This window comes from Streptomyces caelestis (genome assembly GCF_001279005.1).
GTDB classification, from domain to species: domain Bacteria; phylum Actinomycetota; class Actinomycetes; order Streptomycetales; family Streptomycetaceae; genus Streptomyces; species Streptomyces heliomycini.
On record NZ_LGCN01000177.1, the window covers coordinates 1 to 55390 of the forward strand.

At 73.6% G+C, this 55390-nt stretch carries 54 protein-coding genes and 2 pseudogenes (1 of these 56 cut by a window edge); 30 read left to right on the forward strand and 26 right to left on the reverse strand.

Annotated elements, in window-relative coordinates:
• A pseudogene (locus ADK41_RS43170) lies at positions 1 to 195 on the reverse strand (BrnA antitoxin family protein); the annotation flags it as partial.
• A 155-nt stretch (positions 196 to 350) separates the two neighbouring features.
• Between ADK41_RS43170 and ADK41_RS15415 the strand changes: the two are divergent.
• On the forward strand, positions 351 to 788 hold the full coding sequence (locus ADK41_RS15415) for a MarR family winged helix-turn-helix transcriptional regulator (protein ID WP_030835266.1): 438 nt from the start codon (positions 351 to 353) through the stop codon (positions 786 to 788).
• A 36-nt stretch (positions 789 to 824) separates the two neighbouring features.
• Complete coding sequence (locus ADK41_RS15420) at positions 825 to 2189, forward strand: MFS transporter (protein ID WP_030835269.1); 1365 nt, start codon at positions 825 to 827, stop codon at positions 2187 to 2189.
• Positions 2190 to 2210: 21 nt separating this feature from the next.
• Here the strand turns inward: ADK41_RS15420 and ADK41_RS15425 are convergent, their stop codons facing one another.
• The gene (locus ADK41_RS15425; RefSeq protein WP_030835272.1) at positions 2211 to 2798 is read right to left on the reverse strand and encodes a Uma2 family endonuclease; all 588 of its coding nucleotides are present in this window, start codon (positions 2796 to 2798) and stop codon (positions 2211 to 2213) included.
• A 113-nt stretch (positions 2799 to 2911) separates the two neighbouring features.
• Between ADK41_RS15425 and thpR the strand changes: the two genes are divergently transcribed.
• Positions 2912 to 3508 carry an RNA 2',3'-cyclic phosphodiesterase gene (thpR, locus tag ADK41_RS15430; protein WP_030835275.1) on the forward strand — a complete coding sequence of 199 codons (597 nt, stop codon included), beginning with the start codon at positions 2912 to 2914 and terminating at the stop codon, positions 3506 to 3508.
• Positions 3509 to 3635: 127 nt separating this feature from the next.
• Here the strand turns inward: thpR and ADK41_RS15435 are convergent, their stop codons facing one another.
• The 3 genes from ADK41_RS15435 to ADK41_RS15445 form a co-directional block, all read right to left on the reverse strand.
• Positions 3636 to 4628: an aldo/keto reductase gene (locus ADK41_RS15435; protein ID WP_030835278.1), complete on the reverse strand. Its 993-nt coding sequence runs from the start codon at positions 4626 to 4628 to the stop codon at positions 3636 to 3638.
• A 30-nt stretch (positions 4629 to 4658) separates the two neighbouring features.
• A complete protein-coding gene (locus tag ADK41_RS15440) occupies positions 4659 to 5264 on the reverse strand; it encodes a Uma2 family endonuclease (RefSeq protein ID WP_030835280.1) in 606 nt (201 codons plus the stop codon).
• Between the two features lie 110 nt (positions 5265 to 5374).
• On the reverse strand, positions 5375 to 6052 hold the full coding sequence (locus ADK41_RS15445) for an SGNH/GDSL hydrolase family protein (RefSeq protein ID WP_030835285.1): 678 nt from the start codon (positions 6050 to 6052) through the stop codon (positions 5375 to 5377).
• Between the two features lie 88 nt (positions 6053 to 6140).
• Here ADK41_RS15445 and ADK41_RS15450 point away from each other — a divergent pair, with 88 nt between their 5' ends.
• Together ADK41_RS15450 and ADK41_RS15455 are read left to right on the forward strand one after the other, a co-directional pair.
• Positions 6141 to 7118, forward strand: a complete 978-nt coding sequence (locus tag ADK41_RS15450) for a hypothetical protein (protein ID WP_030835288.1) — start codon at positions 6141 to 6143, stop codon at positions 7116 to 7118.
• Positions 7119 to 7557: 439 nt separating this feature from the next.
• Positions 7558 to 8544 carry a hypothetical protein gene (locus ADK41_RS15455; RefSeq protein ID WP_030835291.1) on the forward strand — a complete coding sequence of 329 codons (987 nt, stop codon included), beginning with the start codon at positions 7558 to 7560 and terminating at the stop codon, positions 8542 to 8544.
• Positions 8545 to 8613: 69 nt separating this feature from the next.
• Here ADK41_RS15455 and serC read toward each other — a convergent pair whose 3' ends face one another.
• From serC to ADK41_RS15490, 7 genes are all read right to left on the reverse strand, one after another.
• On the reverse strand, positions 8614 to 9732 hold the full coding sequence (gene serC, locus ADK41_RS15460; RefSeq protein ID WP_030835294.1) for a phosphoserine transaminase: 1119 nt from the start codon (positions 9730 to 9732) through the stop codon (positions 8614 to 8616).
• 125 nt (positions 9733 to 9857) lie between these two features.
• Positions 9858 to 11108, reverse strand: a complete 1251-nt coding sequence (locus tag ADK41_RS15465; RefSeq protein WP_199821905.1) for a cytochrome P450 family protein — start codon at positions 11106 to 11108, stop codon at positions 9858 to 9860.
• Positions 11105 to 12340 (reverse strand): cytochrome P450, encoded by a 1236-nt coding sequence (locus ADK41_RS15470; RefSeq protein ID WP_030835301.1) that lies wholly within the window; start codon positions 12338 to 12340, stop codon positions 11105 to 11107. The genes ADK41_RS15465 and ADK41_RS15470 overlap by 4 nt, the downstream gene beginning before the upstream one ends.
• Complete coding sequence (locus ADK41_RS15475; RefSeq protein ID WP_030835304.1) at positions 12337 to 12954, reverse strand: GTP-binding protein; 618 nt, start codon at positions 12952 to 12954, stop codon at positions 12337 to 12339. Before ADK41_RS15475 ends, ADK41_RS15470 begins: the two co-directional genes overlap by 4 nt.
• A complete protein-coding gene (locus ADK41_RS15480) occupies positions 12935 to 13282 on the reverse strand; it encodes a DUF742 domain-containing protein (RefSeq protein WP_030835307.1) in 348 nt (115 codons plus the stop codon). Before ADK41_RS15480 ends, ADK41_RS15475 begins: the two co-directional genes overlap by 20 nt.
• The gene (locus ADK41_RS15485; protein WP_030835310.1) at positions 13279 to 13686 is read right to left on the reverse strand and encodes a roadblock/LC7 domain-containing protein; all 408 of its coding nucleotides are present in this window, start codon (positions 13684 to 13686) and stop codon (positions 13279 to 13281) included. Before ADK41_RS15485 ends, ADK41_RS15480 begins: the two co-directional genes overlap by 4 nt.
• Positions 13683 to 15728 carry an ATP-binding protein gene (locus ADK41_RS15490; protein WP_030835313.1) on the reverse strand — a complete coding sequence of 682 codons (2046 nt, stop codon included), beginning with the start codon at positions 15726 to 15728 and terminating at the stop codon, positions 13683 to 13685. Before ADK41_RS15490 ends, ADK41_RS15485 begins: the two co-directional genes overlap by 4 nt.
• A gap of 309 nt (positions 15729 to 16037) precedes the next feature.
• Here ADK41_RS15490 and ADK41_RS15495 point away from each other — a divergent pair, with 309 nt between their 5' ends.
• A complete protein-coding gene (locus ADK41_RS15495; RefSeq protein WP_030835316.1) occupies positions 16038 to 18905 on the forward strand; it encodes an FAD-binding and (Fe-S)-binding domain-containing protein in 2868 nt (955 codons plus the stop codon).
• Positions 18906 to 19122: 217 nt separating this feature from the next.
• Here ADK41_RS15495 and ADK41_RS15500 read toward each other — a convergent pair whose 3' ends face one another.
• Positions 19123 to 19575: an NUDIX hydrolase gene (locus tag ADK41_RS15500; RefSeq protein WP_030835319.1), complete on the reverse strand. Its 453-nt coding sequence runs from the start codon at positions 19573 to 19575 to the stop codon at positions 19123 to 19125.
• Between the two features lie 225 nt (positions 19576 to 19800).
• Here ADK41_RS15500 and ADK41_RS15505 point away from each other — a divergent pair, with 225 nt between their 5' ends.
• Positions 19801 to 20748, forward strand: a complete 948-nt coding sequence (locus ADK41_RS15505; protein WP_030835322.1) for an EamA family transporter — start codon at positions 19801 to 19803, stop codon at positions 20746 to 20748.
• Positions 20749 to 20759: 11 nt separating this feature from the next.
• Here ADK41_RS15505 and ADK41_RS15510 read toward each other — a convergent pair whose 3' ends face one another.
• On the reverse strand, positions 20760 to 21065 hold the full coding sequence (locus ADK41_RS15510) for a helix-turn-helix domain-containing protein (protein ID WP_030835324.1): 306 nt from the start codon (positions 21063 to 21065) through the stop codon (positions 20760 to 20762).
• Positions 21062 to 21535, reverse strand: a complete 474-nt coding sequence (locus ADK41_RS15515; protein WP_030835327.1) for a type II toxin-antitoxin system RelE/ParE family toxin — start codon at positions 21533 to 21535, stop codon at positions 21062 to 21064. Before ADK41_RS15515 ends, ADK41_RS15510 begins: the two co-directional genes overlap by 4 nt.
• 83 nt (positions 21536 to 21618) lie before the next feature.
• On the opposite strand from ADK41_RS15515, the gene ADK41_RS15520 reads away from it, so the two are divergent.
• Genes ADK41_RS15520 through ADK41_RS15560 form a run of 10 tightly spaced genes read left to right on the forward strand, consistent with a single transcriptional unit; the run spans position 21619 to position 32328 of the window.
• Positions 21619 to 22416, forward strand: coding sequence for a TIGR03084 family metal-binding protein (locus tag ADK41_RS15520; protein ID WP_030835329.1), 798 nt, complete (start codon positions 21619 to 21621; stop codon positions 22414 to 22416).
• Positions 22413 to 24110: an acyclic terpene utilization AtuA family protein gene (locus tag ADK41_RS15525; protein WP_030835333.1), complete on the forward strand. Its 1698-nt coding sequence runs from the start codon at positions 22413 to 22415 to the stop codon at positions 24108 to 24110. Before ADK41_RS15520 ends, ADK41_RS15525 begins: the two co-directional genes overlap by 4 nt.
• Positions 24107 to 25705 carry an acyl-CoA carboxylase subunit beta gene (locus ADK41_RS15530; protein WP_030835336.1) on the forward strand — a complete coding sequence of 533 codons (1599 nt, stop codon included), beginning with the start codon at positions 24107 to 24109 and terminating at the stop codon, positions 25703 to 25705. The genes ADK41_RS15525 and ADK41_RS15530 overlap by 4 nt, the downstream gene beginning before the upstream one ends.
• 14 nt (positions 25706 to 25719) lie before the next feature.
• Positions 25720 to 27621: an acetyl/propionyl/methylcrotonyl-CoA carboxylase subunit alpha gene (locus ADK41_RS15535; RefSeq protein WP_030835339.1), complete on the forward strand. Its 1902-nt coding sequence runs from the start codon at positions 25720 to 25722 to the stop codon at positions 27619 to 27621.
• A gap of 25 nt (positions 27622 to 27646) precedes the next feature.
• Positions 27647 to 28783, forward strand: a complete 1137-nt coding sequence (locus tag ADK41_RS15540; RefSeq protein ID WP_030835343.1) for an acyl-CoA dehydrogenase family protein — start codon at positions 27647 to 27649, stop codon at positions 28781 to 28783.
• A gap of 35 nt (positions 28784 to 28818) precedes the next feature.
• Positions 28819 to 30435 (forward strand): 4-coumarate--CoA ligase family protein, encoded by a 1617-nt coding sequence (locus ADK41_RS15545; protein WP_030835346.1) that lies wholly within the window; start codon positions 28819 to 28821, stop codon positions 30433 to 30435.
• Entirely contained in the window at positions 30432 to 31166 is a 735-nt protein-coding gene (locus ADK41_RS15550) for an enoyl-CoA hydratase family protein (RefSeq protein WP_030835349.1), read from the forward strand. Before ADK41_RS15545 ends, ADK41_RS15550 begins: the two co-directional genes overlap by 4 nt.
• Positions 31154 to 31768 carry a TetR/AcrR family transcriptional regulator gene (locus tag ADK41_RS15555; RefSeq protein WP_030835359.1) on the forward strand — a complete coding sequence of 205 codons (615 nt, stop codon included), beginning with the start codon at positions 31154 to 31156 and terminating at the stop codon, positions 31766 to 31768. The genes ADK41_RS15550 and ADK41_RS15555 overlap by 13 nt, the downstream gene beginning before the upstream one ends.
• A 3-nt stretch (positions 31769 to 31771) precedes the next feature.
• Positions 31772 to 31951, forward strand: coding sequence for a hypothetical protein (locus ADK41_RS43175; RefSeq protein ID WP_234319102.1), 180 nt, complete (start codon positions 31772 to 31774; stop codon positions 31949 to 31951).
• On the forward strand, positions 31948 to 32328 hold the full coding sequence (locus ADK41_RS15560; protein WP_234319105.1) for a hypothetical protein: 381 nt from the start codon (positions 31948 to 31950) through the stop codon (positions 32326 to 32328). The genes ADK41_RS43175 and ADK41_RS15560 overlap by 4 nt, the downstream gene beginning before the upstream one ends.
• Before the next feature lie 12 nt (positions 32329 to 32340).
• Here ADK41_RS15560 and ADK41_RS41680 read toward each other — a convergent pair whose 3' ends face one another.
• Positions 32341 to 32499, reverse strand: a complete 159-nt coding sequence (locus tag ADK41_RS41680) for a hypothetical protein (protein WP_158717719.1) — start codon at positions 32497 to 32499, stop codon at positions 32341 to 32343.
• Positions 32496 to 33182, reverse strand: coding sequence for a pyridoxamine 5'-phosphate oxidase (pdxH, locus tag ADK41_RS15565; protein ID WP_030835362.1), 687 nt, complete (start codon positions 33180 to 33182; stop codon positions 32496 to 32498). The genes ADK41_RS41680 and pdxH overlap by 4 nt, the downstream gene beginning before the upstream one ends.
• Before the next feature lie 273 nt (positions 33183 to 33455).
• On the opposite strand from pdxH, the gene ADK41_RS15570 reads away from it, so the two are divergent.
• The 3 genes from ADK41_RS15570 to ADK41_RS15580 all read left to right on the forward strand — a co-directional run bounded on the left by ADK41_RS15570 (position 33456) and on the right by ADK41_RS15580 (position 36812).
• Entirely contained in the window at positions 33456 to 34556 is a 1101-nt protein-coding gene (locus ADK41_RS15570) for a citrate synthase 2 (protein ID WP_030835365.1), read from the forward strand.
• A gap of 315 nt (positions 34557 to 34871) precedes the next feature.
• Complete coding sequence (locus tag ADK41_RS15575; protein WP_078662183.1) at positions 34872 to 35228, forward strand: hypothetical protein; 357 nt, start codon at positions 34872 to 34874, stop codon at positions 35226 to 35228.
• Between the two features lie 177 nt (positions 35229 to 35405).
• Positions 35406 to 36812 (forward strand): PAS domain-containing protein, encoded by a 1407-nt coding sequence (locus ADK41_RS15580; protein ID WP_030835371.1) that lies wholly within the window; start codon positions 35406 to 35408, stop codon positions 36810 to 36812.
• Positions 36813 to 36901: 89 nt separating this feature from the next.
• Here ADK41_RS15580 and ADK41_RS15585 read toward each other — a convergent pair whose 3' ends face one another.
• Positions 36902 to 37657: an SIS domain-containing protein gene (locus ADK41_RS15585; protein WP_030835375.1), complete on the reverse strand. Its 756-nt coding sequence runs from the start codon at positions 37655 to 37657 to the stop codon at positions 36902 to 36904.
• Positions 37658 to 37885: 228 nt separating this feature from the next.
• Between ADK41_RS15585 and ADK41_RS15590 the strand changes: the two genes are divergently transcribed.
• Entirely contained in the window at positions 37886 to 38578 is a 693-nt protein-coding gene (locus ADK41_RS15590) for a metal-dependent transcriptional regulator (protein ID WP_030835378.1), read from the forward strand.
• Between the two features lie 513 nt (positions 38579 to 39091).
• Positions 39092 to 39970, forward strand: a complete 879-nt coding sequence (locus ADK41_RS15595; RefSeq protein WP_030835381.1) for an alpha/beta fold hydrolase — start codon at positions 39092 to 39094, stop codon at positions 39968 to 39970.
• 117 nt (positions 39971 to 40087) lie between these two features.
• On the opposite strand, the pseudogene ADK41_RS44260 reads toward ADK41_RS15595, so the two are convergent.
• Together ADK41_RS44260 and ADK41_RS15605 are read right to left on the reverse strand one after the other, a co-directional pair.
• Positions 40088 to 40257, reverse strand: a pseudogene (locus ADK41_RS44260) (oxidoreductase); the annotation flags it as partial.
• Positions 40258 to 40408: 151 nt separating this feature from the next.
• Positions 40409 to 41071: a bifunctional DNA primase/polymerase gene (locus ADK41_RS15605; RefSeq protein WP_199821904.1), complete on the reverse strand. Its 663-nt coding sequence runs from the start codon at positions 41069 to 41071 to the stop codon at positions 40409 to 40411.
• 306 nt (positions 41072 to 41377) lie between these two features.
• Here ADK41_RS15605 and ADK41_RS15610 point away from each other — a divergent pair, with 306 nt between their 5' ends.
• Together ADK41_RS15610 and ADK41_RS15615 are read left to right on the forward strand one after the other, a co-directional pair.
• Positions 41378 to 42763, forward strand: a complete 1386-nt coding sequence (locus ADK41_RS15610; protein WP_030835387.1) for a hypothetical protein — start codon at positions 41378 to 41380, stop codon at positions 42761 to 42763.
• 177 nt (positions 42764 to 42940) lie between these two features.
• The gene (locus ADK41_RS15615) at positions 42941 to 44671 is read left to right on the forward strand and encodes a hypothetical protein (RefSeq protein ID WP_030835390.1); all 1731 of its coding nucleotides are present in this window, start codon (positions 42941 to 42943) and stop codon (positions 44669 to 44671) included.
• Positions 44672 to 44719: 48 nt separating this feature from the next.
• Here the strand turns inward: ADK41_RS15615 and ADK41_RS15620 are convergent, their stop codons facing one another.
• Positions 44720 to 46030, reverse strand: a complete 1311-nt coding sequence (locus tag ADK41_RS15620) for an ABC transporter substrate-binding protein (RefSeq protein ID WP_030835392.1) — start codon at positions 46028 to 46030, stop codon at positions 44720 to 44722.
• Between the two features lie 172 nt (positions 46031 to 46202).
• Between ADK41_RS15620 and ADK41_RS15625 the strand changes: the two genes are divergently transcribed.
• The gene (locus tag ADK41_RS15625; protein ID WP_030835394.1) at positions 46203 to 46649 is read left to right on the forward strand and encodes an SCO4402 family protein; all 447 of its coding nucleotides are present in this window, start codon (positions 46203 to 46205) and stop codon (positions 46647 to 46649) included.
• 46 nt (positions 46650 to 46695) lie between these two features.
• Positions 46696 to 47577, forward strand: a complete 882-nt coding sequence (gene purU, locus ADK41_RS15630) for a formyltetrahydrofolate deformylase (RefSeq protein ID WP_030835397.1) — start codon at positions 46696 to 46698, stop codon at positions 47575 to 47577.
• A 135-nt stretch (positions 47578 to 47712) separates the two neighbouring features.
• Here purU and ADK41_RS15635 read toward each other — a convergent pair whose 3' ends face one another.
• Together ADK41_RS15635 and ADK41_RS15640 are read right to left on the reverse strand one after the other, a co-directional pair.
• Positions 47713 to 48858: a zf-HC2 domain-containing protein gene (locus ADK41_RS15635; RefSeq protein WP_037805236.1), complete on the reverse strand. Its 1146-nt coding sequence runs from the start codon at positions 48856 to 48858 to the stop codon at positions 47713 to 47715.
• Between the two features lie 23 nt (positions 48859 to 48881).
• Positions 48882 to 49442 (reverse strand): RNA polymerase sigma factor, encoded by a 561-nt coding sequence (locus ADK41_RS15640; RefSeq protein ID WP_030835403.1) that lies wholly within the window; start codon positions 49440 to 49442, stop codon positions 48882 to 48884.
• A 360-nt stretch (positions 49443 to 49802) separates the two neighbouring features.
• Between ADK41_RS15640 and ADK41_RS15645 the strand changes: the two genes are divergently transcribed.
• The 3 genes from ADK41_RS15645 to ADK41_RS15655 all read left to right on the forward strand — a co-directional run bounded on the left by ADK41_RS15645 (position 49803) and on the right by ADK41_RS15655 (position 51772).
• Positions 49803 to 50183, forward strand: coding sequence for an STAS domain-containing protein (locus ADK41_RS15645; protein WP_030835406.1), 381 nt, complete (start codon positions 49803 to 49805; stop codon positions 50181 to 50183).
• Positions 50184 to 50334: 151 nt separating this feature from the next.
• Positions 50335 to 50847, forward strand: a complete 513-nt coding sequence (locus ADK41_RS15650; RefSeq protein ID WP_030835409.1) for an EF-hand domain-containing protein — start codon at positions 50335 to 50337, stop codon at positions 50845 to 50847.
• A 484-nt stretch (positions 50848 to 51331) separates the two neighbouring features.
• Positions 51332 to 51772, forward strand: coding sequence for an ATP-binding protein (locus ADK41_RS15655; protein ID WP_030835412.1), 441 nt, complete (start codon positions 51332 to 51334; stop codon positions 51770 to 51772).
• A gap of 555 nt (positions 51773 to 52327) precedes the next feature.
• Here ADK41_RS15655 and ADK41_RS15660 read toward each other — a convergent pair.
• Complete coding sequence (locus tag ADK41_RS15660; protein ID WP_030835415.1) at positions 52328 to 53533, reverse strand: flavin-containing monooxygenase; 1206 nt, start codon at positions 53531 to 53533, stop codon at positions 52328 to 52330.
• Between the two features lie 102 nt (positions 53534 to 53635).
• Between ADK41_RS15660 and ADK41_RS15665 the strand changes: the two genes are divergently transcribed.
• Positions 53636 to 54253, forward strand: coding sequence for a GNAT family N-acetyltransferase (locus ADK41_RS15665; protein ID WP_030835419.1), 618 nt, complete (start codon positions 53636 to 53638; stop codon positions 54251 to 54253).
• Between the two features lie 108 nt (positions 54254 to 54361).
• Here the strand turns inward: ADK41_RS15665 and ADK41_RS15670 are convergent, their stop codons facing one another.
• On the reverse strand, positions 54362 to 55027 hold the full coding sequence (locus ADK41_RS15670; protein WP_030835422.1) for a pyridoxine/pyridoxamine 5'-phosphate oxidase: 666 nt from the start codon (positions 55025 to 55027) through the stop codon (positions 54362 to 54364).
• Between the two features lie 27 nt (positions 55028 to 55054).
• A protein-coding gene (locus ADK41_RS15675) for a pyridoxamine 5'-phosphate oxidase family protein (protein ID WP_030835426.1) crosses the window boundary here: on the reverse strand, positions 55055 to 55390 show its 3' portion. It continues 90 nt past the right edge of the window; only the last 336 of its 426 coding nucleotides appear in the window; its start codon lies off the right edge, out of view — the gene reads right to left on this strand; its stop codon occupies positions 55055 to 55057.

Sequence of the window (55390 nt, forward strand, 5' to 3'; positions counted from 1 at the left end):
TACGAGCGCAAAGGCAGCCACTTCCTGGCCTTCCTCGGACTCGCAGCGGTCCTGACCTGCTACAAGAAACTCGCAAAGTTCACCACGTGAGACAAGCTCATAGTCCTGGACGCTCATGCCGCGTCTGGCGGCATGCCCACGCAGCCGTTCGATCAGGTCGTGGTCGATGCGCAGGCTGAACACCTCGGTCCCCATGCGGACGAGGGTCGCTGCACACCACGGTGCGGCGTGCCGCGATGCACGGAGGAATCACTCGTACGGGTGATGGAGCGTGACAGTGGCGGGGGTCACGGGCGTGTACGCGTCCTCCGGGTGGTCTTTAGCGAGAGTAATGAGTTACGCTAAAGAACATGCCGGACTTCAGCCATGGCGACGACGCAGCCGCCGTGAACGCCCTCCGATCCGCCGTGATGCGGCTGTCCCGTCGGCTCAAGCACCAGCGCGTCGACGAGTCCCTCAGCCCCACCGAGATGTCGGTGCTGGGCACCCTGGCCCGCTGCGGCCGGGCCACCCCGGGCGAGCTCGCCCGCAAGGAGCACGTCCAGCCGCCGTCGATGACCCGCATCGTGGCCCTGCTGGAGGCCAAGGGACTGGTCCGCCTGGAGCCGCACCCCGACGACCGGCGTCAGAAGGTCGTCACGCAGACCGAACGGGCCGAGGCGATGCTCGAGGAGAGCCGCCGCAAGCGGAACGCGTTCCTCGCCTCACTGGTCGGGGAACTGGACGACGACGAGTGGGCGAAACTGCGCGCCGCCGCCCCCGTGCTGGAGAAACTGGCGCACGTCTGAGCACACCGCACAGCAGCAAGTAGGAGGCGAACCCTTTTGAGTACGGGATCCGGAGCAGCTTCCGCCCCCGCACCTGACCACCGCGACACCCTGGCCGCCCCCGACACCCCCGCCCGCAAGAACTCGATGTTCTCCTCGCTGCGGATCAGGAACTACCGCCTGTTCTTCGCCGGCCAGGTCGTCTCCAACATCGGCACCTGGATGCAGCGCATCGCCCAGGACTGGCTGGTGCTCAGCCTCACCGGCTCCTCGGCCGCCGTCGGCATCACCACGGCCCTGCAGTTCCTGCCGATGCTGCTGTTCGGCCTGTACGGCGGCGTCCTCGTCGACCGTCTGCGCAAGCGCCCCACGCTGCTCGTCACGCAGACCGCGATGGCCCTCACCTCCCTCGCGCTCGCCGTCCTCACCCTGACGGGACGGGTCGAGGTCTGGCACATCTACGTCGCCGCCTTCGCCCTCGGTCTCGCGACCGTCGTCGACAACCCGGCCCGCCAGTCCTTCGTCTCCGAACTCGTCGGCCCCGGCCAGCTGCAGAACGCGGTCAGCCTGAACTCCGCGAACTTCCAGTCCGCCCGCCTGGTCGGCCCCGCCGTCGCGGGGCTGCTGATCACCGGCGTCGGCACCGGCTGGGCGTTCCTCCTCAACGGCCTGTCCTTCATCGCGCCGCTGGCCGGCCTGATGATGATGCGCGCCCGCGAACTGCACCCCGTCGAGCGCGCCCCGCGCGGCAAGGGCCAGCTGCGGGAGGGCGTGCGCTACGTCACCGGACGCCCGGAGCTGATCTGGCCGATCGTCCTGGTCGGCTTCATCGGCACCTTCGCCTTCAACTTCCCCGTCTACCTCTCGGCCTTCGCCGACGACGTCTTCCACGGGGGCGCGGGCGTCTACAGCATGTTCAACACCCTGATGGCGGTCGGCTCGGTCTCCGGCGCCCTGCTCGCCGCCCGGCGCGGCACGGCCCGGCTGCGGCTGCTGATCCTGGCCGCGATCGCGTTCGGCACGCTGGAGATCCTGGCCGCCGCGTCGCCGCGGCTGTGGATGTTCGCCCTGATCATGGTCCCGCTGGGCCTGTTCTCGATGACGGTCAACGTCACCACCAACACCAGCCTCCAGATGGCCACCGACCCCGTCATGCGGGGCCGTGTCATGGCCCTCTACATGATGGTGTTCCTCGGCGGCGCCCCGGTCGGCGCCCCGATCGTCGGCTGGATCACCGACACCTACGGCGCCCGCGTCGGCTTCGCGGCCGGCGGCGCGGTCGCGGTGGCCGCGGCGTCCGTCATCGGCCTGATCCTGGCCAGGGTCGGCGGACTGCGCCTGTCGGTGGCCTGGCACCGCGGCCACCCCAGCGTCCGCTTCGTACCCCGCGAGCGTCAGGAGGCACTGGCCCCGGCGGTGTGACCGCCGGACCGCGGGACGCGGTCAGCCGCGCGGGAACTCGTCGGTCTTGAGGACGAGACCGACGACCGTTTTCACCAGGTCGATCTCGACGCCGAAGTCGAAGCGCGCGTTGCCGTGGTACTTCCCGTCCTTCGGCAACGTGTGCAGGTGCCACTCACCGGTGTACGGATCGACGATCAGATATACCGGCACACCGGCGGCGGCGTACGTGTCCTTCTTCGGCCCGTAGTCGTTGCCGGCGGTCTTCCGGGAAATCACCTCGGCGATGAACTCGACGTCCTCGCAGCGCCACTGTCCCTTGCCGTTCCTGGTCGCGCCCTCGGCCAGCAGCGTCACGTCGGAGGCGAAGCCGTTGAGGTGTCCCGGGTAGTCGATGCGGACGTCGGATTTGACACGCTTGCGCGGGTACTTCACGCGCAGCTGATCGTAGATGTCCGCGATGATGTCCCAGTGGGTGTCCCGCTGCGGCGTCATGAAGATGTTCCCCCCGACGATCTCGGTCTTGTAACCCTCGGGGATGGGCATCTTCTCCAGCCACTCGAACATCATGTCGAGCGTGAGCTCGTCGCCGCTCTCGGCCATCTCGATCCTGTCTTCGAGGACGGTCATCGTGGCGCTCCTCCCCGGCTGTCGCTCGATGCGCACAGCCGCGCGGTACAACGATACGCACGGCGACCGGGACACGGCTGAGCGTACGTACGTTCTCCTGTGAGACTGGACGTATGAGACTCTTCGCCGCCGTGCTGCCCCCCGAGGACGTGCTCCAGGAGCTCGCCGCCGAGGTGGCGGCGTTGCGGAGGCTGCCCGGGGCGGACGGGATGCGGTGGACCGGGCGGGCCGGGGGGTCCCCCGACGGAGTCGCCGACTGGCACTTCACGCTCGCCTTCTACGGCGAGGTCGACGACGGGCTCGTGCCGGAGCTGACCGCGCGGCTGGGGCGGGCCGCGGCCCGGACCGAGCCGTTCCGGATCGCCCTCGCCGGCGGCGGTCAGTTCGGGCACGGCCGGGTGCTGTGGGCCGGGGCGGAAGGAGACCTGGGCGCCATGCGGCTGCTGGCCGAGCGGGCCGGGGCCGCGGCGCGCAAGGCGGGCCTGGCCATGGACGAGCACCGGCACTACAAGGCCCACCTGACGGTGGCCCGCAGCCGGGACGCCGTCGACGTACGGCCGTACGTCGAGTCCCTGCGCGCGTTCCGCGGCCGGCCCTGGACCGTGGACGAGCTGGTGCTGGTGCGCAGCCACCTGCCGACGTCCGGGGTGCCGGGCGAACAGCCCCGCTACGAGGCGGTCGCCCGCCGGTCACTGGGCGCGGCCGGTTAGGCTCGAAGGCGTGGACCCGAAGACCCGTAACCGGATCATGGCCGGTGCGCTCGTGCTGATGTTCGTCGTGGTGGCGCTGGCGGCGGCGCTGGGCAGGTAGCGCCGCCGCCGGTCGCCGTACGCGCCGCTACCAGGCGAAGGCCTCCGGCGACGGCCCCGGACCCGGGAAGATCTCGTCCAGCGAGGTCAGCAGCTCCTCGCTCAGCTCCAGCTCGACCGCCCGCAGCGCGGAGTCGAGCTGCTCGGCCGTGCGCGGTCCGACGATCGGGCCGGTCACGCCGGGCCGGGTGAGCAGCCAGGCCAGCGCCGCCTCGCCGGGCTCGACCCCGTGCTTGTCGAGCAGGTCCTCGTACGCCTGGATCTGCTCGCGTGCCTTGGCGTCCTTGAGCGCGTCGGCAGCGCGGCCGCTCGCCCGGCGCCCCTGGGTGGCCTCCTTCTTGAGCACGCCGCCCAGCAGACCGCCGTGCAGCGGCGACCACGGGATGACCCCGAGGCCGTACTCCTGCGCGGCCGGGATGACCTCCATCTCGGCGCGGCGCTCGGCGAGGTTGTAGAGGCACTGCTCGCTGACCAGGCCGATGGTGCCGCCGCGCCGGGCGGCGATCTCGTTGGCCTGGGCGATCTTGTAGCCGGGGAAGTTCGAGGAACCGACGTAGAGGATCTTGCCCTGCTGGACCAGGACGTCGATCGCCTGCCAGATCTCCTCGAACGGCGTGTTCCGGTCGACGTGGTGGAACTGGTAGACGTCGATGTAGTCGGTCCCCAGCCGCTTCAGCGAGGCGTCGACGGCCCGCCGGATGTTCACCGCCGACAGCTTGTCGTGGTTGGGCCACGCCTCGTCGTCGGCGCCCATGTTCCCGTAGACCTTGGTCGCGAGGACCACCTTGTCGCGGCGGTCGCCGCCCTTCGCGAACCAACTGCCGATGATGCTCTCGGTACGGCCCTTGTTCTCACCCCAGCCGTACACGTTGGCGGTGTCGAAGAAATTCAGACCCGCGTCCAGCGCGGCGTCCATGATGGCGTGGCTGTCGGCCTCGTCGGTCTGCGGACCGAAGTTCATCGTCCCGAGGACGAGCCGGCTGACCTTGAGTCCCGTGCGTCCGAGCTGCGTGTACTTCATAATCATCAAGCCAACGACTTGGAGTGCGCTCTATGCAAGAGGGGGCCGGTCCCGGGGGAAGCCGTCGGTGCTCACGGTCAGGTCGGCCACGGTGCCGGTCAGATCGATGTCGTCGCCGAAGTCCACCCGCGTCCTGGTGACGTAGTCGCCGTTCTTGGGGTCGGTGTAGACGTGGCAGCGGCCCTGGTAGGGGTCGGCGATGACGTAGAGGGGGACCTCTGCGGTCGCGTAGGCGGCCTTCTTCGGACCGTAGTCGTTGGCGGCCGTGCCCTCGGAGATGACCTCGAAGACGAACTCGACATCCTCGTAGCGCCAACGGCCCTCGTCGTCCTTCTCGGCGGAGGTGCGGAGTACGGCGACGTCCGGGCAGAGACCGTTCTCGTGGCCGGGGAAGTCGATGCGGACGTCCGAGAACACCAGCACATCCATCCCGAACCTGTCCTCGACGGCTCGTACGATCCGGCGGATGATCCCCCAGTGGGTGTCACGTTGCGGTGTCATGTAGACGTTGCCCCCGACGATTTCGACCTTGTATCCCTCGGGGACGGGCATCTTCTCGAGCCGCTCGAACATCTCGTCGAGCTGGCGCGTGTTGTCGCTCTCGGCCATCGCGATCCTGTCGTCGAGGACGGTCATCGTGGCACTCCTCCCCGGCCGCCCACGGACGAGTGCGGCCGCGCGGTACAACGATACGCACGGTGAGCGGGACACGGGCCCGGGCGCATATGCCGGACGCCCCGGGGCCGCTACGCCGCCCCGTACGGCCCGCCCAGCCCCCACCCCCGCCACATCGCCTCCGCGAAGGCCCCCGCGATCTTGTGCTCGCCGCTCTCGTTGGGGTGCGTGCCGTCGTACGTGTCCGTGTGGAAGTCGTACGACGCCGGCGGCGGGACCAGCAGCAGCGGCGAGCCCGCCTCGTCCAGGTCGGCGACGGTCTTCGCCAGGAGTTCGTTGAAGCGGGCGACCTGGTCGGCGAAGGCCGGGTCCGACTCCACCCGGATGTTGCGGATCACCGGCATGACGGCCACGCGGACGCGCGAGCAGGCCTCCCGCGCCGCGGTCACGAAGGCGCGGACGTTGTCCGCCGTCTGCTCGGCGTTGGTGTAGAAGCCCAGGTCGATCAGGCCCAGCGACACCAGCAGCACGTCCGCGCGGCAGGAGCGCACGGCCTCGCCGATCAGCGGGGCCATGTGGTGCCAGCCCTCGCCCCAGCCGGCCAGGTGGGCGCGGGGGAAGCCGGGGTCGGCGTACGCGTGCGACGTGGGGGCGTCCGATATCGGGTCGTGGAGCGTCTCGCGCGGGCCGACCAGCGTGAAGGGGCCGTCGTACGCCGTGCACAGGTGCTGCCACAGCCGGTAGCGCCAGGTGTGCTCACCCGCGCTCCCGATCGTCATCGAGTCGCCTACGGGCATGAACCTGAGCACCCGATCATCATGGACGATCGGCCCGACCGCCGCGATGTGAGTCCGGACACCACCCGTGAAGTGCGTTGATTGATGGCACTCTTGGCACATGCGCCGACCCTTCGCCCTGCTCGCCGCGACCCTCCTCACGGGCGCGCTCACCGTGCCCGCCGCCTCCGCAGCCGACGGCGACGAGGGCTTCACCCTCAAGGACCCGCGCATCACCGAGTCCAGCGGACTCGCCGCCTCCCGCCTCCACCCCGGCGTCTACTGGACCCACAACGACAGCGACGACGGCCCCTACCTCTACGCCGTCGACGGCGCGACCGGCGAGACCGTCGCCCGCCTCACCCTCACCGGCGTCGGCACCCCGCGGGACGTCGAGGCGATCTCCGTCGGCCCCGGCAACAGGATCTTCGTCGGCGACCTGGGCGACAACCTCGGCGGCACGTGGCCGTACGTCTGGATCTACGAACTCCCCGAGCCGAAGAAGCTCGAGGACGCGACCGTGCGGGCCACGCAGTACGTCGTGAAGTACTCCGACGGGGCCCGGGACGCCGAGTCGATGGTCGTGCACCCGAAGACCGGGCGGGTCTACATCATCGACAAGAAGGAGGAGGGCGGGCACCTGTACGAGGGGCCCGAGAAGCTCTCGCCGTCCGGGGACAACGTCTTCGAGCCGGTCGCCCCCGTCGACCTGTGGGCCACCGACGCCGCGCTCTCCCCCGACGGCGAACGGCTCGCCGTGCGCGGCTACTTCGGCGGCATCCACTACTCCTGGAACGGCGGGAGGCCGAAGCGCGAGGGGCGGCTGAGCGTGCCGCTCCAGGGGCAGGGGGAGTCCGTCACCTACTCCGCCGACGGGTCCCGGCTCCTGTACGGCAGCGAGGGCGGCCAGAGCCCGGTCGAGGCCCGGGAGGCCCCGGGCGGGGACAGCGGGGACGGCGGCGGGAAGGGCGCCCGGACGGAGGGCGGGGAGAGCGCCGCCGGTGACGGGAGCGGGAACGGGAACACCGTCAAGGTCGTCGCGGCGGCCGTCGTCGTCGCGGTCCTGTTCGGACTGGTCCGGCGCCGCCGCCGGGGCTGAACCGGCCCCCGGCCGGGCGGGGCGCCGCCGCCGTTGGGACGACGGTCGGCGCATACCCCGAGGGCCGGGTTCCGCTGACACAGGAGCAGTGGACACGGGCCGACGAGAAGATCGTGGCACTGTGGGAGAGCATCGGATTCCGGCGTCACCCCAATCCGCTTGGTCATCTCCTCGACCCCAGGAGCGCGGATGCCCGTGACCTACAGAGCGAGCAGCGCAAGAAGTTCGACGCGCTCGCGGATGCCTACCGTGCGCACCTTCACCGTCGACCAGACGGCCGCCCGCGCTCTTCGGCACGGACGCCCAGCGGGTGAGGAGTCACCTCGGCGGAGGTATCAAGGTCTGGCGGTGTCATAGTCCTCCGGAATATTCACTCGACCGATTGAATCCGCCCCCGTACTGCGGCAGACGGGACGGCCGCCCCCTTATGTTCCGTCGCATGGTCAGTTCACCGCATGAGGCGTTGCACCGGATCTTCCGGGTGGATCCGGGGCTGTTCGCCCGGCTTCTGCCGCGGGCGGGCATCCGTTTCCCGGAGCACACCGCGATCGAACCCCTGGACACGGATCTCACCGAGATCAGACCGCTTGAGCGCCGGGTGGACAGTGTGTTCCGGGTACGTGTGGCCGGTGAGGAGGGCGGCTTCGTGCTCGCCGTCGAGGCGCAGGGCAAGCCGGAACCGGACAAGCACAACAGCTGGACGTACTACCTGGCCCACCTGTATGCCAAGTACCGGTTGCCGCCGTTCCTCCTGGTGGTGTGCAAGGACAAGGCGACCGCCGCGTGGGCGGCGGAGCCGATCCGTGTCGGTCGCGGGTTCCACACGAGCATGGTCGTCTTCCCGCTGGTCCTGGGGCCTGGAATCCTCCCCGTGATCACCGAGGCGGACGAGGCGGCCCGGGACCTCGGAGTCGCCGTCTTCTCCGCGCTCGCCTACGCCAAGGATCCGGCGCTGACTGTGATACTGGACGCGCTGGCGTCAGGAGTGGCGGACAACGCCGACAAGTCCCGGTCCGAGGGCGACACCGAGACGGGCGAGGGTGGGGACGTGGACCGCGTGGACTGGGCGGAGATCGTCGAAATCGGCCTGGGCGAGGGCCCGGGCCGTGAGTACTGGAGGCATCTGATGGCCACTTACACCCCGAACTTTCCGGGCAGCAACACGATCGTCGAGGAGTCCTGGCTCGAAGGCCGCGCCAAGGGCAAGGAGGAGGGCAAGGCAGAAGGCAAGGCCGAGGGCAAGGAGGAGGGCAAGGCCGAGGGCAAGGCCGAGGACGTTCTGCACATTCTCGATGTGCGGGGCATCGAGATCTCCGACTCCGTCCGGGAGCGGATCACCGGCTGCACCGATCTCGACGTGCTGGGGACCTGGCTCGACCGCTCCCTGAGCGCGGAGCGTGCCGAGGAGCTGTTCGTCGAGGAGTAGAGCGTACGGATGCGCGAGGGGCGCCCGGCGATGATCCGCCGGGCGCCCCTCGGTGTCGTACGGGTACGGCTACAGCTGCTCGATGACGTAGTCGACGCACTTCGTCAGGGCCTCGACGTCCGCCGGGTCGATCGCCGGGAACATCGCGACGCGGAGCTGGTTGCGGCCGAGCTTGCGGTAGGGCTCGGTGTCGACGATGCCGTTGGCCCGCAGGACCTTGGCGACGGCGGCGGCGTCGATCTCGTCGGTGAAGTCGATCGTGCCGATGACCTGGGAGCGCTTGGCCGGGTCGGTGACGAACGGGGTGGCGTGCTTGGACTCGTCCGCCCAGGTGTACAGGCGGGTCGAGGAGTCCTTGGTGCGGGCCGTGGCCCAGTCCAGGCCGCCCTGGCCGTTGAGCCACTTCAGCTGCTCGTTCAGCAGGAACAGGGTGGCCAGCGCCGGGGTGTTGTAGGTCTGGTTCTTGCGGGAGTTGTCGATCGCCGTGGGCAGGGAGAAGAACTCCGGGACGTGACGGCCGGAGCCGTGGATCCGCTCGGCGCGCTCGATCGCGGCGGGGGAGAACACGCCGATCCACAGGCCGCCGTCGGAGGCGAAGGACTTCTGCGGGGCGAAGTAGTAGACGTCCGTCTCGGCGATGTCGACCGGGAGGCCGCCCGCGCCGGAGGTGGCGTCCACCAGGACCAGGGAGCCCTCGTCGGCGCCGGCCACGCGCCTGATCGGCATGGCGACGCCGGTGGAGGTCTCGTTGTGGGTGAAGGCGTAGACGTCCACGCCGGCCTCGGCGACCGCCTCGGGGTGCGTGCCCGGGTCGGCGGAGACGACGGTGGGCTCGGCCAGCCACGGGGCGAGCCCCGCGGCCTTGGCGAACTTGGAGCTGAACTCGCCGAAGGTGAGGTGCTGCGACTTGTTCTCGATCAGGCCGTGGGTCGCGATGTCCCAGAAGGCGGTGGAGCCGCCGTTGCCGAGGATCACCTCGTAGCCGTCGGGGAGCCGGAACAGCTCGCGGACGCCCTCGCGTACCGAGCCGACCAGGTTCTTCACCGGGGCCTGGCGGTGGGAGGTGCCGAGCAGGGATGTGCCGGTCGCGGCCAGGGCGTCCAGCGCCTCCGTCCGCACCTTGGAGGGACCCGCACCGAAACGACCGTCGGCGGGCTTGATGTCAGCAGGAATCCGGATCTCAGCCACGAGCGGAGCCTAGCGGTTGCGGGAAACCCGGGCGAAACGTCGTCCGTCCGCTGAGACGGGCGGGGGACGGAATCGAGACGGGCGGCGGACGGACCGGGGGGAGGCCCGCCCGCCACCCGCGTCGCTCACCCGCCCAGCTTCACCGGAAGCTCGAACAGGTCGTTCTGGGTGACCACCGGCTTGTTGCGCAGCTCGCTCGCCGGGACCGCCAGGTCCAGCTCCGGGAAGCGGGCGTACAGGGCCGGGAGGGCCACGCCCGCCTCCAGCCGGGACAGGGCCGCGCCGGGGCAGACGTGCGGACCGTGGCCGAAGGAGATGTGCCGGTTGGCACTCTCGCGGGTGATGTCGAAGACGCCGGCCGTCGGACCGTGCGCCCGCTCGTCGCGGCCGATCGCGGCGTACGACACGATCAGCGCGTCACCGGCCGGCAGGACCTTGTCGCCCACCGGCACGTCCTCGGTCGCGAACCGGATCAGCACGTGGGACGTCGGCGTGGCGTACCGCAGGGTCTCCTCGACCACCGCCGACCAGTCCGCCTCGCCGGACAGCACCAGCTCCCGCTGCTCGGGGTGGAGGGACAGGTTGACCACCGCGTTGACGATGAGGGAGATCGTCGTCTCGTGGCCGGCCGCCACCATCAGCTGGAGCGTGGCGACGATCTCCTCGTCGGTGAGGCGGTCGCCGTCCTCCGACGCCTGGATCAGCGCGGAGGTCAGGTCGTCGCCCGGGTGCTCGCGCTTGTGCGCGACCGTCTCGGTCATGATCCGGGCCAGCTCGGTCAGCGTCGCGATGACCTCGTCCGGCGGGGTCTGCGTGGAGAAGAACTTCTCGAAGAGCTCCTTCAGCCGCGGCAGCCGCTCCTGAGCCAGCCCCATCAGGTCGGCGACGACGTACATCGGCAGCGGGTAGGCGAACGCCGCCTTCAGGTCGACCGTGTCGCCGGGCTGCGCGGCCACCTGGTCCAGCAGGCCCTCGGTCAGCTCCGTGATCCGCTCCCGCATCCGCTCCACCCGGCGCGGGGTGAGCGCCTGCGCGACCAGCGTGCGCAGCCGGCGGTGGTCGGCGCCGTCCACGGTGAGCATGGAGCGGGGCGGATTGGCCAGCCCGATCAGCGGCCAGTCGGGGGCGATCTCGCCGCGCTGCCAGGCGGTCCAGACGTTGATGTCCTTCACCAGGCGCGGGTCGGTGAGCAGCTTCTTCGCCTCGGCGTGGTGGGTGACCGCCCACACCGGCACGTCACCCGGCAGCGTCACGGCGGCCAGCGGCCCGGCCGCCCGCAGCGCGGCGCTCTCCCCGTCCAGGTCGGAGACGAAGGGGTCGAGGGGGATGCGGGTCTGTTCGGTCCCCGTCGTCATGGTGTCCGTACCAGCCGTCATGCGGGCGAGCCTCCAAGGGCGGGAGTGGGTGTGAACGTGACCGGGAGTTCGGACAGTCCGCGCAGCCACGGCGACGGGCGACGGGTCAACCGCGCGGCCGGCACCGCGAGGTCGATGTCCGGCAGCCGGTCCAGTACGACCTCGATGCCGGTCCGGGCGATCACCTCGGCGATCTCCTGCGCCGGGAACGGGCAGCGGTGCTCCCCGTGGCCGAAGGAGAAGTGGGCGCCGTTGCCGCCGGTCAGCGCCGAGCCGTCGGTGCGCACCTGCGGGTCGGCGTTGGCGCCCTGCAGCCCGAGCAGCACCATGTCGCCGGCGCGGATCCGGCGGCCGCCGAGCTGGGTGTCGCGGGACGCCCAGCGGGCGGCCACGTTCTGGCTCGGGGTGTCCTCCCACAGCACCTCGTTCATCGCCTCGGCGACGCTGTTGCGGCCCCCGAACAGGGAGGCGGCGAACCGGGCGTCGGTGAGCATCAGGTGCAGGGAGTTGCCGATCCAGTCGGCGGTCGGCTGGTGCCCGGCCGCCAGCATCACCATCAGGTCCTGGAGGATCTCCTCCTCGGTGAAGCCGGAGGGGTCGGCGAGCATCCGGGACGCGACGTCCTCGGCGGGCGCGTCCTTGCGGGCGGCCACCAGCTCCGTCATCGACGTGAACAGGTGGCTCTGGCCCGCGAGGGCCCGCTCCCGCCCGTCGATCATGTCGTTGAGGGCGGTCACCAGGGCCGGGCCCTCCTCGTCGGAGAAGCCGAAGAGCCGGGCCAGCACCCGCACCGGCAGCAGCATCGCGAACTCGCCGATCAGGTCGGCGGTGCCCCTGGGGCAGATGCCGTCGATCAGCTCGTCCGCGAACTTCTCGGCGTAGCCGCGCAGTTCGAACGGGTCGACCGCCTCCAGCGCGTTCCCCAGCATCGCGGCCCGCTCGCGGTGCCGCTCGCCGACGGTGTAGAGGATCGACGGCTGCCTGTGGCCGATCATCGGCAGCAGCGGCCAGTCGTCGGGGATGTTCTCCCACTGGTTCCACAGCTCGGAGTCGCGGCTGAACAGCCCCGGGTCGCCGGTGACCTGGTGCAGCTCGCGGTAGCCGAGCACCAGCCACGCCGGCGCGTCCCCGTCCAGCACCACCGGGACGACGCTGCCGTGCTCGCGCCGCATCTCCCGGTACACGCGGGCCGGGTCGTCCTGGAGCAGGGACCCCTGGAAGCGGACGGCGTTGGGAAGGGAGGCGGGACTCACACCAGCTCCTGACGGGGGGCTCGGGCCGGGTCGGCGTACAGGGCCTGGATGTGCTCCACCAGCGTGATCAGCACGATCTTGCTGGACTCCCGGGACCGCGCGTCGCAGTTCACCAGCGGCACGTGCGGGTCGAGGTCGAGGGCCTCGCGGATCTGCTGGGGGGTGAAGGTGGGCCCGCCGAAGTCGTTGCAGGCCACGATGAACGGCGTGCCGTGCTTCTCCAGCCGGTCGATGGCGTACCAGGAGTCGTCGATACGCCGGGTGTCGACCAGCACGACCGCGCCGAGCGTGCCGGAGAACAGCCGGTCCCACAGGAACCAGAAGCGTTCCTGGCCGGGCGCGCCGAACAGGTACAGCACGTTGTGCGCGTCGAGGGTGATGCGGCCGAAGTCGAAGGCGACGGTGGTCGCGGTCTTGCCGCGCACCCCGCTGAGGTCGTCGACGGCCTCCCCGGCCTGGGTCATCGTCTCCTCGGTGTTGAGGGGACGGATCTCGCTGACCGAACGGACCATCGTGGTCTTGCCGGCGCCGAAGCCGCCCACGACCACGATCTTCAGGCCGTTGTCGGCCGACGCGCCCAGTGGCGTGCGCGTCTCAGAGGTTGCGGAGTCCAACGAGCACCTGCTCCAGGATGTCGGGGTCGGGTACGGCGGCCTTGCGGGGGTGACGGGCGCTGACCCGGCCCGCCGCCTGCAGGTCGGAGAGCAGGATCCGGGTGATGCTGACGGGCAGCTTCAGCTCGGCCGCGATCTCCACGACCGCCGTGGGGCGTTCGGTCAGCCGCAGGATCGCCGCGTGCTCGGACTGCATGCCGGGCACCGGGTCGCACTCGGCGACGACCAGGGTCACCAGGTCGAAGGGGTTGTCGGGACCGGACCGGCTGCGCCCTCCGGTGAGGGTGTAGAGCCGGTCCGGGGAGTCGTCCCTGCCGGGCCTGCTCATGAGGTGCGCGGCTGCGCGGTCAGGTGCTCGCCGAGCTGCTCCACGAGCTCGCTCATGTTGTGCCCGATGAGCCCGGCGTCCGCGTCCTCGGTGGTGACGACGGCCAGGTGCGCGCCCTCGCCGGCCTCCACGATGAACAGCACGCCGCCGTAGAACTCGGTCATCGCCGAGCGCACGCCGCCGCTGCCGTCGCCGAACTCGACGGAGGCGCCGTGCGACAGCGACTGGATGCCGGCGGCGATCGCGGCGAGCTGGTCGGCCTGGTCGGCGGACAGCTCCGGGGTGCGGCACAGTTTCAGGCCGTCACGGGAGAGCACGAGCGCGTGCCGTGCGCCCGGCGTGCGCTCCAGCAGGCCCTCTAGCAGCCAGGTGAGCTTCTCGTCGGCGGTCGTCGTGCCGGTCATGAGGTGGTGTCGCCTTCCGGGTTCGCGGGGGTGGGCTGTGCTTCGGGGGTTGGGCCGGCGGTGGCGCCGGTGTCCGGGTCGGCCGTGTCGTCCGGGGTGGGAGGCCGGACGGCCTGGCGGAAGCTGCTGAAGCGGGCGGTGCGCGCCTTGGTCTCCTCGGCGGTGGGGGCGGGCCGGTGCACGGCGCCGCGGTTGCCCGGACGGGTGCGCTCGGCCTCGGCGAGGGTGCGGCCCCGGCTGCGGCGGGGCAGCACGAGGGGCGGGGCGTCGGCGTTCCGGTCCGGGGACCCGTGGGCCGGCACCGGGTCGGGGTCGAGGTCGGCGCCGGCGCGGGAGGCCGCGTAGGAGGGGGCGGGGCGGGCGCCCCCGGAGGGCGCCGGCCGGTCCGCCGGGGCGGTGCGGGCGCCGTCGCCGGCGCCGTTCCCGGTCGCGCCGTCGCCGTCGTGCGCGGTGACGTGGCTGGTCTCCGGTTCCGGCCGGTCGGGGGCGGTGGCCGCGCGGCGGTGGGGGAGGACGCCGGCCGCCTTCTCCGCCGGGGCCCCGGGGGCGGGCGTCCCGGTGAGTGCGGCGGGGGTCGCGGGGACGGACGGGGTGTCGGCCGCCGCGGTGGGGCGGGACGCCGGCGCGGTGGCGCCGCCGGCCGTCACCGGGGCCGTGGGGTTCGCGTCCGACGGTACGAGGATGTCCTGCGGGACGAGCACCAGGACGCCCGTGCCGCCGCGGGCCGAGGGCCGGTAGGAGACCCGGAGGCCGTACCGCCGGGAGAGCCGGCCGACCACGGCGAGACCGAGCCGGGTGCCGGTGAGGCCCCCGAGTTCGGCGGACTCGCCGGAGACCGCGCGCTCGGCGCGGCGCAGCTGCGCCTCGCCCATGACGAGTCCGCTGTCCTCGACGGAGACGATGACCCCGGCCGGGACCTCCTCGACGTAGACGTGGACCTCGGCGGTCGGCGGCGAGAAGTTCGCGGCGTTGTCCAGGAGTTCGGCGAGCGCGTGCATCACGCCCTCGGCGGCGTGCCCGGCGACCGCGGTGTCGCTGGCGGAGTGGACCCTGATCCGCTGGTAGCCGCTGATCCGGCCCATGGCGCCGCGCAGGATCGACTCCATGGAGATGGGCCGGGCCCAGCGGCGGCCGGAGCGGGCGCCGGTGAGGACGGCGACGGAGTCGGCGAGCCTGCCCGCCTGCGCGGTGCGGTGGTCGAGGTGGAGCAGGTCGGCGAGGACCTCCTCGTCGTGGTGCTTCTCCTCCATCGCGCGCAGGTCGGCGAGCATGCCGGTGGCCAGGGCCTGCATGCGTCCGGCCGCGTTGGCGGTCGCGGACAGCGCGGCGGCCCGGGCGCCGTCGGCCGCGCGCAGCCGGGCGGTCAGCCGCGCGTTCTCCGCGGTGAGCCGGTCCCGGTCCGCACCGAGCCGGTCCAGCTCCGCGGTCAGCCGGTCGCGCTCCTCCGCGTGGTCGCGGGCCGACCGGGCGGTGTGGGCGCCGTGCTCCTCGGTGATGAGGCGCAGTTTCCCGGCGTGCTCCTCGGCGAGCCGCTTCAGCGCGGCGGTGTGGTCGTCCGTGAGCCGGGCCCGCTCGTCGGCGTGCTCCCGCGCCAGGCGGGCGGTGTCGGCGGCGTGCTGCCCGGCGAGGCGGTCGCGCTCGGCGGCCAGGGCCTCGGCGAGGTGGTTGCGCTCCTGGTCCAGCTCGGCGGACAACCGGGCCCGCTCGCGGGTGAGTTCGCCGGTCAGCCGCTCGTGCTGGCGACGGGACTCCTCCGCCAGCCGGGCGCGTTCCTGGAGCAGCTGGCCGACGTCCTGGGTGACGGCGTCCAGCCGGGTCCGGGCGGCCCGCGCCGACAGGACGGCGTACGCGGCCACCGTGGCGGCCGCGCACAGCAGCACGGCGGCGACCGCCCCGGTCACCACGACGGCGGTGACCGCCGAGTCCGGCACGAGGAAGGCGGCGGCGACGACCGCGACCGCGGCGAGCGCCGCGGTGAGCAGCGGGACGGGCAGCAGGCTGCGGGGGGCGGGGCGGTCGCCGGGGAGCAGGGGAGAGGTCATCAATCAGGGTCCTCGGTCGGTCCTCGGTCGGGTCCTCGGGCGGTCCGCGGGCGTACACCGTCGTGTCTGCGCGGTCCTCGGGTGGTTTCGCGGGAGCGCCGGACCCGGTTTCGGGGTCGCTTTCGAACGAGTCCGACAACTGCGCGCAACTCGCGGTCACTATATGAGAGTTCGTGTGCGACTTGGGAAGATTCCGCTTCCGTTTTCGTCAATCGCCCCATCCCTGGCGTTCGTCGGGGCCTTCCGCGGCACCGCGGGGCGCGGGGCGCCGCCGCCCGCGTTCGGCCTCGGCGGGGGCATCCTGAGGACATGACGGATCACCGGGAACTGTCGGCCGGGCTGCGGGCGGCCGTACGCGGCGAGGTCGACTTCACCGCGACCGCACGGGCGCTGACCACGATGGACGCCTCCAACTACCGCCGGGTACCGCTCGGCGTGGTGGCCCCGCGGGACGCCGACGACGTGGCGGCGGCGCTGTCGGTCTGCCGGGCGTACGGCGTCCCCGTGGTGCCGCGCGGCGGCGGCACCTCGATCGCGGGGCAGGCGACCGGCACCGGGGTGGTGCTCGACTTCACCCGCCACATGAACCGTCTGCTGTCCCTCGACCCGCAGGCCCGCACGGCCGTCGTCCAGCCGGGCCTCGTCCTCGACCGCCTCCAGGAGGCCGCCGCCCCGCACGGCCTGCGCTTCGGCCCGGACCCCTCCACCCACAGCCGCTGCACCCTCGGCGGCATGATCGGCAACAACTCCTGCGGCTCCCACTCGGTGGCCTGGGGCACGACGGCCGACAGCGTGCGCGAACTGGCGGTCGTCACCCCGGGCGGGGAGCGCCTGCGCCCCGGCCGGGGCGGGGCCGGGGCCCCGGCGGGACTGCGGGACCTGGTGGACGGCGAACTGGCCCGCCTGCGCACCGGCTTCCCCGACCTCCCCCGCCGCATCTCCGGCTACGCGGTGGACGCCCTGCTGCCCGAGAAGGGCGCGGACGTCGCCCGCTCCCTCTGCGGCTCGGAGGGCACGCTGGCCGTGCTCACGGAGGCGGTCGTGGACCTCGTACGGGCGCCGCGCGCGCGTGCGCTCGCCGTGCTGGCGTACGCGGACGAGCGCGGGGCGGCCCAGGCGGCGGCGGGGCTGCTGCCGTACCGGCCGCTGACCGTGGAGGGCATGGCGGCGGACCTCGTGCCGTTTGGCGCGGACCTCCCGCGCGGGGGCGCCTGGCTGTTCGTGGAGACCGGCGGGGACACGGAGGCGGAGGCGCGCGCGGGTGCGGAGACGATCGTCCGCGCGGCCGACGTCCTGGACTCCCTGGTGGTCACCGACCCGGCCCGGCAGCGCGCGCTGTGGCGCGTCCGGGAGGACGCGAGCGGCACGGCGACGCGCATGCCGGACGGGACGGAGGCCTGGCCCGGCTGGGAGGACTGCGCGGTGCCGCCCGCCCGGCTCGGCGCGTACCTGCGCGACTTCCGGGCCCTCATGGCGGACCACGGCCTGCGCGGCACCCCGTACGGGCACTTCGGGGACGGCTGCATCCACGTCCGCATCGACTTCGACCTGCTGACCGCGCCGGGCGTCGCCCGCTTCCGGCGCTTCTCGGAGGAGCTGGCCGACCTGGTCGTGGCGCACGGTGGCTCGCTCTCCGGCGAGCACGGCGACGGCCGGGCCCGCGCGGAGCTGCTGCCGCGCATGTACGGCGCGGAGACGGTCGCCCTCTTCGAGCGCGTGAAGGCCCTCTGGGACCCGGACGACCTCCTCAACCCCGGCATGCTGGTCCGCCCCGCACCCCTGGACGCCGGCCTCCGCTTCTCCGTCCTCCCGCGCGAACCGGTCGACGTCGCCTTCGGCTACCCCGCCGACGGCGGCGACTTCCCGGCGGCGGTACGGCGCTGCGTGGGCGTCGCCAAGTGCCGTACGACGTCCGTGTCCGGGCCGGCGGTGATGTGCCCGTCGTTCCGCGCGACGGGCGAGGAACAGCACTCCACGCGCGGGCGCGCGCGCCTGCTGCACGAGATGCTCGCGGGCGAGCTGGTGACCGACGGCTGGCGCTCCACGGAGGTACGGGACGCGCTCGACCTGTGCCTGTCCTGCAAGGGCTGCCGCTCGGACTGCCCGGTCGGGGTCGACATGGCCACGTACAAGGCGGAGTTCCTGTACCACCACTACGCGGGCCGCCGCCGCCCCGCCGCGCACCACACGATGGGCCGGCTGCCGGAGTGGCTGGGCTGGGTGGGGCGGACGAGGTCGGCGGGGGCGGTGAACGCCCTCGCCTCGGTGGGGCCGCTCGCGGACGTGGCGAAACGGCTGGGCGGGATCGCGGGGGAGCGGGAGATCCCCCGGGTGGCGGGGGAGACGTTCACCCGGTGGTGGCGGGGGCGGGGAGGGCCCCTTGGTGAGGGGAAGCCGGTGGTCCTCTGGCCGGACACCTTCACCGAGCACCTGTCGCCGTCGGTGGGCCGGGCGGCCGTACGCGTGCTGGAGGCGGCGGGCCTGCGGGTGGTGCTGCCGCCGACCCTGCGGCTGACCGGCCGCCCGGTGGGCGACGCCCGCAGCCGCTCCGCGCTGTCCCTGCTGACGGCCCGCAGGGGCCGGGTCTGCTGCGGCCTGACGTACATCTCCACGGGCCGGCTCGACCGCGCCCGCACGGTCCTGCGCCGCACCCTCGACCTCCTGGAACCGGTCCTGGCCACCGACGCCCCCCTGGTCGTCCTGGAACCGAGCTGCGCGGCCGCCCTGCGCACCGACGCCCCGGAACTCCTCCACGACGACCCCCGCGCGGCCCGGCTCGCCGCACGGGTCCTGACCTTCGCGGAGACCCTGGAACGGCACGCCCCGGACTGGACCCCGCCCGTGCTGGACCGCCCGGTCACCGGCCAGACCCACTGCCACCAGCACGCGGTCCTGGGCGAGGACCCCGACCGCCGGCTCCGCGCGGCGGCCGGCCTCACCGGCGACCTCGCGGGCGGCTGCTGCGGCCTGGCGGGCAACTTCGGCTTCGAGAAGGGCCACTACGAGGTCTCCAGGGCCTGCGCGGAGGACCGGCTCCTGCCGTCGGTACGGGAGGCCCCGGAGGGGGCGGTCGTCCTGGCCGACGGTTTCTCCTGCCGGACGCAGCTGGAGCAGCTCGCGGGAGTACGGGGGCGGCACCTGGCGGAGGTGCTGGCGGCGGCTCTGGAGAACACGTGAGCGGTCGCCGCCCTTCTGTCCTCGACGCGCTCGGTCGGGCTGCCGCAGCCCGCGTTCTCGGCTCTCCGCCACCCACGACGCATCGGCGCGGGCCCGGGTGAGGCACTCGGTGGGACAGCGGAGCCCATCCGCCGGTGTGTCCGGGAGGAGGCCCCGGGCAGGGGCGAGCATCTCCCCGCCCCGTGCGCGGGCCGGCGCGGTGCGCGGGCCGGCCCGTTCAGGGAGCCGTCTCGCCCCGGACCAGGGGGTGGCACACCGGCTGGACGCCCTCCGGGAGGTCGTCCGGGCGGCACCAGCGGGCCTCCAGGATCTCGAAGGGGTCGAGACGCATGTCGCCGCCGAGCAGGCGGGCCTCGTAGGCCACCTCCAGGCGGGTGCGCAGGCCGCTGTTCAGCATGACGAGGCGGCCCACCTCCACGTCGAGGTTCGTCTCCTCCTTGACCTCCCGCACCACCGTCGCCCGGAAGTCCTCGCCCTTGCGGGCGAAGCCGCTCGGCAGGCCCCACTGGCGGCCCGGCGGCCACATCCGGTGCCGGAGCAGCAGGACCCGTCCCTCGTCGTCGCGCACCACACCGGTCACGCCCACCACGTACTTGGTGTGCAGCAACCACATGATGCGGCTCTGCACGGGGCGCAGGAGCCGCCAGAGACGGGCAATGAGTCGTCGCACGGGACCTCGGACGGTGTGGGAGCGGACGCGGGTGATCACCGGTGGGAACGGTACCCGGTGGGTCCACGTGGCGGACGGAGTTGACCGGGGCGGGGCGGGGGCCGCATCGTCAGGCATGTAAACGCCTCACGGTACTGACGTAGTCCAATGCGCTGGACTGGACAGTTCATCGCGATGCACACTCGATACCGGCAAGTGTCCGCTCCGACGTCCCTGGAAGGCCCCGTGACCACCCCCAGCGCCACCACCCCGTCCACCCCCGCAGGAACAGGTCCGCACGGCGGTGCGGACCTGCCGGCCGGCGGCCCGCGCGGGCGGGGCTCCCTGGGCCCGGTGGGGCTGGTCCTCGCGGGCGGGATCTCCGTGCAGTTCGGCGGGGCGCTGGCGGTGACGCTGATGCCGCGGGCCGGTGCGCTCGGGGTCGTCGCGCTGCGGCTGCTGGTGGCGGCGATCGTGCTGATGGTGCTGTGCCGGCCCCGGCTGCGCGGGCACTCGCGCGCCGACTGGGGCACGGTGATCGCCTTCGGCGTCGCCATGGCCGCGATGAACGGCCTCTTCTACCAGTCCATCGCGCGCATCCCGCTGGGCCCCGCGGTCACGCTGGAGGTGCTCGGCCCGCTCGCCCTGTCCGTCCTGGCCTCACGGCGCGCGGTCAACCTCGTGTGGGCCGGGCTTGCCCTGGCCGGTGTCTTCCTCCTCGGCGGCGGAGGCTTCAGCGGCCTCGACCCGCTGGGTGTGGTCTTCGCCCTGGGCGCCGGCGCCATGTGGGCGGCGTACATCGTCTTCAGCGCGCGTACGGGCCGCCGTTTCCCGCAGGCGGACGGACTCGCCCTCGCGATGGGCGTGGCGGCGGTCCTCTTCCTGCCGCTGGGCATCGCCGAGTCCGGTGCGAAGCTCCTCGACCCGACCGTCCTCGGCCTGGGCGCGGCGGTCGCGGTGCTGTCCTCCGTGCTCCCGTACACCCTCGAACTCCTCGCCCTGCGCCGCCTGCCCGCCTCCACCTTCGCCGTCCTGATGAGCCTGGAACCGGCCCTCGCGGCCGCCGCGGGCTTCCTGATCCTCGACCAGGCCCTCTCCGCCACGGAGGCCGCCGCCATCGCCCTGGTCGTCGCGGCGAGCATGGGGGCGGTGCGGACGCAGGTGGGGCGGCGGAAGGCCGGCGCCGGGCTGTGATTCGTCGCGCTTTACAGCCGTACCGAAAGGTTTCCCACAGTGGCCGTTATGGTCAGCTCGCCACCGATCGCGTGCAGGTACGCCGCCATCGTCGAGGTGTCCAGGCGAGCGGTGCCCCGCTCGATCTGACTGACCCGGCCCTGGGTGACGCCCATCGCCTTGGCGACCTGAACCTGGGTGAAGCCTTGAGCCTTGCGGAGGGCGGCCAGTTCGTGCCCGCGCTCCGCGTCGATCATCTCCGCCTTGATGGCGTCGATGCGCTCGCGCTTCTCGGGGGTGATGTCGGCCGTCAGGTCGTCCATGGAGCCAAGCTTCATTTGCCCTGCCCTTCCTTCTTCTCCTGCTCCAGCGCATCAAGGTAGGCGGTGAACTTGTCGTCCGCCTCTTTGATCGCCCGGGGGTACCAGGCCGCCCATCGGCGCCCGGCGGCCTTGTTGCCCGCCACCAGGAAGATCGCCCGCCGCTCGGGGTCGAAGACGAACAGCATCCGGATGCTCACCGTCCCGCCGCCGCGTGGACGTAACTCCCGCATGTTCCGGTAACGGCTCCTCCCGATCGCGCCGACCGTCGGTCGCCGAAGCGCCGGGCCCACTTCCTGGAGCCGTTCCAGGGCGGCTATCACGTGGAGGTGGCTGTCGGGGTCCTCCTTGGCGAGCGTCTTGATCCAGTCCAGCACGTCTTCGAAGAAGCGCAGCTCATAGGGTTCGGCCGCAGCCAGAAAATTAGCACGAGCTAATATTGCGGGCAAGTGGCGGGCCGCCGCCCCGGCGGAAAAGCCAGCAATCATGCTTGATTGTTTTATTCGCCGCTGCCATGCTCCACGCAACCGCGCCGCACACCGCCGTGTCCGTGCCCCGAGGGGAGCGCCTCGTGTCCGACCCGACGCCCGTGATCGACGATCTGCGTGAGGAGAGCGAGGAGGTCGACCGGCTGGTGGCCGGGCTCGACCCCGCGCAGTGGGCGCTTCCGACGCCCGCCGCCGGCTGGACCGTCGCCCACCAGATCGCCCACCTCGCCTGGACCGACCACTCCGCGCTGCTCGCCGTCACCGACGCGGACGGGTTCCGGACGCTGGTGGAAGGCGCCCTGAACGCCCCGCACACCTTCGTCGACGAGGGCGCCGAGGAGTACGCCGGGGCCGCGCCCGCCGACCTGCTCGCGCGCTGGCGCGAGGGACGCGCGGCGCTGGAGAAGGCGCTGCGGGAGGCGCCGGCCGGGGCGCGGTTCCCCTGGTACGGGCCGCCCATGTCCGCCGCCTCCATGGCCACCGCCCGTCTCATGGAGACCTGGGCCCACGGACAGGACATCGCGGACACGATCGGTGTGATGCGGCCACCCGGCGCTCGGCTCCGGCATGTGGCGCGGCTCGGGGTGCGGACCCGGGACTTCGCCTACGGCGTGCACGGGCTCACCCCGCCCGCCGAGCCCTTCCGCGTCGAACTCGTCGGACCGGGGGGCGAACTGTGGGCCCACGGCCCCGAGGACGCCCCCCAGCGCGTCACCGGACCCGCCCTCGACTTCTGCCTCCTGGTCACCCGGCGCGCCCACCGCGCGGACCTCGCCCTCACCGCCGACGGCCCCGACGCCGACCGCTGGCTGGACATCGCCCAGGCCTTCGCGGGCCCGCCCGGCGGCGGCCGGGAGCCGAAGGGGGACACCGCGCGGTGACGACGACGGCGACGCCCCTGCGCATCGGCAACTTCTCCGGCTTCTACGGCGACCGCGCGGGCGCCCTGCGCGAGATGCTCACCGGCGGCGAGGTCGACGTCCTCACCGGCGACTACCTCGCCGAGCTGACCATGCTCATCCTCGCCCGCGACCGGCTGAAGGACCCCTCCGCCGGATACGCCCGCACCTTCCCGCGGCAACTGGAGGACTGCCTCGGCCTCGCCCGCGAGCGGGGCGTCAGGATCGTCACCAACGCGGGCGGGCTCAACCCGGCCGGACTCGCCGACGCCGTACGCGCCCTGGCCGACCGGCTCGGCCTCCCCGTACGGGTCGCCCACGTCGAGGGCGACGACCTCACCGCGCGGTACCCCGGCAGCCTCGCCGCCCACGCCTACCTCGGCGGCTTCGGGATCGCGGAGTGCCTGCGCGCGGGCGCCGACGTGGTCGTCACCGGGCGGGTCACCGACGCGGCCCTCGTCACCGGGCCGGCCGCCGCCCACTTCGGCTGGACGGCGACGGACCACGACCGGCTCGCGGGGGCCGTCGTCGCCGGGCACGTGCTGGAGTGCGGGGCGCAGGCGACCGGCGGGAACTACGCCTTCTTCGGCGAGCGCCGCCCCGGCGACCTGCGGCGGCCCGGGTTCCCGCTCGCCGAGCTCCACGCCGACGGCACCGCCGTGATCACCAAGCACCCCGGCACCGGCGGCTTCGTCGACGTCGGCACGGTGACCGCGCAGCTGCTGTACGAGACCGGCGGCGCCCGGTACGCCGGGCCGGACGTCACCGCACGGCTGGACACCGTACGGCTCGCCCAGGACGGACCCGACCGGGTGCGCGTCGAAGGGGTCCGGGGGGAGGCGCCCCCGCCCACGCTCAAGGTCGGGCTCAACCGGCTCGGCGGCTTCCGCAACGAGGTCGTGTTCGTGCTCACCGGGCTCGACGTCGAGGCCAAGGCCGGGCTCGTGAAGGAGCAGATGAGCGACGCGCTCGCCACGTCCCCTCCCGCCGACGTGCGCTGGGAGCTGGCCCGCACCGACCGGCCCGACGCCGGCACCGAGGAGACCGCGAGCGCGCTGCTGCGTCTCGTCGTACGGGATCCCGCGCAGGAGGCGGTCGGGCGGGTGCTGAGCGGGGCCGCCGTCGAGCTGGCGCTGGCCAGCTACCCCGGATTCCATGTGATGGCGCCACCGGGCAAGGGCGCCCCCTATGGGGTCTTCGAGGATGTGTACGTCCCCCAGGGCGACGTCGACCATGTGGCCGTCCTCCACGACGGGCGCCGTGTCGCCGTGGAAGCCCCGCACGACACCGCCGTACCCGGCGACGTGCCGGAACCCGCGCTCCCCGAGCCGCTGTCCGCGGGACCCACCACGAGAGCCCCCCTCGGGCTCCTCGCCGGCGCCCGCAGCGGCGACAAGGGCGGCGACGCCAACGTCGGCGTCTGGGTCCGCTCCGACGACGCCTGGCGGTGGCTCGCGCACGAACTGACCGTCGAGCGGTTCCGGCAGCTGATCCCCGAGGCCGCCGGCCTGCCCGTCACCCGGCACGTCCTGCCCCGCCTGCGCGCCCTGAACTTCCTCGTCGAGGGCATCCTCGGCGAGGGCGTCGCCGCGCAGGCCCGTTTCGATCCGCAGGCCAAGGCGCTCGGCGAATGGCTGCGCTCCCGGCACCTCGACATCCCGGAGGTCCTCCTGTGACGGTCCTCGCGTCCACCCTGAACACGGCCGACCCGGAGTACCGGGCGCACCGCGACGCCATGCTCGCCAAGCTGGCCGCACTCGACGCCGAGCACGCCAAGGCCCTCGCGGGCGGCGGCGACACGTACGTCGAACGGCACCGCGGGCGCGGCAAGCTGCTCGCCCGCGAGCGCATCGAGCTGCTCCTCGACCCGGACACGCCCTTCCTGGAGCTGTCCCCGCTGGCGGCCTGGGGCAGCGAGTACACCGTCGGCGCCGCCCTCGTCACCGGCATCGGCGTCGTCGAGGGCGTGGAGTGCCTGATCACCGCCAACGACCCGACCGTGCGCGGCGGCGCGAGCAACCCCTGGTCGCTGAGGAAGGCCCTGCGCGCCAACGACATCGCGCTCGCCAACCGGCTGCCCGTGATCAGCCTCGTCGAGTCCGGCGGCGCCGACCTGCCCTCCCAGAAGGAGATCTTCATCCCCGGCGGCGCGATCTTCCGGGACCTGACCCGGCTGTCGGCGGCCGGCATCCCCACCGTCGCCGTCGTCTTCGGCAACTCCACCGCCGGGGGCGCGTACGTCCCCGGCATGTCCGACCACGTGATCATGGTCAAGGAGCGGGCGAAGGTGTTCCTCGGCGGCCCGCCGCTGGTGAAGATGGCCACCGGGGAGGAGAGCGACGACGAGTCCCTGGGCGGCGCCGAGATGCACGCGCGCGTGTCGGGCCTCGCCGACCACTTCGCCGTCGACGAACCGGACGCGCTGCACCAGGCCCGCCGGGTCGTCGCCCGCCTCAACCACCGCAAGGCGTACCCCGATCCGGGACCGGCCGCACCACCCGAGTACGACGAGGACGAGCTCCTCGGCATCGTCCCCGGAGACCTCAAGGCCCCCTTCGACCCGCGCGAGGTCATCGCGCGGATCGTCGACGCCTCCGACTTCGACGAGTTCAAACCCCTCTACGGGACGAGCCTCACCACCGGCTGGGCCGCCCTCCACGGCTATCCCGTCGGCATCCTCGCCAACGCCCGGGGCGTCCTCTTCAGCGAGGAGTCCCAGAAGGCCGCCCAGTTCATCCAGCTCGCCAACCAGCGCGACATCCCGCTGCTCTTCCTGCACAACACCACCGGCTACATGGTCGGCAGGGAGTACGAGCAGGGCGGCATCATCAAGCACGGCGCGATGATGATCAACGCGGTGAGCAACTCCCGCGTCCCCCACCTGTCCGTCCTCATGGGCGCCTCCTACGGCGCCGGGCACTACGGCATGTGCGGCCGCGCCTACGACCCGCGCTTCCTGTTCGCCTGGCCCAGCGCCAAGTCCGCCGTCATGGGCCCGCAGCAGCTCGCCGGCGTGCTGTCCATCGTCGCGCGGCAGTCGGCGGCGGCGAAGGGACGGCCGTACGACGACGAGGCGGACGCGGCGCTGCGCGCCATGGTGGAGCAGCAGATCGAGTCCGAGTCGCTGCCCGTGTTCCTGTCCGGCCGGCTCTACGACGACGGCGTCATCGACCCGCGCGACACCCGCACCGTCCTCGGCCTGTGCCTGTCTGCCGTCCACACCGCCCCCTACGAGGGCGCGCGCGGTGGCTTCGGCGTCTTCCGGATGTGAGGCCCATGATGCCCATGATCACTTCCGTTCTTGTCGCGAACCGGGGCGAGATCGCCTGCCGCATCGTCCGCACCTGCCGTGAGCTGGGAATCCGCACGGTCGCCGTGCACTCGGACGCCGACCGGGAAGCCCTCCACACGCGCGTGGCGGACACGGCGGTACGACTGCCGGGGGCGGCGCCCGCCGACACCTACCTGCGCGGCGACCTGATCGTGAAGGCCGCCCTCGCGGCCGGCGCGGACGCCGTGCACCCCGGCTACGGCTTCCTCTCCGAGAACGCCGGTTTCGCGCGGGCCGTGCGGGACGCCGGCCTGGTGTGGATCGGGCCGCCCCCGGAGGCGATCGAGGCGATGGCGTCCAAGACCCGCGCCAAGGAGCTGATGGGCGTCGAGCCCCTGCGGGACGTCACCGAGGCCGACCTGCCCGTGCTGGTGAAGGCGGCGGCGGGCGGCGGCGGGCGCGGGATGCGCGTGGTGCGGCGGCTCGCGGACCTGGAGGGCGAACGGGACGCCGCCCGCGCGGAGGCGGCGAGCGCCTTCGGCGACGGCGAGGTGTTCATCGAGCCCTACGTGGAGGGCGGACGGCACGTCGAGGTCCAGGTGCTCGCCGACACGCACGGCACGGTGTGGGCGCTCGGCACCCGCGACTGCTCCCTCCAGCGACGGCACCAGAAGGTGATCGAGGAGGCCCCGGCGCCCGGACTCCCCGCGCGGCTCACCGGGGAACTGCACGCCCTCGCCGTACGCGCCGCCCGTGCGGTCGGCTACGTCGGCGCGGGGACCGTGGAGTTCCTCGTCGCGGGGGAGCGGGCGCACTTCCTGGAGATGAACACCCGCCTCCAGGTGGAGCACCCGGTGACGGAGGCGGTGTTCGGTCTCGATCTCGTCGCCGAGCAGATCCGCGTCGCCGAGGGGCGCCCGCTGGCGGAGGAACCCCCGCCCGCGCGGGGACACGCCGTCGAGGCCCGCCTCTACGCCGAGGACCCCGCGCACGACTGGGCCCCGCAGACCGGCCGCCTGCACCGCCTCGCCGTCCCCGGCGGCGTGCGCCTGGACACCGGCTGCACGGACGGCGACGACATAGGCGTCCACTACGACCCGATGCTCGCCAAGGTCGTCGCCCACGCCCCCACCCGCGCGGAGGCGGTCCGCAAGCTGGCCTCCGCCCTCGACCGCGCGGTGATCCACGGCCCCGTCACCAACCGGGACCTCCTCGTCCGCTCCCTGCGGCACGAGGAGTTCACGCGAGCCCGGATGGACACCGGCTTCTACGACCGCCACCTCCCCGGCCTCACCGAACCGGCCCCCGACCCGCACGCCCCGCTCGCCGCCGCCCTCGCCGACGCCCACGGCCGCTCCCGCTTCGGCGGCTGGCGCAACGTGCCCTCGCAGCCGCAGGTCAAGCGGTACGCGATGGCGGGCGAGGAACACGAGGTCCGCTACCGGCACACGCGCGAGGGCCTGACGGCCGACGGTGTGCGGGTCGTGCACGCCGACGCCGCTCTCGTGATCCTCGACGTGGACGGCGTACGACGCCGCTACGAGGTCAGCCGCTACGGCGACCGCGTGTACGCGGGCGCCACCGCCCTCACCGCCCTGCCCCGCTTCCCCGCCCCCACCGCCCAGCACGCCCCCGGGTCCCTCCTCGCCCCCATGCCGGGCACGGTCGTCCGCGTCGCGGAGGGCCTGGCCGAGGGAGCCGCGGTGGAGGCCGGACAGCCCCTGCTGTGGCTGGAGGCGATGAAGATGCAGCACAGGATCACCGCCCCGGTCACGGGAGTGCTGAGCACCCTGCACGCCGCAACGGGACAGCAGGTGGAGCCCGGCGCCCTTTTGGCGGTCGTCGAGGAAACCCCCCAGGGGCGCGGGGAACTGCGCGGCCGGCCCGAGACGACCCGCACCCTCCCGACGACCTGAAGCCCTTCCCCCCTTAGGAGCCCTCATGCCGTTGATCGAATCAAATGAGCACAAGGCCCTCCGCGAAGCCGTCGCCTCGTTCGCGAGGAACCACCCCCACACCCCCGGCACCGACAACAGGCGGTTCTGGCAGGACGCCGCCAAGCTCGGCTACATCGGCGTCAACCTGCCGGAGGCCTACGGCGGTGGCGGCGGCGGCATCGCCGAACTCTCCCTCGTCCTGGAGGAGATGGGCGCCGCCGGCAACCCCCTGCTGATGATGATCGTCTCCCCGGCGATCTGCGGCACCGTCATCTCCCGCTTCGGCACCGAGGCCCAGAAGCGGGAGTGGCTGCCCGCCCTGGCCGACGGCAGCCGCCTGATGGCCTTCGGCATCACCGAACCCGACGCCGGCTCCAACAGCCACCGCATCACCACGACGGCACGCCGCGACGGCGCCGACTGGCTCCTCACCGGCCGCAAGGTGTTCGTCTCCGGCGTCGACATCGCCGACGCCACCCTCGTCGTGGGCCGCACCGCGGACGCCCGCACGGGCAGGCTCAAGCCCTGCCTGTTCATCGTCCCGCGCGACGCCGAGGGCTTCCGGCGGCGCCCCATCGACATGGAACTCCAGGCCGTCGAGAAGCAGTTCGAGCTCGCCTTCGACGACGTACGGCTGCCCGCCGACGCCCTCGTCGGCGACGAGGACGCCGGCCTGCTCCAGCTCTTCGCCGGCCTCAACCCCGAACGCGTCATGACCGCCGCCTTCGCGATCGGCATGGGCCGCCACGCGCTCGCCCGCGCCGTCGCGTACGCGCGTGAGCGCACGGTGTGGAGCGCCCCCATCGGTTCCCACCAGGCCATCGCCCACCCCCTCGCCCAGGCGCACATCGACCTGGAACTGGCCCGCCTGATGACGCAGAAGGCCGCCCACCTCTACGACGCCGGTGACGACACCGGCGCCGGCGAGGCCGCCAACATGGCCAAGTACGCGGCGGCCGAGGCCTGTGTGAAGGCCGTCGACCAGGCCGTGCACACCCTCGGCGGGAACGGCCTCACCCGCGAGTTCGGGCTCGCCTCGCTGATCACCGCCGCGCGCGTGTCCCGTATCGCCCCGGTGAGCCGGGAGATGATCCTCAACTACGTCTCCCACCAGACCCTGGGCCTTCCCAAGTCGTACTAGGCCCTCATGGCCCCCTCGGCCGTCCTGGAGGAACCGTGTTCCGAAGCGAGTACGCAGACGTCCCGCCCGTAGAACTCCCCATCCACGACGCGGTGCTCGCCCGGGCCGCCGAGTTCGGGAGCACCCCGGCACTGATCGACGGCACCGACGGCACCACCCTCACCTACGAGCAGGTGGACCGCTTCCACCGGCGGGTCGCCGCCGCCCTCGCCGAGGCGGGCGTGCGCAAGGGGGACGTGCTCGCCCTGCACAGCCCCAACACGGTCGCCTTCCCCCTCGCGTTCTACGCGGCCACCCGCGCGGGCGCCTCCGTCACCACCGTGCACCCCCTGGCCACCGCCGAGGAGTTCGGCAAGCAGCTGAAGGACTGCGCGGCCCGCTGGATCGTCACCGTCTCACCGCTGCTGGACACCGCGCGGAGGGCCGCCGAACACGCGGGCGGGATCGAGGAGATCCTCGTCTGCGACAGCGCGCCCGGACACCGGTCCCTGATCGACATGCTGGCCTCCACCGCGCCCGAACCGGTGGTCGACATCGACCCGGCCGAGGACGTCGCCGCCCTGCCGTACTCCTCCGGCACCACCGGCGTCCCCAAGGGCGTGATGCTCACCCACCGGCAGATCGCCACCAACCTCGCCCAGCTCCAGCCGCTGATCACGACGGGCCCCGGCGACCGCGTCCTCGCGGTGCTCCCGTTCTTCCACATCTACGGGCTCACCGCCCTGATGAACGCCCCGCTCCGGCAGGGCGCCACCGTCGTCGTGCTGCCGCGCTTTGACCTGGAGACGTTCCTCGCGGCCGTCCAGAACCACCGCATCACCGCCCTGTACGTCGCCCCGCCGATCGTGCTGGCCCTCGCCAAGCACCCCCTCGTCGACCGGTACGACCTGAGCTCCCTCCGGCACGTCGTCAGCGCCGCCGCACCCCTGGACGCGAGCCTCGCCACCGCCTGCTCGAGACGGCTCGGACTGCCGCCCGTCGGCCAGGCGTACGGCATGACGGAACTCTCGCCCGGCACCCACGTCGTCCCCCTGGACGCCATGGCCGACGCGCCCCCCGGCACCGTCGGCAAGCTGATCGCCGGCACCGAGATGCGCATCGTCTCCCTCGACGACCCCGGCAAGGACCTCGGCCCCGGCGAGTCCGGCGAGATCCTCATCCGCGGACCGCAGGTCATGAAGGGCTACCTCGGCCGCCCCGACGCCACCGCCGCGATGATCGACGGTGGGGGCACCTCCCGCTCGAGCGAAGCCGAGAGTGGGGGAGGCTGGCTGCACACCGGGGACGTCGGGTACGTCGACGACGAGGGCTGGCTCTTCGTCGTCGACCGGGTGAAGGAACTCATCAAGTACAAGGGCTTCCAGGTCGCCCCCGCCGAACTCGAGGCGCTGCTCCTCACCCACCCCGGCGTCGCCGACGCCGCCGTCATCGGCGTCCACGACGAGGACGGCAACGAGGTCCCGCACGCCCACGTCGTCCGCCGGCCGTCCGCCCCGGAGCTCTCCGAGGGGGAGGTCATGAGGTACGTCGCCGAGCGCGTCGCCCCGTACAAGCGCATCCGGCGCGTCACCTTCGTCGGCGGCGTCCCGCGCGCCGCCTCCGGAAAGATCCTGCGCCGTGAGCTCCGCGCGGCGCACGAGGAGCCCTCATGACCCTGATCGGCCGCTCCCGCGAGCGGGGCGTCGAGACGCTCTCCCTCGACGCCCCGCAACGCCGCAACGCCCTGTCCGCCGCCCTCGTCGGCGAACTGGCCGACGTGCTGGGCGCCGCGGGCGAGGACACCGGCGTCCGCGCGGTGGTCCTCACCCACACCGGCACCACCTTCAGCGCGGGCGCCGACCTGCGGGACCCGCCCGCGCCCGAGGCGCTGGTGGGGCTGCTGCGGCAGATCGTGGAGGCGCCGAAACCGGTCGTCGCGCGGGTCACCGGGCACGTCCGCGCGGGCGGCCTGGGCCTGCTCGCCGCCTGTGACGTCGCCGTCGCCTCCCACACGGCGACGTTCGCCTTCACCGAGGTCCGCATCGGGGTCGCGCCCGCCGTGATCTCGCTGCCGCTGCTGCCCCGCACCGACCCGCGCGCCCTGGCCCGCTACTACCTCACCGGCGAACGCCTCGACACCACCGAGGCCGTCCGCACCGGCCTGCTCACCGCCGCCGGCGACGACGTGGACGAGGTCCTCGCGCCGATCCTCGACGGACTGCGCAGATCCGCCCCCGAAGCCCTGGCCGAGACGAAACGGCTGCTCACGGCTAGGGTGCTGGAGACCTTCGACCGGGACGCGGCCGACCTGACCGCGCTCTCGGCACGCCTCTTCGCCTCCGCCCACGCGCGCGAGGGAATGACGGCCTTCCTCGAACGACGGGATCCGGAATGGGTGGTGTGAGCACGGCCGACCGTGCGGAACGAGTCCCCAAGCAGGACCGCAGCCGGGCCACCCGGCAGCGTCTCCTGGAGGCCGCCGTGGCCTGCCTCGCGGAACACGGCTGGGCGGGCTCCACGGTCTCCGTCGTCGCCGAACGCGCGGGCGTCTCCCGGGGAGCGGCCCAGCACCACTTCCCGACCCGCGAGGACCTCTTCACCGCCGCCGTCGAGTACGTCGCCGAGGAACGCTCCACCGCCCTGCGCGCCCTCTTCCCGGAGGGCGCCGCGGCCGGCGGCCGCCGCGCGGTGGTCGCGGCGCTGGTCGACCTCTACACCGGACCCGTCTTCCGCGCGGCGCTCCACCTCTGGGTCGCCGCCTCCAACGAGGAACAGCTGCGCCCGCGCGTGACCGAGCTGGAGCTGCGCGTCGGCCGCGAGTCCCACCGCATCGCCGTCGAACTCCTCGGCGCCGACGAGTCCCGCCCCGGCGTCCGCGAAACCGTCCAGGGCCTCCTCGACATGGCCCGCGGCCTGGGCCTCGCCACCCTCCTCACCGACGACAGGGCCCGCCGGGAACGGGTGGTGGCCCAGTGGGCGCTGCTGCTGGACGGGGCGCTGGGCTGACCCATGGGCGACCGATTCCAGGTGATCGTCGACCTCGACGCGGACCAGGCGGACGCCGGCCGGCTCGCCCGGCGGGTGGTGGAACGGCTCGTGGCGGAGGACGTCGTCCTCGCCGAACGCACGCCATGCGTCCTCGGACAGCCCTGGGGACATCCACCGGGCCCCACTGGGAGCGTGCGGTGACCGACGACCGGGACGGCGAGCCCTGGGACGGGCTCGCCGTCCACACCCGCCGCACCGGCTTCATCAGCGGCGCGGACATGCCCGGCGCGGCCCTCTGCCCGCGCTGCGGAGCCTTTGCCCTCCTGGGGGACGAGACCTGGCAGCGTTTCGGCACCGCCATGCGTACGTGGTACGACACCGGCACCGCGACCGTCGACTGCCCCGCCTGCGCGACCGCCGTCGCCGTTCCGGACTGGGCCTGGGACGAGGCCCCGCTCGCCTTCGGCTGTCCGGGCTTCGAGTTCTGGAACCGGCCCGACCTCACCGACGCCTTCCGCGCCCGGCCGGCCGAGCTGCTCGACGGCCACCGCACCGCTTACGTCCGGGGCAAGCTGTGAGAACCCGCGCGCTCACACCCGCGCGCGGGCCTCGCGCACCGCACGGAGGACGCCGACGACGTCCTCCGCCGTGACATCGCCGCGCGCGGCGAGGGCGCGGGCCTCGACCGTCGCCTCGGCCGGCGACGGCGCCGTCTCCTCGTCCCCCGCGCGTGGCTCCCGCTCCTTCACGGGCTCAGCCTCTCCACCCGCCAGCCCCCGCCCGCCCGGGCGACGTACCGCAGGCGGTCGTGGAGGCGGTTCTCCCGGCCCTGCCAGAACTCCACCGCCTCCGGGACCACCCGGAAACCGCCCCAGTGGGGCGGCACCGGTACCTGCTCGTGCTCCGGGTAGCGCGCCGCCAGATCGGCGTACGCCGCGTCCAGCTCCGCGCGGCCGCCGATCACCGACGACTGGCCGCTGGCCCACGCGCCCAGCTGGGAGCCGTGCGGACGGGTGCGGAAGTAGGCGGCCGTCTCGTCGCGGCCGGTGCGGCGCGCGGCGCCGGTGACGATGACCTGCCGGGCCATCGGGTGCCAGGGGAAGAGGAGCGAGACATGGGGGTTCTCCGCCAGGTCGCGGCCCTTGCGGGAGTCGTAGTTCGTGTAGAAGACGAACCCGTCGTCGTCGAAGTGCTTCAGCAGCACCGTGCGTGAGCTGGGCCGGCCCGCCGCGTCCGCCGTCGAGACGATCACGGCGTTCGGTTCGAACAGCCCGCCGTCCGTCGCGGCCTGTTTGAACCAGCGCGCGAACTGTTCGACGGGGGTGGCGGCCAGGTCGGTCTCGGAGAGCCCCTCGGTCCGGTACTGCTTGCGCATCGAGGCGAGATCGAAGGGGACGGCGTCTCGGTCGGTCACGCCGTCATCCTGCCGCATGCGCGAAGCCCTCGGGAGCGGGGTGTCCTACGTCACGTGGTGGCACTGAGTGCCGCGAACTCTCCCCAAAGATGGCACTCGGGGATATCGTGCTGCCACTGATCCGGTTGGGTGACCGCCAGCCGGGCATCACAGGGGTGACGTCCCCGACCGCGAGTCCGTTCGAACGGACCGCGGATCCACCGGACACACGCCTTCGCCTCCGCCGACCGCCGACCCGGGGCCGTCCCACCCCACCACCCCATCTGCCACCACCTCACAAGGAGCCGCCAGATGTCCGACTTCGTACCCGGGCTCGAAGGAGTCGTCGCGTTCGAGACGGAGATCGCCGAACCGGACAAGGAGGGCGGCGCCCTGCGGTACCGGGGCGTCGACATCGAGGACCTGGTCGGGCACGTCTCCTTCGGCAACGTCTGGGGGCTGCTCGTCGACGGGGCGTTCAACCCCGGGCTGCCGCCCGCCGAGCCGTTCCCGATCCCCGTGCACTCCGGCGACATCCGCGTCGACGTGCAGTCCGCGCTGGCCATGCTGGCGCCCGTGTGGGGACTGAAACCGCTCCTCGACATCGATGCCGAGCAGGCCCGCGACGACCTCGCCCGCGCCGCCGTCATGGCCCTGTCCTACGTCGCCCAGTCCGCGCGCGGCCAGGGCCTGCCCATGGTGCCGCAGCGCGAGATAGACAGGGCCGAGTCCATCGTCGAACGCTTCATGATCCGCTGGCGCGGCGAGCCCGACCCCAAGCACGTCGCGGCCGTCGACGCTTACTGGACGTCGGCCGCCGAGCACGGCATGAACGCCTCCACGTTCACCGCGCGGGTCATCGCCTCGACCGGCGCGGACGTCGCGGCGGCCCTCTCGGGCGCCGTCGGCGCCATGTCCGGCCCGCTGCACGGCGGCGCCCCCTCGCGCGTGCTGGGCATGATCGAGGAGATCGAGCGCACCGGGGACGCCGAGGCGTACGTCCGGCAGGCCCTCGACAAGGGCGAGCGCCTCATGGGCTTCGGCCACCGCGTCTACCGCGCGGAGGACCCCCGCGCCCGCGTCCTGCGCCGCACCGCCCGCGAACTCGGCGCCCCGCGCTTCGAGGTCGCCGAGGCCCTGGAGAAGGCGGCCCTGACCGAGCTGCACGCCCGCCGCCCCGACCGGGTGCTGGCCACCAACGTGGAGTTCTGGGCGGCCATCGTGCTGGACTTCGCCGAGGTCCCGGCGCACATGTTCACGTCGATGTTCACCTGCGCCCGTACGGCGGGCTGGTCGGCGCACATCCTGGAGCAGAAGCGCACCGGCCGTCTGGTCCGGCCCTCGGCCCGCTACGTCGGACCGGGCACGCGCGACCCGCGCGAGATCGAGGGGTACGCGGACATCGCCCGCTGAGCGGGGCCCCGGAAAAGCAGACGACCCGCGAGTCTGGTTCCTCCCTGGGGAGGAGCCGGCCGGACGTTACCGGCGACTCGCGGGTCGGGTGACTGCGTTGGATTGGGCCGGTTGCGTGTATCTCGCACACGCCGGTCCGGCGCCGAACCGAGTACGGCGGCGGGCTACTGGCCCGCAGCCACCTCTTCCGTCCGGTTGTCATACATCTGCCGAACCACCTCCCTTCTGAAGTACCGCCTACCTTAAGAACCGGCTCCCGCCGTATCAACCACTTTTTTCGTTGACCTTCGCGTGGGGGCGCGGTTGGCTTGCCGGATGGGTGATCTTCGTGTCGAAGCCGTGGACGGCGACGCCGTGCGGGAGCGCGTCGCACGCGGGTGCCGGCTGGAGAACGCCTACGCCGGTGACGTGCTGGTCGACTGTTCGACGGTGCGGCCCCCGCAGGGGGAGGACGCCGTGACGACGGTCATCGCGCGGGTGCTGCCCGGGCGCCGGCGCAAGGGGCAGGGGACGGCGCTCCGCGCGCCGGGGCTCGGGCACGCGCGCGCGGCGGGCGCCGGGGCCGTCGGGACCGTGGTCCCGGCCGCCGACGAGGACGGCGTCCGGTTCGCGCACGCGCGGGGCTTCGACGAGATCGAGCGGTATGTTCTGCCGGGGGAGAGCGAGCTGTGACTGACGCCGCGACGGGCGCCTTTCCCCTCGTAGGCGGGCGGATCGGGCGGTGCCGCACAACGATTCCCCCTCATCTTGCGGGAACTCGATGTGCGCTGTGTCACGTTCAAGTTGAATGATTGCAAGTGAGTGAACCGTCGTGCCGTACGTGCGGACGCAGCCTGACAGGGGGTCCAGGTGAGTGCTTCCCGGCGTAGTGGGACCACCGACGAGCTGGGGCCGGACGAGCCCGAGCCCGCGCGGCGGGGGCCGGACGGCTCCGACCTCCTCGCCGCGCTGCTCGACGGCATGGACGCCGCCCTGTGCGCCTTCGACGCGGACGGGACGGTCACGCACTGGAACCGCGAGGCGGAGCGGATCCTCGGCTGGACCGCCGCCGAGGCGGTGGGCCGGGCCGGGTTCGCGGGGTGGGCCGTGCGCAGCGCGGACGCCGAGGAGGTCGAGGCGCGGCTGATGGCGGCCATGGACGCGCCGGGCCGGCAGGTGAACGAGTTCGCGCTGCTGACGAAGGACGGCGGCCGGGTGCTGGTGCGGACGCAGTCCGCGGCGGTGCGCGGGCCGGACGGGAAGCCGGCGGGGGTGTACTGCGCGTTCAGCGAGGTGCACGCGCAGATCGACCTGGAGCGGTCGATCGCGTTGAGCGAGGCGCTGCTGGAGGACGCGAGCTGGGGTGTCGTGCTGGTCGACGCCGATCTGCGGCCCGCGGTGGTGAACGCGCACGCCGCGCGGGCGCTGGGGACGGGGCGCGCGTCCGTCCTGGGGCGGCCGTTGGGCGAGCTGCTGGCGCAGGGCGCGGAGGAGCTGGAGAGCGCGCTCGCCCATGTGCTCGCGGAGGGTGCGCCGCCCGCGCCGGCCGAGCTGTGGGTGAGCGTGCGCGCGCCGGAGGGCGAGCGGCGGCGGTGCTGGCGGAGCGGGTTCGTGCGGCTGGCGTCACCGCTCACGGAGGAACCGGTCCCGCTGGGCGTCGGCTGGCTGTTCCAGGACGTGACCGAGTCCCGGCAGGGTGAGCAGGAGGCGTCGCTGCTGCGGTTCCGCGCGCAGCAGCTGCACCGCGCGGCGCGCGCGGCGGCGGAGTGCGAGGACCCGGCGGAGGCGGCGACGGTCCATCTGGAGTTCGCGTTGGCCGGGTTCGCCGACCACGCGCTGATCGACCGGGTGGCCGACGGCGGCCAGGACGACGGCCAGGACGGCGACCGGGTGCGGCTGGTCCGGGTCGCCGCCACGCCGTCCGGGTCGCCGGGGCCGAGCCGGCTCGCGGGGTGGGCGGGGCTGCCGGTGCGGTACGGCGAGGGGCATCCGGCGGTGCAGTGCGTGGAGCGGGCCGGGACGGTGCGGGCCGGCGCCGGTTCCCTGGGCGCCGAGGAGGCGCGGGCGTGGGCGCTGTCCCGGCAGTGGCCGCAGGACGCGGTGCACGCCCTGTGTGCGGTGTTGCGGAGCCGGGGGCGCACGCTGGGTGCCGTGACGTTTCTGCGGGGGGCGGGGCGCAGCGCGTTCGAACGGTCCGACGCGATGTACGCGGAGGACGTGGCGATTCGCATCGCCACGTCCCTGGACCTGGCGGGCCTCCTCGGCGACGACCGCTGACCCCGGTTTCCCCTTCCCGCCCCCTGGGGGCGCTGCCCCCGGTTCGGGACGGGAAGGGGTGGCGGGGGCGAGGGAACCGTCGTTCCGGGTCAGCGGCGGTAGAAGATGCGGTCGGCGTACTCGTCGAAGACGCGCGCGTTCCATTCGTGGCCGCCGTCCACGTTGCCCGAGCGCAGCAGGGGCGGCTCGATCCCGCGATCGGCGAGCGCCGCCGCCGCGGTGGCCATGACGGCCTGGAGGAGCGCCGTGGTGACCACCGTCGACGCCGGGGCGAAGGGCGCGGGCACGTCGTCGAGGGTGAGCTCCGCGTCGCCGACCGCGATCCCGGAGTCAAGGACGAGGTCGCAGTGGTCCTTCAGGAACGTCCCGGAGGAGTGCCGGGACGTCGTCCGCGCCGCGTACGCCACCGAGGTCACGCCGATCACCTTCACGCCCCGCTTCCGGGCCTCCACGGCCATCTCCACGGGCAGCGCGTTGCGCCCGGACAGGGAGACGACGATCAGCGCGTCGCCCGCACGCAGCGGCGAGGACGCGAGCACGACCCCCGCGAGCCCGTCGACGCGTTCCAGGGCGGAGCCCAGCGTGGCCGGCATCACGTCGACGCCGACGGCCCCCGGCACGGCGAGCAGGTTCATCAGGGCGAGTCCCCCGGCCCGGTAGACGAGGTCCTGCGCCGCGAGCGACGAGTGTCCCGCCCCGAAGGCGAAGAGCCGGCCGCCGTCCGCGACCGTGTCGGCGAGCAGCGCGCCCGCCGCCGCGACGGACTCGGCCTCCTCGTCGCGGATCCGCCGCAGCAGGTCGATCGCGGCGTCGAGGAACCGACCGGCCGGCGTGCGGTCGCTCATGCGGCATCCCTTCGGGCAGGAGTGTTGCGGATCACCGTGCGGTCTGGACCAGTGCCGTGTCAATACGGCGTCCGGCGGCGTGGTTTCCCTTCCGTGCGGCCCCTCGTTCTCACCGCGCGGCCCGGTTGTCGGTCGTATGCGTCAGAATTGACTCCTGGGCCAGCGCACGCGCCGGTGAGCCGTCCAGCCTCCGGCAGAGCCATCCGTAGATCTCATCGAGGGGCATGTATGTCCGGACTGATCGACACCACGGAGATGTATCTCCGCACCATCCTCGAGCTGGAGGAGGAAGGTGTGGTCCCCATGCGCGCCCGGATCGCCGAGCGGCTCGACCAGAGCGGTCCGACGGTCAGTCAGACGGTGGCGCGGATGGAGCGCGACGGTCTGGTGTCCGTCGCCCCCGACCGGCATCTGGAGCTCACCGAGGAGGGCCGCCGGCTGGCCACGCGCGTGATGCGCAAGCACCGTCTCGCCGAGTGTCTCCTGGTCGACGTGATCGGCCTGGAGTGGGAGCAGGTCCACGCCGAGGCCTGCCGTTGGGAGCACGTGATGAGCGAGGCCGTCGAGCGCCGTGTGCTGGAGCTGCTGCGGCACCCCACCGAGTCGCCGTACGGCAATCCGATCCCCGGCCTGGAGGAGCTGGGCGAGAAGGACGGGGCCGACCCGTTCCTGGACGAGGGGATGGTGTCCCTGGCCGACCTCGACCCGGGCGCCGGGGGCAAGACGGTCGTGGTGCGCCGGATCGGCGAGCCGATCCAGACGGACGCCCAGCTGATGTACACGCTGCGCCGGGCGGGCGTACAGCCCGGTTCGGTGGTCAGCGTGACGGAGTCGGCGGGCGGGGTGCTGGTGGGCAGCAGCGGCGAGGCGGCCGAGCTGGAGTCGGAGGTGGCCTCGCACGTGTTCGTCGCCAAGCCCTGACCGGCCGGGGCGACGGGGGCGGGACGACGGCGGACGGGCGGTGCGGGCCCGGCGGTGGGAACGCGCCGAATCCGGGGTCCGCTGCGCCGAATCGCAGCGCCCGCCCGATGCGCGTGCGAGGCTGTCGCGTGAGGCATGGGACCTGAGTGGCTCTGGCCGGGCCCGACAGCGATGTCACCCCGGCGGGGGAGGGGCGGGACGATGTGCCGTGATCATGTGAGGAGCCCCGGCGCCGCACGGCGCCGGGGCCTGTCCTCCCCTGTGCTGACCCGGAGCCCCGAGCTCTCAGGGTCATTCCCCTCGGACCGTTTTCCCCGAGCGGTCCGCCTCCCGCTGAAGATCTCCCCCGGGCCACGGCGATCAATCCCCGCAGGGGGTCACTCGAACGAGGGGTGTTGCCGGGCAAAAGGCCATTCTCGAATGCGCATTCGATAATCTGCGGACGAGTAGCAATCAGGCAGGGCCAGCACAGCAGGCAACGGGCAGGCAGCGAGCTTGGGGGGTGCCAGGACCATGGCGCGACGCATCGACGTGACCGGGGCGGACGGCGTGCGGCTCGCCGCCTGGGAGTTCGGCGACCCGCCCAAGGACGGGACCGACCCGGCGCAGAGCACCGCGCGGAACGCGCCGGGCGTGCTGTTACTGCACGGCCTGATGGGCCGCGCCTCGCACTGGGCGGCCACCGCCCGCCGGCTCTCCGGGCGGTACCGCGCGGTCGCCCTCGACCAGCGCGGCCACGGCCGCAGCGACAAGCCCCCGCGGGCCTCCTTCACCCGTGACGCCTACGTCGACGACGCCGAGGCCGCCCTGGAGCAGCTCGGCCTCGGCCCCACCGTCCTCGTCGGCCACGCGATGGGCGCGCTGACCGCCTGGCAGCTCGCCGCCAAACGCCCCGACCTGGTGCGCGGGCTGGTCATCTGCGACATGCGGGCCTCCGCCCTCGGGGCCGCCTCGCAGCGCGAGTGGGCGGAGTGGTTCACGACCTGGCCGGTCCCGTTCGCCACGCTCGCCGACGTGCGCAAGTGGTTCGGCGAGGACGACCCCTGGGTGGAGCGGCCCAACCCGGCCCGCGGCGCCTTCTACGCCGAGGTGATGGCCGAGTCGCCGGACGGCTGGCGCCCGGTGTTCGACCCGGACCAGATGCTCCGCTCCCGCGAGACCTGGGTGTTCGACGCGCACTGGGAGGAACTGGCCCAGGTGCGCTGCCCCGCCCTGGTGGTCCGCGGCCTCGACGGCGAGCTCGGCCGCGCGGAGGCCCAGGAAATGGTCCGCGTCCTCCCGCACGGCCGGTACGCGGAGGTCGCCGACGCCGGCCACCTGGTCCACTACGACCAGCCGGAGGCCTGGCTCACGGCGATCGAACCCTTCCTGGACTCGCTGGGCGACCCCTGACCGCCGGTTCGGCCCCTGCTCGCCGCCGTCAGGATCTCCGGCCACCGCCCGCGCGAGCGCCACGCACACCGGCAGCGCCGGCGGCACGGCGAGGACGCCCACGGCGAACGCCGCCCCGCCGTGCGCGACGGCGGCCGTCACCAGCGCCGGGGCGGAACCGCCCGCGATGATCAGCTCGGACAGCCCGTCCAGCCGGCCGTGCGCCTCCGCCGCACTCGGCGGATGGTCTTGTCGGCCGCCGCGACCAGGTGCAGCCGGGCCAGGACCCGCACCAGCGGCCGCGGCCGCGGCGGCGGCATCACCGGCCGGGTCGGGTCGAGGGTCTCGTCGCCACCGGGGAGGAACAGCGGCATCACCGCCCGGCCGAGCCCCGGCACCGCCACGAGCAGCACCGCCGGCGACTCGACGTGACCGGAGCCGCGCACACCGGCAGGCGCCCTACCGATCCCGGCCGCACGCGTAGGCCAGCGGCGGGATCAGCTCCGCCACGTCCGGCAGCCACCGGTTCGCGTCCGTGGGCCGGCAGGCCCACTGCACGGCCCCCCGGCACCCGACCCGGGTGGGCGGCGCGGCCACGTACGCCCCCTCCCCGAGGACCGTCAGGTCGATCGAGGACGACGCCCACCCCAGCCCGCGCAGCAGCCCCGGCACCTTCGCCGCAGCCCCCGGCAGCACGAAGAACTCCATCCGCCGGTCCGGCGTCAGCGTGACCGGCCCCCGCGCCGACCCCAACCGCTCCATCCGCGCGAGCGCCAGGAACCCCGCGGTCTCCGGCACGGAGACCGCGTCGAACGTCCGCCCGGTGGGCAGCAGGATCGACGCGGCCGGTCGCTCCCGCCACATCCGGCGGGCGACGGTCGCGCTGCCGGTCGCCCCGGCCGCCCAGTCCGGGCGGGCCGGGTGCGCGCCGGGCGCGGGACACGCGGCGTCACCGCACGAGCAGCGCTGCACCCCCGCGCCGGCCTCCAGCCAGGTGCCCGGGCACACGTCCCAGTGCCGCTCCTCGGTGTAGCGAACGGCGGTGTCCAGCAGCGATTCCCCGCGCTGCTTCGGGATCTGTACGGCCTCGGCGCCCGCGATCGTCTCTTCCACGATGAACACAACTACGGCCGTCACCAGGGGTTACGCCCGCCCCCATGCGCGGGGGAGGAGCACCGGTTCCCCGTTCGGGGCGCATGGGTGCATCCGCGGGGGCGCGCGGGAGGATCCGCCTCCCCGGTGGGTAACCAGGAGGGGGGCCGGCAACCGCCGTTACCCCGGCAATCCTCACATGTCCCGCATTGTCCGTACTTCAGCGGGGCATTGATCTTCCCGGCCGCACTTCTCGCCGGGACGTGGGACGTACGGCCGCGGAAGACACGTCAACCCGGTGCGTGGGCAGGGCACCGCAGCCTCAGGGGGTACGCCATGGCCGCAAGGCCTCTCGTCGCGCGGCAGCCGAACGAACGGCTGCAGGCGCTCATCCAGGAAGCCGGATGCTCCAACGCCGGGCTGGCCCGCAGGGTCAACATGTGCGGCGCCGAGCACGGCCTCGACCTGCGCTACGACAAGACGTCGGTGGCGCGCTGGCTGCGCGGACAGCAGCCGCGGGGCCGGGCGCCGGCGATCATCGCGGAGGCACTGGGCCGCAAACTGGGCCGTACGGTCACGATCGACGAGATCGGCATGGCCAACGGCAAGAACCTCGCCTCGGGCGTCGGCCTCCAGTTCTCGCCGACGGTACTGGGGGCCATCGAGCAGGTCTGCGAGCTGTGGCGCAGCGACGTGGGGCGGCGGGACTTCCTGGCCGGGTCCTCCGTCGCCGCCTCCGCGCTGGTGGAGCCCAGCCGGGACTGGCTGATCTCCGCCCCCGACGGGCAGGTGGCGCGCTCCGCCGGGCCCCGCGTGGGCCAGTCCGACGTGGCGGCCGTACGGTCCATGACACAGGCGCTGGTGGACCTGGACCACCAGTACGGCAGCGGGCACGTGCGCCCGGTCGTGGTCCACTACCTCAACAGCGTCGTCTCGGGGCTGCTGGCGGGGTCGTACCGCGAGGCCGTGGGGCGCGACCTGTTCGCGGCGGTCGCGCGGCTGACCGAACTCGCCGGGTACATGGCCGTCGACACCGGGCAGCCGGGCCTCGCCCAGCGCTACTACATCCAGGCGCTGCGGCTGGCGCAGGCGGCCGGGGACCGCGGATACGGCGGATACGTGCTCGCCGCCTCCATGAGCCACCTGGCCGCGCAGCTCGGAAACCCGCGGGAGATCGCCCAGTTGGCGCGCGCGGCGCAGGAGGGCGCGCGGGGGCGCGTGACACCCCGCGCGGAGGCGATGTTCCACGCGGCGGAGGCGCGCGGGCACGCGCTGATGGGCGACGTGCACGCCGCGCAGACGGCGGCGGGGCGCGCGTTGAGCGCCATGGAAGCCGTCGATCCGGCCTCGGGCGACGACCCGGTGTGGATCGCGCACTTCGACGAGGCCTATCTGGCCGACGAGTTGGCGCACTGCCACCGGGACCTCGGCCAGGCGGAGGCCGCCGCGCGGTACGCCCGCCAGGCGCTGGACGGACATCCGGCGTCGCGGGCGCGGCGGCGGGCGATCGGCCATGTGCTGCTGGCCACCGCGCAGGTGCAGCAGCGGGAGATCGAACAGGCCTGCAGCACGGGCCTGAAGGCGGTGGAACTGCTCGACGGGATCCGGTCCGACCGGGGCGCCGAGTACCTGGAGGACCTCCAGCAGCGCCTCGAGCCGTACCGGGAGGAGTCGGTGGTAAGGGAGTTCGGGGCGCGGATGGAGCTCCAGACGGCGGCGTGACGCCCGTGACGTGAAGCCGGGAAGGCGGGGAGGTGACGTGAACGGCGTGCGGTGACCCGGTTTTGTCACCGCGCTCACCGGGCAGGAGGTCAGGTCCTGTGCTGCGTGGCACCGGACTCCGGGGACCCGGTAGCGTGAGCCGACGATTCACAAGGTCCCCCATTGGTAGGAGTCCCGGTGACGCAGAGTGGACAGGGCGAGGAGCCCTCGGCGCGCCCCGCGCGCGAAGGCATCGTGCTGCCCTCCGACGGTGGTGAACCCCTGCTGCCGGGCATGACGACCGGACCGGTCGCCCCCGGCGGCAGCGCGGACGGCCGGGACTCCGGCGGCGGGTTCCCCGCCTCGGCCCCGCCCGGCGGCCAGACCTGGGGCACGTCGTGGGGCCCCGGGCAGCAGAGCCCGCCGCCCGGCCAGGGCTGGCAGCACCCGTCCGACGGCGGGTGGGGCGCCCCGGAGCCGTCCCCGTGGGGCGCGCAGTACCCGCCCGCCCCCGCCCAGGGCGGCGGCCCCGGCCCGCTCCCGCCCGAGGGCGCGCCGACCCACGGCGGCCACCCCCCGTACGGCGCCGGCGACGCCTACGGCGGACACGGGAACGACGCCGCGCCGTCGCACCTGCCGCAGCCGGGCGCCGGGTACGGCGGGACCACCCCGCCCGGCCCGCACGGAGACGTTCCGCACGGCGGCGCCGACCCGTACGCCGCCGCCCGGAGCGGCTACGGCGCCCCCCAGTACCCGCCGGCCGCCGCGCCCGACGGATCGGAAGGCGTCACCCAGTACATGCCGCCGGTGCCCGCCGGCGGCGACGAGGGCGCGACGCAGTTCATCCCCCCGGTGCCCGCCGGCGCCGACGAGGGGGCGACGCAGCTCATACCCCCGGTGAACCCGGGCGCGCTGCCGCCCGAGATGCCCGCGCACGGCTCCGAGGCGGGCGGATACCCGGGCGCGTCCCCGCAGAACGCGTCCGGCGCGGGCCCCCTGCCGACCGCCGGCCACCCCGACGCCGAGGCCACCCAGTACATCGCCCCCGTCACCGACCAGCCGCCCGGACAGCCCTACGGCGCCCCGCCGCCCGGCGACGGCGACCGGCAGCCGCCCGCCGAGTTCGACAACCTCTTCCGCAGCGACGCCGGCGGCCCGGCCGGATCCACCCAGCAGCTCCCGCGCGTGGAGCACGGGCAGCCCGCCCGGGGATCCCACACCCCGCCCGGCGGCCCGACCGGACCCACCGCCCCCGCCGGCGGCCGGGGCGGCCGGGGCGGACGCGGCAGTGGCCGCACCGGCTCCCGCGTGCCGCTCATCGCGGCGGTCGGCGTCGGCATCGCCGTGCTCGGCGTCGGCGCGGGCGCGCTGCTCGGCAACCCGGGCGGCGACGACGGCGGCGACAGCGACGGCCAGACCGTGTCCGCCACCGCGCCCGCGAGCGGGGAGGCCTCCCCGTCGCCGTCCGTCGACCCGGTCCGTGAGCAGGCCGTCGCACTGGACGGGCTGCTGGCCGACAGCGGCGACAGCCGGACCACCGTGATCAACGCGGTCGCCGATGTGAAGGCCTGCCGCGACCTGGGCCGGGCGGCCGCGGACCTGCGGGAGGCGGCCGGGCAGCGCACCCAGCTGGTGACCGACCTCACCGGCCTGTCCGTGGACAAGCTGCCGGACCACGAGGCGCTGACCACCGCGCTCACCAAGGCGTGGGAGGCGTCGGCGTCGGCCGACAACCACTACGCGGCCTGGGCCGACCAGACCGCCGGCAAGAAGGGCTGCAAGAAGGGCCAGGCCCGCACGACCGGCCAGACCCAGGCCGGCAACCGGGCCAGCGTCACCGCGACCGCCGAGAAGAAGAAGGCCGCCGAGCTGTGGAACGCGATCGCCAAGCGGTACGGCCTGACCGAACGCCAGCCGACCCAGCTCTGAGCGGACACCGCCGGCCCGCGGTCCCGCCCGGCCGGGCGGGACCGCGGGTCAGCCCAGGTCCGCTTCCCGCAGTGTCCTCGTCACGTCGGTGAAGCCCTCGCGGGCCGCGACCAGCCGGCCGTCCCTGACCACCTGGAGGGTCACGTTCGCGTTGACCAGGCGGGGGAAACCGACGGCGGCGAGCTCGTCCTGGAAGTTCCACCGCAGGGTGGGCGTGAGCCCGCCCGTGGTGACCTTCAGCCCGCCGTCCAGCGCCCCGCTCACCGTGTCGGCGCTCACCTCGCCGTCCCCCAGCGACTCGACGACCTGCTTGAACACGGTGTAGGCGATCCAGGTGGTCTGCACCCCGGCGTCCGCGGCGTCGATCCGGTTGTCGCCGAACGCCTCCTCCTCGATCACCTTCTTCATCGGGTCCCAGCGGGCGTCCCCCGCCGCCGGGTACCAGCCGGTGACGTACGACCCCTCGTACGGCCCCGACGCCCCGCCGGACGCGTCGATCGTCGTCTGGTCGACGCTGCCCAGCACGGTCGCGGTGCGCACCTCGGGGTGGTCGGCGCGGGCCCGGCGGAAGGAGTCCATGAAGGTGTTCGTGCGGTCGCCGAGGGCGGGCACCACACAGCCCCGTCCGGCCGCGTCCGCGGTGGCGCGCTCCAGGGCCTGCTGCGCCTGGCCGTTGTACGAGGTGGCGTCCTCCGCCGCCCGCTGGTCCCCGGACGGCGCGTGCCCGCCCGCCTCCAGGCCCGAGTCGAGCAGCGGCGGCAGCTGGTCGCCCGCGATGGTGTCGGGCCTGATCAGGGTGACCGGCCCGCAGCCGTCGGCCAGGGTGCGGCCGAGACCGGCCAGCAGCGCCGGCTGGCCGCCGTTGACGGGGTAGGACAGGGGACTGGTGAACTCGTCGGTGGTGATGCCGTAACCGCCGATGTACGGGATGCCGGCGCCCTCCAGGGTGGGCAGGAACGAGTCGGCGTGCTGGCTGTAGGAGCCGACGACCGCGACGGCGTTCTCCTGGACCGCGCGCCGGGCGCACCGTGCGACGGTCACGGTGTCGTTCTTGTCGTTGCAGGTCAGCACGGTGAGCCGACGCCCGTTGACACCGCCCTGGGAGTTGACCCAGCGGGCGTAGGCCTCGGCGAGCGCGGGCATCCCGGGCTTGTTGGTGGCCCTGGTGTCCTGGGGCGCCCACGTCATCACGGTGATGGGGTCGTCCGCGGAACTCCCCGTGGAGCCGGGGACGACCCCGCACCCGGTGACGAGCGACGCGCACGCCGCCAGCGCGCCCGCGCTCAGGGCGCCGGCTCTGACGGGCCGGTGGAGGAGGCGGGGGAGGACAATACTGCGGATGCGTCGCCTGCCGGTCATGCTCACGCACGATTCCGCCACACCGCCAACCCCGGAGTGACCCTTGGCCGACGGAGGGTGACACGGAGGTGAATTGCGGGGTCCGCTACCACCCGTGCGGGGCGGAAACGTACGATCGACGATCGTGCAAGGTTCGGAGAACTCTTCCCGTCGCGGCCGTCGCTCCTCCACCATGGGCGGCATGCCACTCAACGACATGCCGTGGTGGCGCTGGCGCAGCAATGTGCGCTCCGCGCTGCACATGCTCTCCGACCCCGCCTTCCAGCGGGACGTCTGGCTGGCCGGGGTCGACGGCTACGGCGACGTCACCGACGCCGTCTACCGGCTGGTCGAGGACACCTGGCTGGACAACTGGTCCGCCGAGAAGTACGTCGGCACGATCTTCCGCGACTCCCAGGAGGCGGCGCTCGTCGACACCGCGGTGCTGCGCGTCCTGCGGATCATGCACCAGGTCGGCCCGGACGCGCCGGTGATCGCCTATCTCGAGCACGAGGGGTGGCCGGAGGCGGTGCGGGCGGCGCGGGACGCGCACGTGCGGATGGCGGCGAGCGACGGCGACGACCCCGACGCGCCGCCGAGCACCCTCGACGTGCTGCGGATCCTGACGCGGTCCGCGTAGCGGAAGGGCCGGCCGGCCGCGACCGCGTGTGTGGGACCCTTTTCGCATGAGCGAGCAGTCCACCCGAGCCGCGGCCCCGGCCGACCAGTACGTCCTCACCCTGTCCTGCCCCGACAAGCAGGGCATCGTGCACGCCGTGTCCAGCTACCTCTTCATGACCGGCTGCAACATCGAGGACAGCCAGCAGTTCGGCGACCACGACACGGGGCTGTTCTTCATGCGCGTCCACTTCTCGGCGGACGCCCCGGTGACCGTGGCGAAGCTGCGGGCGAGCTTCGCGGCGATCGGCGACTCCTTCCACATGGACTGGCGGATCAACCGGGCCGACGAGAAGATGCGCATCCTGCTCATGGTCAGCAGGTTCGGGCACTGCCTGAACGACCTGCTGTTCCGCGCGCGGACCGGCGCGCTGCCGGTGGAGATCGCCGGGGTGGTGTCCAATCACACCGACTTCGCCGAACTGGTGGCTTCGTACAACATCCCCTTCCACCACATCCCGGTGCCGAAGGACGGCAAGCCGGAGGCCGAGGCCCGGCTGCTGGAGATCGTGCGCGAGAACGACGTCGAACTCGTCGTCCTCGCCCGCTACATGCAGGTCCTCTCGGACGACCTGTGCAAGCAGCTCTCCGGGCGGATCATCAACATCCACCACTCCTTCCTGCCGAGCTTCAAGGGCGCGAAGCCGTACCACCAGGCGCACGCGCGGGGTGTGAAGCTGATCGGCGCGACCGCGCACTACGTCACCGCCGACCTCGACGAGGGGCCGATCATCGAGCAGGAGGTCGAGCGGGTGGGGCACGACGTCACGCCCGAGGGGCTCGTCGCGATCGGCCGGGACGTGGAGTGCCAGGCGCTGGCGCGGGCGGTGAAGTGGCATGCGGAGCGCCGCATCCTGCTCAACGGGCGGCGGACGGTGGTGTTCGCCTAGGAGCACGGAGGGTTTCCGCTCCGTCGGCGGGCGCGGGTTCGTCGTGGCCTGTCGCGCCCACGCGGCGGAGTCGCATGTCGATACGGTCCCGCGCCCCTTCTCACCCGCGGCCGCCCGCGCTACCGCGGCCCGCCCCTACATCCGGCTCATGCCGGCCGCCGCCATCAGCACGTCCCTGATGGCGGCGCGGTCCCCGACCTGCCCCACCGCGGCCTCCCGCGGCGGCACGTGTCCCGCAGCCAGCCGGCAGAACTCCGCCCCGTCCAGCGCGACGTGCGCCACCTCGTGCTCCGCGGAGCCCTTCGCGGCCGGGGAGTCGAGCGGGATCAGCCACTCGCCGCCGCCGGACCCCTCGATCTCCAGCCGCAGGCTGCGTCCCGGCTCCCCGGCGGCGACCAGGCGCCGTTCCACGGGGGAGGCCAGCCCGTGCAGCCGGCGGTGCTCGAGGACGGCCGGCAGCATCCGCGCGGCCAGGTCGACGATGCGGTGCAGGTGCCGTCCGGAGGGCGGGTCGTACGGGTAGTCCACCGCCTCGGCGATGTCCTCCGCGTGCACCCAGCACTCGAAGGCCCGGTCCAGCATCGCGTCGTGCAGCGGCAGCGCGTAGTCGCCGTACGACACCGGCAGCCGTCCGGCGCCGCCGTCCGCGAGGGACACCGTCCGCACGAGGTCGTGACTCTGCCTGCGCCAGGGCGCCCGTACGGAGCGGGTGGGCGGGAAGCGGGCGGCCCGCCAGTACGCCTCGGTGCGGTCCCACGGGGTGGGCCGGACGGCCGTGGCGTCGCCGAGCGGGTCGTCGAGGCCGAGGGCGACCGCGACCAGCCCGTCGACCGTCAGCAGGTGCGCGATGACCCCGGCGACGGTGGTGCGGCGGCTGCTCGCCTCGTCGGACTCGTACCAGCGCAGCCGCACCGGCGCGTGCCACTCGGAGCCGCCGAAGTCCTGGAGCAGCGCGTCCAGCCGCGCGGTCTCGGCGTCGTAGGCGGCGGCCCACTCCGGCACGGGGGTGCGGGGCGGGCGCCGCTCCAGGCAGGACTCCAGGACGCGGGTGCGCAGGCCGGGGTCCAGGTCCAGGCTCTCGGGCCGCTGGAGCAGGCCGACCGCCGTGCGCAGCCGCAGCGCCTCGTCCGCGCAGGGGCCGCAGGCGCCGAGGTGCTCCTCGACGGCGGCCGCCTCCGCCGGCGCGCAGGCGGCCAGCGCCCAGGCGCCCAGCAGCGACTTCAGCACGTGGTGCTCCGGCACGAGCGGTCCGGGAGCCTCCCGCGGTGCGTCGTACGGCACGACGTGGCCGACGGGGTGCCCGCTCACGCGGCGCCCCCGACCCCGGTGTCGTGCGCGGTGGCCAGGAGCTGCAGGCCGAGGCGGAGCCGGCGGCGGGCCTCGTCGTCGGTGACGCCCAGGTCGGCGGCGGTCCGGCGGTAGTCCCGGCGCTGGAAGTACGCCAGCTCCAGGGCGGCCCGCAGCGGCGCCGGCATGGACTGGACGATGTAGTCGGCGCGGGCCGCCACCGAGGCGTGCCGCACCGTGCGCTCCAGGTCCTCCGCGGTGCCGGGGCCGCCGCGGGCGAGCGCCGCGGTCTCCGTGGTGCGCAGTCGCCGTACGGCCAGCCGGCTGGTCAGCGCGGCGAGCCAGGTGCGCAGGGGTTCCTGCGCGGGATCGTAGGAGTCCGGGTGTTCCCAGACGTGGGCGAAGACGTCGCGGGTGACGGCGCCGGCGGCGTGTTCGTCGCCGACGACGCGGTGGGCGAGGCCGTGCACGAGCGAGGCGAACCGGTCGTAGAGCTCGCCGAGGGCGGCCGCCTCCCCCCGCGCGAGCCGCTGCTGCATCGTGCGGTCCCAGCGGGGCGGTACGTCCGTTTTCGGCATGCGGCCCCTCACCCCCTGTTCCTCGCCCCGGTCCCGGGTCGGTCGTGCCCGGGTCCGGCGTGTGGTCGGCGACTCCAGGAATGTAGTCGGCACGGAGCAGGGCGCACGCCCCTTTACGGCAATGTGCGCCCCTGGAGGAGCCGCAGGTGCTAAAGGGCCGCCCGCCCATGTCGGACGCCGTCCGGTGCGCGCCCGCCCTCCTCCGGGCCGACTGAAATCGATCGAATCGGATCGAAGGCGACTGGAACAAGCCCTTTCTGTTCGGCGGCCGTTTCTCGGCTCGCGTTTCAGGGAACGGCCGGTGGGCAGCCGCGCTGCAAGGAAGCGTAGGGACTGCTTCCGTTTCGGTGAGCGAAGGGCGTGGTGGTGACCTTCACAGTGACCGACAAGGAGCACGGCGAATGGGCCGTGCTCCGGGTGTCGGGCGAACTGGACCTGCTGACCTCCCCGGTGCTGCGCCAGCGGGTGCACGACGTGGTGGCCGAGGGCCGGCACAGCCTGGTCCTCGACCTCTCCGAGGTGTGGTTCTGCGACTCCAGCGGGGTCGGCGTGCTCATCGCCTCCCGTCGGCTGCTCCGCTCCTGCCGGGGCAGCCTGCGGCTGATCCTCCCCGCGCGGGGCGCCGCCGACGGCAGCCACGTCAACAAGGTGCTCGGCGCCCTCGGGGTCCGCCGGCTCTTCGAGATCCACCCGGACGTCCCCTCCGCGGTCGACGAGGACTCCCGCCCGCTGCCGGCGTGACGCCGCGCGCGGGCGCTCACGCGTGTCACACGCTTGTCCCGTCGTTCCCCCGGTCTTGCCCCGGGCGTCGCTTTCCGGCTCCCCGGCGGCCCTCCACCACGTACGCTCCCAGCGAGACGACCCCACCGACCTAAGGCGGCCTGAGAGAGACATGGTCACCAGCGAGTACGAGCGCAGGATCGCGGCCCGCTTCACCGGCTTCGACCAGGACGGCAACGGCTACATCGACCGCGAGGACTTCAGCGGAGCGGCCAAGGCGCTGCTCGCCGAGTTCGGCACCGCGGCCCGCTCCGACCGGGGCCAGGCCCTATACGTCGGCGCCGAGGCGTTCTGGCAGGGCATGGCGGGGATCGCGGACCGCGACGGCGACCAGCGCATCACACGCGAGGAGTTCGTGAACGGCGCGGTCAAGCGGCTGCGGGACAACCCCGACCGGTTCGCCGAGATCGCCCGCCCCTTCCTGCACGCGGCGCTCGCCGTCGCCGACACCGACGGCGACGGCGCGGCCACCGTCGAGGACACCGCACGGGTCCTCGGGGTGCTCGGCGTTCCCGGGGACCTCGCCCGTACGGCCGCCGCCGCGCTGGACTCCGACGGCGACGGCAGGATCGGCGAGGAGGAGATCGTCCGGTCCTTCGCCCGCTACTTCACCGTCCCCGAGTAGAACGCCTCCGCGCGGATGTCACGGATCGTGGCATTTCCGTGATCACGGAGGGTTGATGCCGGCTCGTGTCCTGTGCGGCACTCGTCACGGCCCGGAGTCGGACGTCCGCTCCGGTACCTTGTGTCAGATGCGAGTGGTCCCGGGCACGCACCGCGCCGGAGTCGCCCCCGAGGCGACTCCGTACCGGCCGGTGCCCGCGGCTGCCCGCCGGGTGGCCAGGCGGAACGCCGGTCCCCGTTCGACTTCCCGTGGCGAGCGTCGCACAGTATGCCGCACGTGTACTCCTTCGCGCTGGAATATGCCTGAAGCGCTTGTTGGGGTGACTGTACGTCAACCATGCTGTTCCACAGGGGATTCACGTTCCGTGACCCCCGCCCCGGCCGTTGTTCCGGCCATGCGGAAGATGGCTACGATCGTGGCCCTCGTGAGGCGCGAGTCCAAGTGTCCACCGGTTCGGATGGTGTGAGCGGTGCAGGTGCTTCAAGTGCAGCTGGAGATCCGGCCCGACCCCGCTGAGGTGGGGCGGGCCCGGCGGTGGGCCCGCTCGCGGCTGGCCGGCTCGGGCATAGGGGCCGACGAACCGCTCGCCGAGATCCTGGTCCTGCTCGTCTCGGAGCTCGTCACCAACGCCGTGGTGCACACCGGCCGTCCGGCCGTCCTGCGGCTCTCCCTGCCGGGGACGGACGCCGAGGGGGCCACCGTCCGCCTGGAGGTGGCCGACCGCAGCGCACGGGCGCCGGTGCCGCGCTGCATGGACGACGAGGCGACGGGCGGACGCGGGCTCGCCCTCGTGGACGGGCTGGCCGACCGCTGGGGCTGGAGCGCGGAGGGGGCCGGCAAGCGGATCTGGTGCGAGCTGGACCGCTGTTCGCGGGTGCCCGGCGGGGCGTCGGCGTGCGGAGGGCTGGCGTACGAGGCGGTGTGAGCACACGCGGGACGCGTGTGCGGGGTGGGCGCCGGAGGGCTCGGGCTCATCCGTGTCGTCGGCCGGTGCCGGTGCGTGGGGGCCGTCCGCGCGGTTCCCCGTGCCCCCGCGGGGGCACGGGTGCACGGCGGGTCGGTCGAACGGGTGAGGGTGTGATGCGGTGCGCCGGGTGTGCTTCCGTGCGCGGTCCCGACGAACAGGGCATATGACTCAACCCGTTCATCATCACCCGAATCGGTATTGACGTGCCGTGACCGTTTGATCACTCTGTTCGTCAGCGATTCGCCGCGAGGGGACGGCGAGGGCCCGACGACGGGAGCCCTCGACGAGCGTGGGTCGTGATGCGGCGTCGCCCCCCGGGGCCGAGGGGGAGCCCGGGAGGGAACGCCGAACCGAAGAGCGGTGCGGCGCTGCCGTGCTCGGGGCGCACAGCGCCGCACCGCCGCCGCCGACGGGGGCGCCCGGTCCGTCCACAGCCTGTGGACGGCCTCCCGCTCGGCCTCCGGCCGTCGCGACCGCCCCCGGTTGCCGCCCGCCGGCCCGGACCGCCCGCGGTCACGCGGGGAGTCGGGAGGCTCCCCCCGCGCGGGACACCGCCCTCGCGATCCGCTGCGCGTCCCGCGCCAGTTCGCGGAGGTTGCCGCTGATCGGGTTGGTGAAGCCCGTGAAGTAGAGGCCGGGCGCGTCGGCCGGGGTGCGGGCGCCGTGGACGACCGGTCTGCCGCGGTCGTCCAGGACGCCGAGCCCGCCGACCAGCCCCTCCAGGCCGCGTGCGTAGCCCGTGGCCGCCACGATCGCGTCCGGGCGGACGCGCTCGCCGTCCGCCAGGACGACCTCGCCCTCCTCGAACCCCTCCACCGCGGCCACGACCTCCACCGCCCCCGTGCGCACGGCGTCGACGAGGCCGACGTCCTGCACCGGGATGGCACCCTCCAGCACCCGGCTGTACAGACCGGTCCCGGGGCGCGGGAGCCCTTGGGCCGACAGGTCCGGCAGCGCCACCCTCGCCTGGACCCGGCACAGCCGGTCGACGAGGCCGACCGGCAGCCGGCGCACCAGGACGGCCGAGTACTGCGCGGGCCAGCCCGCGGTCGAGCGGCGCACGATGTGCGGAGGGGTGCGCACCGCGAGGCGCACCCGGGAGGCGCCCCCCTCCACCAGGTCCACGGCGATCTCGGCGCCCGTGTTGCCGACGCCCACGACCAGCACGTCCCGGCCGGCGAAGGGCTTCGCGTCGCGGTACCCGGACGCGTGCAGGAACTCGCCGGCGTACGTGTCCCGGCCGGGCCAGTCGGGGACGCGGGGCGTGTGGTTGAAGCCGGTGGCGACGACGACCGCCGCGCCGGTCAGCTCGCGGCCCCCGGTGGCGTGCAGCAGCCAGCCGGTGCCGTCGGGGGTGCGCTCGACCCGCGAGACCTCGACCCCGGTGACGATCTCCAGCCGGTGGTGCTCGGCGTACTTCTCCAGGTACCGGACCACGTCGTCGCGGGCCGGCCACCGCCCGAACCGGCGCGGCATGGGCAGCCCGGGCAGCGCGGACAGGCGCCGGGTGGTGTGCAGTCGCAGCCGGGCGTAGTGACGCCGCCAGGAGTCCCCCACGCGGTCGGAACGCTCCAGGACGACGGCCCGCACCCCCCGGGCGCGCAGGGCGTACGCGACGGCGAGCCCGCCCGGTCCGCCGCCGATGACGTAGACGGGGCGGTCCGCCCGGTTCGGCGCGGCGGGCCGCGCGGACGTGGAGGAGTCGGAGGAGTCGGCCATGAGCGCGAGCGTAATCACGCACCCGGTTGATGGGTCTCGGTCAAGACCGGAATTGGTTGCGGATTGATCACGTGTGCGGGGATCGCGCGCTTGAATGCCCCCATGTCCTCCTCACCCGAACACACCCCGTCCCGGACCCTCCCCGAAGTCCGCGGTCACGGACTGCGCCTGCGCGCCTGGGACCCGGAGTGCCGGGCCGACGTGGAGACGTGGCTGCGCGGCCTCACGGACCCGGAGTTCCGGCGCTGGAACACCCCGCTCCAGCCGGTCACCGACGCGGACGGCGCCCGGGAGTTGCTGCGCCGGGCCGCGCGGCGCGACGCGGACGGCACGGGGGCGTCCTTCCGGATCGCCGACGCCGGCACCGGCACGGTGCTGGGACACATCGGCCTCAACGAGATCCACCCGGCGCTGCGGCGCGGCGCGGTCGGTTACTGGGTGCTTCCCGAGGCCCGCGGCCGGGGCGTCGCCACCCGGGCGCTGCTGCTCGCCGCCCACTGGGCGTTCACCGGACCCGGCCTGCACCGGCTGGAGCTGGACCACGCCGTCGGGCACGGGGCGTCCTGCCGGGTCGCCGAGCGGTGCGGGTTCCGTCACGAGGGGACGATGCGCGGGGCCCTCTTCGAGGCCGGCCGCCGCGACGCGTTCCGCGACGCCCATCTGCACGCCCGTCTCGCCACCGACCCGGAGCCGGCGCTCACGGGCGCGGCGATTCCTTGACCCGGTGTCGGGTCCTTCGCCGGTGTGGAGTCGTGGGTGCGGCCGTCGAGGCGGGCCGCCGCGGTGTCCCCGCGCACGCCCGTCCCGCCACCGGCCCGGAGCCCGTCCTCAGGGCCACAGCGACTCCCTGACCCAGCCCTCCGCCCCGCGCCGGTAGCGGAGCCGTACGTGCCGCCGCCGGGCCTCGCCCTGGAAGAACTCCACCTCGTCCGCCCGCAGCCGGTACAGGGTCCAGGACGGGACCGGGGTGTCCGGCGCGTGCCGCGCCCGTTCCCACGCCGCCTTTGAGGCCCGCGCCAGTTCCTCGGCCGATCCGAGGACCGCGCTCTGCCTGCCGGTCAGCGCGGCCGCCAGCGCCCCGGTGGAACGGGCGTGCAGATCCGCCTGCGCCTCCTCGGCCGTGGCCGCCCCGACGGGCCCGCGCACCCGCACCTGGCGGCCCAGCAGCGGCCAGTAGAAGGCCAGGGCGGCGTACGGGCGCGCGGCGAGGTGGCCTCCCTTGCGGCTGTGCGCGTGGGTGGCGAAGGACCAGCCGTCGTCGTCCGCGCCGTGCAGCACCACGATCCGTACGTCGGGCAGCCCCCGCGCGTCCGCCGTGGCCAGGGACATGGTGTGCGGCTCGGCCTGGCCGGCGGCCACGGCCTCGGCGAACCACCGGGTGAACAGCGGCAGCGGCTCGGCGGGCGCGGCGGCCGGGTCGAACGCCGGCAGGTCGGTGACCTCCGGGTCCCACACCCGCAGCGACCTCAGCAGCTCGTGAAGATCGGGTTCCATGGACCGATTGTCGGGCGTCCGGCGGGCTCACACCGATCCGAGGTCCGACGACACCCACCGTTCGGGTCGCATCCGCACGACGACCTGCTCACCGTGGTTCTTCCAGGCGAAGTCGACGTAGCCCTCGACCTTGTCGGCCGGCAGGTAGCGCGCGGAGATCTCCCGCAGCCGTTCGATCGTGGCCGGGGTGGTGTCGAGCACCGGCCCCTCGACCGAGACGTAGCGGATGGTGGGTTCGAGGCGGTCGACCATGAGCGAGAACCGCCCCGCCGCGCCGATCAGCAGGTTCTTGCGCGAGTCCTGGCCGGTCATGATCCACACGTCGCCGCCGGGCTCGTACTGGTACCAGATCGGCACGGTGAG

Excerpts from the sequence above, each read along its gene's own strand:
- ADK41_RS15415 (WP_030835266.1), top strand. The coding sequence starts at position 351 with ATGCCGGACTTCAGCCATGGCGACGACGCAGCCGCCGTGAACGCCCTC.
- ADK41_RS15425 (WP_030835272.1), bottom strand. The coding sequence starts at position 2,798 with ATGACCGTCCTCGAAGACAGGATCGAGATGGCCGAGAGCGGCGACGAG.
- thpR (WP_030835275.1), top strand. The coding sequence starts at position 2,912 with ATGAGACTCTTCGCCGCCGTGCTGCCCCCCGAGGACGTGCTCCAGGAG.
- ADK41_RS15435 (WP_030835278.1), bottom strand. The coding sequence starts at position 4,628 with ATGAAGTACACGCAGCTCGGACGCACGGGACTCAAGGTCAGCCGGCTC.
- ADK41_RS15440 (WP_030835280.1), bottom strand. The coding sequence starts at position 5,264 with ATGACCGTCCTCGACGACAGGATCGCGATGGCCGAGAGCGACAACACG.
- ADK41_RS15450 (WP_030835288.1), top strand. The coding sequence starts at position 6,141 with ATGCGCCGACCCTTCGCCCTGCTCGCCGCGACCCTCCTCACGGGCGCG.
- ADK41_RS15455 (WP_030835291.1), top strand. The coding sequence starts at position 7,558 with ATGGTCAGTTCACCGCATGAGGCGTTGCACCGGATCTTCCGGGTGGAT.
- ADK41_RS15465 (WP_199821905.1), bottom strand. The coding sequence starts at position 11,108 with ATGACGGCTGGTACGGACACCATGACGACGGGGACCGAACAGACCCGC.
- ADK41_RS15480 (WP_030835307.1), bottom strand. The coding sequence starts at position 13,282 with ATGAGCAGGCCCGGCAGGGACGACTCCCCGGACCGGCTCTACACCCTC.
- ADK41_RS15485 (WP_030835310.1), bottom strand. The coding sequence starts at position 13,686 with ATGACCGGCACGACGACCGCCGACGAGAAGCTCACCTGGCTGCTAGAG.
- ADK41_RS15490 (WP_030835313.1), bottom strand. The coding sequence starts at position 15,728 with ATGACCTCTCCCCTGCTCCCCGGCGACCGCCCCGCCCCCCGCAGCCTG.
- ADK41_RS15495 (WP_030835316.1), top strand. The coding sequence starts at position 16,038 with ATGACGGATCACCGGGAACTGTCGGCCGGGCTGCGGGCGGCCGTACGC.
- ADK41_RS15510 (WP_030835324.1), bottom strand. The coding sequence starts at position 21,065 with ATGAAGCTTGGCTCCATGGACGACCTGACGGCCGACATCACCCCCGAG.
- ADK41_RS15515 (WP_030835327.1), bottom strand. The coding sequence starts at position 21,535 with ATGATTGCTGGCTTTTCCGCCGGGGCGGCGGCCCGCCACTTGCCCGCA.
- ADK41_RS15535 (WP_030835339.1), top strand. The coding sequence starts at position 25,720 with ATGATCACTTCCGTTCTTGTCGCGAACCGGGGCGAGATCGCCTGCCGC.
- ADK41_RS15540 (WP_030835343.1), top strand. The coding sequence starts at position 27,647 with ATGCCGTTGATCGAATCAAATGAGCACAAGGCCCTCCGCGAAGCCGTC.
- ADK41_RS15550 (WP_030835349.1), top strand. The coding sequence starts at position 30,432 with ATGACCCTGATCGGCCGCTCCCGCGAGCGGGGCGTCGAGACGCTCTCC.
- ADK41_RS15555 (WP_030835359.1), top strand. The coding sequence starts at position 31,154 with ATGGGTGGTGTGAGCACGGCCGACCGTGCGGAACGAGTCCCCAAGCAG.
- ADK41_RS43175 (WP_234319102.1), top strand. The coding sequence starts at position 31,772 with ATGGGCGACCGATTCCAGGTGATCGTCGACCTCGACGCGGACCAGGCG.
- pdxH (WP_030835362.1), bottom strand. The coding sequence starts at position 33,182 with ATGCGGCAGGATGACGGCGTGACCGACCGAGACGCCGTCCCCTTCGAT.
- ADK41_RS15570 (WP_030835365.1), top strand. The coding sequence starts at position 33,456 with ATGTCCGACTTCGTACCCGGGCTCGAAGGAGTCGTCGCGTTCGAGACG.
- ADK41_RS15575 (WP_078662183.1), top strand. The coding sequence starts at position 34,872 with ATGGGTGATCTTCGTGTCGAAGCCGTGGACGGCGACGCCGTGCGGGAG.
- ADK41_RS15585 (WP_030835375.1), bottom strand. The coding sequence starts at position 37,657 with ATGAGCGACCGCACGCCGGCCGGTCGGTTCCTCGACGCCGCGATCGAC.
- ADK41_RS15590 (WP_030835378.1), top strand. The coding sequence starts at position 37,886 with ATGTCCGGACTGATCGACACCACGGAGATGTATCTCCGCACCATCCTC.
- ADK41_RS15595 (WP_030835381.1), top strand. The coding sequence starts at position 39,092 with ATGGCGCGACGCATCGACGTGACCGGGGCGGACGGCGTGCGGCTCGCC.
- ADK41_RS15610 (WP_030835387.1), top strand. The coding sequence starts at position 41,378 with ATGGCCGCAAGGCCTCTCGTCGCGCGGCAGCCGAACGAACGGCTGCAG.
- ADK41_RS15620 (WP_030835392.1), bottom strand. The coding sequence starts at position 46,030 with ATGACCGGCAGGCGACGCATCCGCAGTATTGTCCTCCCCCGCCTCCTC.
- ADK41_RS15625 (WP_030835394.1), top strand. The coding sequence starts at position 46,203 with ATGGGCGGCATGCCACTCAACGACATGCCGTGGTGGCGCTGGCGCAGC.
- purU (WP_030835397.1), top strand. The coding sequence starts at position 46,696 with ATGAGCGAGCAGTCCACCCGAGCCGCGGCCCCGGCCGACCAGTACGTC.
- ADK41_RS15640 (WP_030835403.1), bottom strand. The coding sequence starts at position 49,442 with ATGCCGAAAACGGACGTACCGCCCCGCTGGGACCGCACGATGCAGCAG.
- ADK41_RS15650 (WP_030835409.1), top strand. The coding sequence starts at position 50,335 with ATGGTCACCAGCGAGTACGAGCGCAGGATCGCGGCCCGCTTCACCGGC.
- ADK41_RS15660 (WP_030835415.1), bottom strand. The coding sequence starts at position 53,533 with ATGGCCGACTCCTCCGACTCCTCCACGTCCGCGCGGCCCGCCGCGCCG.
- ADK41_RS15665 (WP_030835419.1), top strand. The coding sequence starts at position 53,636 with ATGTCCTCCTCACCCGAACACACCCCGTCCCGGACCCTCCCCGAAGTC.
- ADK41_RS15670 (WP_030835422.1), bottom strand. The coding sequence starts at position 55,027 with ATGGAACCCGATCTTCACGAGCTGCTGAGGTCGCTGCGGGTGTGGGAC.